The sequence below is a fragment of the Helicobacter sp. 23-1046 genome (genome assembly GCF_053654635.1).
Map to the genome: position 1 here is coordinate 1,262,878 of NZ_JBSIUS010000001.1, position 56,271 is coordinate 1,319,148.

Consider the following 56,271-nt stretch of genomic DNA (forward strand, 5'->3'; position numbering starts at 1 on the left):
CAACCCTTATCAATAAAGAGCTTTAAGCCCTCTTTTTCCTGTGCGTTAAGTGCATTTTCCTTGCCACGCAAAAACTCATCAAACCTTGAAGGCGTAATCAAAGTGCGCTCAAATGTAGCAATCGCATCAGCAATATTATCAAATGTTACACCGCTGCCATAGACTTTTTTAAACTCATTGACATACTCAGGCATTGAAGCAATTCTTTTGACTGCTAAGCTTGATGGCGCAGCCATTTCTGCGTTATCTTGGATAGGTCCTTTTGCTTGCTCTTTTAAGTCTTTCGCCCTCCCGTCCCAAAACTGCACTCCATTAAGCACAGAATTATACACCGTTGGGGAGTTTAGATGGTGAGGGTTTGCGCTCCATTTATGCCCTATGGCAGCTTCTACACCATCGATTCCGCCAAATCCTAAATTATGGCAAGTATTACACGAGATAATCCCGCTTGCGCTTAATCGTGGCTCAAAATAAAGTTTCTTTCCAAGCTCAGCCTTTGCCTCACTAAAAGCACTGAATTTTACGCCATTTTCCTTTAAAATCGCTTCAACCTCTTTTTGATTATTTGGCAATGGGGCTAGCCCGACATCTTTTGCTTGCTGTAAGAGAGGATTCCCAAAAGCAAAAGAGCAACTTAACATTAACACTACACTTGATGATAGAATACCTTTTTTCATCATTCCTTTTCTCCTTGTTTGTTGATTTGCAAGTTTATGGATATAAACTTGCAAATAAATTTTATCATAAATATAAGCATTTTGATAAAATCTCATAATCAGCTACATACTAAAAAGATACACCAAGCGGAATGCTCTTTGCTTTTTAGTCCTTAAACGCTCTGTTTATTTATGGAAGTTTTTGTATTTTAAGGAGATAGAATGAACGCAAGTATGGTAGCAAAGCGGATAAAACTTTTCATCGCACTTCTTTTTTGTATCTCGCCACTATGGGCGCAGAAGATTTCTGATTTAGCACAAATTGTCGGCATTAGAGATAATTCACTTGTAGGCTATGGCTTAGTCATAGGGCTAAATGGCACAGGCGATAAAAACGGCTCGAAATTCACAATGCAAAGTATGGCAAATATGCTTGAGAGTATGAATGTCAAGCTCTCGGCAAATGATATTAAATCAAAAAATGTTGCCGCTGTAATGGTAACGGCAAAAATGCCTCCATTCGCTAGGGCTGGCGACAAGATTGATATACAAGTCTCCTCTATCGGCGATGCGAAGTCTATCAATGGTGGCACACTCGTGCTTACGCCATTAAGCGCAGTCGATGGCAACATTTATGCTCTAGCGCAAGGCGCAATCACACTTGGAGAAACTTCAAACTCGCTATCAGGCACGCTTATTGGCGGAGCGACTATCGAGCGTGAGATAAGCTATAATATCGCTACACAAGATAGCGCGACACTAAGCCTGAAAAAATCAAGCCTCCAAAACGCACTTAAAATGCAACAAAAACTCAACGAAACATTTAATGAATATGTGGCAAATGCGCTCGATTCTCGCACAATCAAACTCAAAAAGCCAGAGCAAATGAGTATGGTAGAGTTTTTGGCACTTGTAGAGGAAGTAGAGATTGATTATGTGCAAAAGCAAAAAGTCGTTATTGATGAGAAAAGTGGGACCATTGTCGCTGGGTTAAGCATTACCATTGAGCCTATTATCATCACACACGGCGAGCTCACCATTAAGATTTCTGATGAGGAGCAAAGCGACCCAGACGCAGTCTCGCTAGGCGATGATATAAGCATCTCACAAGCGCAAAATACTCTCTCAACTAATGGCAAAAAACCAACCGTGGCAAATGTCGTGCGTGCATTGCAAAAAATGGGCGCAAGTCCCAAAAATATCATCTCAATCTTAGAGACAATGAAACGCAGTGGTGCTATCAGCGCAGAAATCGAAGTGATTTAAAACTATAAAGGAATTCTAATGACCATAGACACGCAAAGCACACTCAATGCGTATAATCAAAGCACACAAAGCAACGCATTAGAGAATCTAGAAATGCGCGCTAAAATGGCGCAAGCAAAAAATGCTATGCGACAAGAGCTACAAGGCACAGATTCTAAAACTAGCCTAGAAAAAATGCGCCAAGATGAGGACGCAAAACTACGAGAGCAAACAGATAACTTTGAAGCAATCTTACTCCAAATAATGCTAAAAGACGCAATCAAAAATGAAAATCCGCTCTACCCCAAGCAACCCGGGAGCGATATTTATCACTCAATGTATTTAGAAAATCTCGCAGATTCTCTAAGCGGGGATTTTGGATATAGTGAGCTTTTGTTTAACTACCTTAAAGATTTGCAAAAATAATGACTGAAAGCCTCATAAACCAAAACATTATTAAGAATTTAGATTCTAAAGACAAGCAAGAAGTTCTCAACCTTCTAAAAGTGCTTATTGACAACACACACGAGGCAGAAGCGCAATTTAATGAATTAAAAAAAATCTATGATGATGTGCTAGAGCTCCTCCCCGATGCGATTTGGATTTTAGAATCTACTTTGGAGATGTATTATCAAAACAAACCATCTTACGCCCTTACACATATTTTAGAAATCATCAAAAAAAATATCCTCCCACACACCAGACAAGAAAGCGAATTGGAGTATAAAGGAAACACTTACCTCTATAAAGTGGATTTTCTCTCAAACAAAATTGTCATCACCGCCATTGACATAACTGCCCAAAAGCGTCAAGAGCGACTTGCTTCAATGGGGACAATCTCTGCACACTTAGCCCACGAAATCCGCAATCCTGTGGGCTCAATCTCACTACTTACTGCGAGCTTGCTTAAGCGCGGGGATAATGTAACTATGCCTATTGCTATGGAGATTAAAAAGTCCATTTGGCGCATTGAGCGACTAATTAACGCGACATTGCTTTTTTCAAAAGGCATTAGCATAAGCAAAAAATCACACACACTTGGCGAGATTAAGACAGAAATTACGCAATCTATCGCTTCTTACACATACACCAAAGAAATCGCCTTTGATTTTATGCTTGATGAGGGCGTAGAAATATTTGTAGATTTTGACCTCTTTATCATCGTGTTACAAAATTTTATTTTTAATGCCATTGATGCGATTGAGGAGGGAGAATGCGAAAATGGACTTATACGCGTAAAATACACTAAAGAGCAGCACAAAAGTGCGTTTTTCATCAGCGATAATGGCAAAAAAATTGAAAATGAGGACATTCTCTTTGAGCCGTTTAAAACTACCAAACTCAAAGGCAACGGACTTGGGCTTGCATTAAGCAAGCAGATTATTGACGCACACGGCGGAGAAGTGCGATTGCAATCACAAAAAGATTCTAAAACTTTCATCATACAAATCCCAAATGAAAATACTCTCTCATAAGGAGCGAATAATGGTAAAAATCTATGGCATCAAAAATTGTGGCAGTGTGAAAAAAGCCCTTGATACACTTAATGCAAATGGTGTGAAATATGAGTTTATCGACTTTAAAACCACCGCGCCAAGCAAAGAGCAAATAGCGCAATGGGTAAGCACAGCGGGCATTGAAATAGTGCTTAACACAAAAGGGCAGACTTACAAAAAGTTGGGGTTAAAAGATAAAAACCTTAATGAAACACAAAAAATAGAGGCAATGCACCAATCGCCAAATCTTATCAAGCGACCCGTAATTGAAATTATCCAATCAAACAAAGTAGAGAATCTTATTATAGGATTTAATGAAGATACAATAAGCAGTATCAAGTAATTGTAATACAAAGGAGAACAAAGCCTAGAAGATTCTAGGCTTTGAATGAGACTATCTAAATCTCCTAGTGGGGTTTAGTTTAAAAGTCTTAAGATATTTTGTTGCACTGCGTTAGCTTGAGCAAGCGCGTAGCTACCAGATTGTGCCAAAATATTAAGCTTAGTAAATTCTGAGCTCTCACCAGCGAAATCCACCTCACGAATGTTAGACTCAGCAGCCTTCACATTCACTTGCGTTACGCTAATGTTATTTACTGTGCTTATCATTTGTTGTTGCACAGAACCTAAGTCCGCACGCACTCTATCGAGCATTTTGATACCAGATTCTGCAATGTCCATAACCACCATCGCACCGCGTAACGAAGTAACACCCGCACCAAGGTCAGTAGCTTCATTGATAAACATACCATTGTAGTTTCCACCAGCCGCAGAGCGAGTATCTGTGCCGAAGTTTCCTGTAACATCACGAAGGTTTACAGTCTCTTGGGCTTGTTTTTGTCCGTTATCAGCGTCATAACCTGTCGCAGAGATGTTTGCTCCACTAACGATAATATCTCTTGCGTCTGTTCGCACGAGTGAGAGACGACCCATATTGATATTCCCACCTGTGCCGTTTTTCTTCATCATAATGTTGTAGTTACCATTGACTGTTTCAATCGCTAGAGGGTCTGCTTTTTTGCCTTGCTCACCAGCCTTACCCGTAATACCAAAGATAATCCCGCGTCCATCGATACTTCGTAGGTTTAGACGACCCACATTATCTGTATAAGCCTCCACACCTGTATCTTGAGTAACCGCGTTAATCGCTGAAACCAAACGACCATCGCTATCGTTATCTTTAATACCAATAATATCGCCGATAGATTGTCCATTGATATGCACCCCACCTAGGCTACCAGCTTTAATCGCTTTATCACTTGTAGTAATAACACTTGCAAAGCCACGCACACCTGTTTTATCACTATTTTTGTTGATAATCTCAGCCAACGCGCCAAGCCCTGTGCCCGCAGAAGTAGAAACAATCACAGATTCCAAAACCACATCATTGATACCATCAACATTTTTAAATGTTACTTGCACATTTCCTGTCGATGTAACCACTTGACCTGTTTCGATTCTCGTTTGACCGATTTTACTACTTACCGCTGCACCAATAGAAGCCTTGATACTTTGGTTTGAATACGCACCCACTTGGAATTCTTTGTTAGAGAATGTTCCAGCAAGCAATGCAAGACCATTGTAAGTTGTTGTGTTACCAATGTTGTCCAAACTCTCAATCAAGCGTCTAATGTCTGATTGAATCGCTTGACGCGATTGTTTAGATTGTCCATCTTGCGCCGCTTGGACAGCTTTAGTTTTGATGGTGTCGAGGATTTTTGTTTGCTCCGACATCGCTTTATCCGCGATTTGGATAATCCCCATACCATCGTTCGTGTTTCTAATCGCTTGTCCTAACGCGTTTGCCTGTGAGCTCAAGCTATCGGCAATCAACATACCAGAAGCGTCATCTGCTGCTTTGTTAATGCGAAGACCTGAACTCAACTTTTCCAACGAATTCTTAATACCCGTTTGGGTAAAAACTCCCATAACATGCGCATTCATTGCGTTAATGTTAGTATTGACCTGAAAAGCCATTTTTTACTCCTTGTGTTTAAATCTTGCGCTTCCGTGCGACAAGTTGTAGTCTAAATCGGGCGAATAAATAAAACTTTAATGGAATTTTGGTAAAATTGCACTAATTTCTACAAAAGGCAAAGATATGAAAATCCCTTTTATTAACCTAAACGCGCAGTATAGAGCCTACAAAGAAGAGATTGATAAGGCTATGGAAAATGTCTTAGATTCTACCCAATATATAATGGGCGATGATATGAATGCGTTGCAAGAGGAGCTTAGCGCATTTTGTGGTGCGAAATACACTCGCGTGGTATCTAGCGGGACAGACGCGCTTTTGCTAAGCCTTATGGCACTTGACATTAAAGAAGGCGATGAAGTCATCACCACGCCATTTACTTTCATCGCCACTGCGGAAATGATAGCATTACTTGGTGGCAAGCCTGTATTTATAGATATAGATGAGCACACTTATAATATCAACCCTGCAAATTTAGAATCCGCCATAACGCCCCGCACAAAAGCAATAATCCCCGTAAGTCTCTATGGACTATGCGCGGATATGGAGAGCATTAACGCTATTGCAGATTCTCATAAGATTTCCGTAATCGAAGATGGTTGCCAAAGTTTTGGAGCAAAATATAAGGGGAGATTCTCGTGCAATCTCTCTACCATTGGCACGACAAGTTTCTTCCCCTCAAAGCCACTTGGATGCTATGGCGATGGAGGTGCGGTGTTTTGCAATGATGAGAATCTTGATAGCAAAATTGGCTCACTGCTTAATCACGGACAAACTGCGCGCTATGTGCATAAATACATCGGGCTTAATGCACGGCTTGATTCTATCCAATGTGCGGTTTTGCGCGTGAAGCTCAAGCACTTTGCCAAAGAATGTGAAGTGCGAACGCAAAAAGCACAGCACTACGGCAATAATTTAAAAAATCTTATCCTGCCAACTATCGCACAGGACTATGAAAGCGTGTATGCGCAATATTCCGTGCGCCTTAATGCAAATATCTCTAAAGAGGGGGCGAGAGAGCGTGTATGCGAGCAACTCAACCAAAAAGGCGTGCCAACCGCCGTGCATTACCCCATTCCCCTGCATTTGCAAGAATCTTTGCGCCCTCTTGGGTATAAAGAGGGGGATTTCCCCGTGAGCGAAAAAATCGCAAAAGAAATCTTTTCACTTCCCTTTAGTGCCTTTCTCTCACAAGAAGAGCAAGATTACATTATACAAACACTTAATGACATCACAGATTCCCTAAAATAATGTTATAAGGCAGAGAATGGAAAATAAAGTTGTGCAAATCGGGCTTTTAGGCATTGGCAAAATGGGGCAAAACCACCTACGCAACCTCAATATGCTAAAAAATGTCGAAGTGGGATTTATCTATGATGTCAATAAGGAGTTGCTGGAAAAAACCGCCAAAGAATTTTCTTTGAAAGCCTTGCACGATGAAAGTGAGCTAGAATCTGCACTAAGCGCAAGTGATGGTGCGATTATCGTTACGCCGACATTTACGCATTATGACTATATCCAAAAAGTCGCCAATCATACCAAACATATCTTTGTCGAAAAGCCCCTAACAGACACGCTTGAGACCACACAAACAATCGTAGAAATAGCAAAGCAAAAAAATCTCAACATTCAAGTGGGCTTCATAGAGCGATATAATCCCGCTATCAACACGCTTAAAAAACTTCTTAAAAACTCCGCGAGAATCTTTAACATTGACTTTACCCGCACCAATAAAATGAGCAACCGCATAACCGATGTCGATGTGGTAATGGATTTGATGATTCACGATATTGATTTGAGTTTGCTTTTTAATGGTGAAGTTGAGGAAATCCACGCGCACGGCGTAGTAATGAATGGAATCATCGAATACGCGCGTGCGAATCTCACGCACAAAAATGGCTCTTTTAGCACCATTACTGCCTCACGCGTAACCGAAAAGAGAATCCGCCAAATCAGCGTAACTTGTGAGGATATGTATGTGGATTGCAATCTTTTAAGCAAAGAAGTGCTTGTCAATAAACAAACCCTAGAGCAACACTTGCATAACATTTCAATTTCTTCTCGCTCAGAATCTATCGAGGTGCGCGCACAAGAAGCGTTGCTTTTAGAATTGCTTGATTTTAGTGAAATGGTGCGAGGCAAGACATTGCAAACGCGCCCACCTAATGAAATAGATGGAGAAAATGCGATGCTTATAGCAAGCCAAATCCAAAAACTTATCCACCAAAAAAACAACTAAGGAGAAAAAATGAGTATATCACCACAAAACACACAAACCAACCAAAAAGCAAAAGAAATCTTTTTGTGCTCGATTTGCAATGTAACATCAGGCAACTGCGCAGAAGACTGCAAATACTGCACGCAATCCTCGCATTACAACACAGGCATAAACACCTATAAAAATAAGCCAATAGAGGAGATTCTCAAAGAAGCAAGGACACTAGCAGAATATGGTGCGCTTGGGTTTTGCTTGGTTACTTCAGGACGCGGATTAGATTCTAAAAAATGTGAATATATCGCCAAAGCCGCTAACGCCATTAAAAAGGCTGATTTGGGATTGCATATTATCGCGTGCTGTGGGAGGGCGGATTTAGATTCCCTCAAATATCTCAAAAAAAATGGCGTGGATAGCTACAACCACAACTTAGAAAGCGCACAGGAGTTTTTTAGCCAGATTTGTAGCACGCACACTTGGACGGAGCGATTTGAGACTTGTGAAAATACCTTGCGTGCAGAGCTTGGATTATGTAGCGGGGGAATCTTTGGGCTTGGGGAGAGCTGGGAGCATAGAATTAGCTTGCTAAAGTCCCTCCAATCTCTTACCCCACACTCAAGCCCTATCAACTTTTACATTGCCAACCCAAATTTACCGCTTGGCACAAAAAAGCTAAGCAAACAAGAAGCCTTAGAATGCGTGATTCTCGCTAGAGAATACTTGCCAAAAACGCGCTTAATGATAGCAGGCGGGAGAGAACATATCTTTGGCAAGAATCAAAAAGCTCTCTATGACTGCGGGATAAATGCCGTAGTGCTAGGAGACTACCTCACTACGCAAGGGGAAGCACCAAAAAACGATGTCGCGCGTCTGCGCTCGTATGGCTATGTGCCCGCACTGAGTTGCCATTAAAGCTAACATCATAGATTGTAAGTGATTTTGTTTTATAGAAGTTTTGTCAAAAGCCGTGAGAATCAAAAATCACCCTAGCCTAAAAGCTAGGGTTATAGTGCGTTTGTGTTTTGTTACGCCTTTTTCTCGCTTACGATTTCTACGATATTATCCCCCACCATTAGCGCGATTTTTTCCATAAATTCTGCAGGGCTTGTAAATCCTACGCACGAGCAGTTTATCTCGCCTAGCACATATTTATCCTTGCCCGCAGAATCTGTATCGAGGATAAAATCCGCCGTCCAAATGAGTGGCAAGTCATAGTTGCCAAGCTTTTGGCGAATCTCAGGCAACTGCGCTAAAAACCAATCAATCAAACTCTGCCAATCTTTTGGCTCATCATAGCGGTATTTCGCCCCGCTAAAGAGTGTCGCAGAGAACGCATCTCCGCCTTCAGCTGGCTTTTTATGCACGACATACACAGGCGTTTTATACAGCATTAGGATTCTAATCTCACCCTCTTTAATGCGTGGCAAAAATGTCATATCCACAAGCATTCCATTATCGCCCTTTAGATACGCTTCACAAAAATCCATAAACTCGCCTAGTTGGCGGTTTTCGCTGTGGTTGTCTTTTGCCTCTGTGCAGATGATTTTGGTATCAAGAGGTAGCGAATCCACCTTGCCATATTCGCTAGAAGATTCTAGACGCACGCGCCAGATTCCCTCGCCTGTGGAGCCACGATTTTGCTTTAGCACGCGCTCGCCCTTTGCCAAAGTTTTGGGGAAATTTTTCTTAAAGTCGTGCTCGCCACCTGCTTCCCATTTCACGCCGATTCTCGCTGCTTCGTTTGGCTCATAATACGCTAGCGTATCTGTTGGCACAAGCTCGGTATTGCGGAGCTTGGTAAGCGCGTCTTTTGCGCCATAGCCTATCATCGCATCAGGGTGAGGCATACCCACTAGCCCCGCATCACAGAGTTTGCGAAGCACATCAAAGTAGAGTTTTTCCTCTTTTAAGTTGCCCGGATTCACACGAGAGACATAGCCATCAAACTTGCCTTTTGCTTCCTCATAGATTTTATTGCGCACAGATTCATCGCGCAAAATCTCATCGGTAAAAAAGATTACCTCTGCATTCCAACCCTTTGCTTTAAGCGCATTTACCATAGGCATCGTGTCTTTACGATACCCATCAGGTCCTTTGTCGCTTCCGCCCTTTGCTTCAAAAAATACAATGCTCTTTTTCATTGCCAACTCCTTAAAAAATAGATTTCCTAGACTCTACCATAAATTCGCACCTAAAATTCCATTAAATGCAACTTGCCCATCACATTTATACACAATTTCCCTTATGCACGATATTTTCACTGCTTAACACTTTTTGTCTTTCTTAATTTTAGGAATCTTGTGTTGATTTTTGATTCTCCTGTGGTTGTGGTTTTGGGCTAAAATCCGCCTTTTGTGCTAAACTTAACACCAGTCCGATAGCGACACAATTTGCGATAAGTGAGCTCCCGCCATAACTTAAAAATGGCACAGCAATCCCCTTAATAGGTGTGATTCCAGCGATTCCAAAGGCATTGATGATAAAACTAAAATTAAGCAAAAGTGCGACACCAACGCAAAAAAGATAATGCGTGTTATCTGTCAAATGATTAGCAATTTTTAAAATATAAAAATTGAGCGCGATAAAGGCAAGCACGATAAGCAAAAGCCCCACAAACCCGAGCTCCTCTGCAATGCCAGCGAGCACGATGTCTGTATGCACCTCACTTAAGAATCCAAGTTTGATAACGCCCTCTCCAAGTCCATTGCCAAATAATCCACCATTATAAATAGCGTTTGTAGCGTGATAAATTTGATATGGTTCTGGTAAGTCCTCCACACGCAATGAACTTGCTAAATCTTGTGGAAAAAATGAAAGGATAGAATCTTGAGCGTTTGCCCACCAAGTTTTTACACGCAAGATTCTATGGGGCTTAGAAATAACCGCAATACTCCCAACCGCAGCAATAAGAAGCATCAAAAGTCCCAAAAATCGCAAACTCCCTCCCGCACAAAGTAGCATAAATGCCAAAGTGAGTGCAAGCACAATGACTTGTCCTAAGTCATTTTGCAACACAGCGATAAGCACCACTGCCACTAAAAACAAAAACAAATACGGGATAAAAAGCTTTATCTCATCGCTCAAAGTGCGTCTCTCACCACTCCCAAACTTGCGCGAGAAACTCCACGCGAGGAAAAACACAAATCCAATCTTAAAAAATTCGCTCGGTGCGAGCGAAAAATACGGCAGTCTAATCCATCTCTTTGCTCCACCTGCCGAGCTTACATAGCCTTGTGGTAAGAAGTGCATTCCTACCATTAACACAATAGAAAACAAAAATAGAAGCCAACCAATCTTTTGGAATCCACTATCAGGGTTGAGCTGTGCAAACACCCACATTATCACTATCCCAAGCACTGCGGCAAACATCTCACGCCACAAAAAATGAAACTCTCCATAATGATAAAAGCCCACAAAATATGAACTCAGTGAATATGACATTACCACGCCCACGCACATTAAGCCAACAGCGGTAAAAAAGAGCTTTGAGCAAATCACTGCTATCCTTAAAATTTTTGCGCTCATTGTAGCGAAATTTATAAAAAATCCCCCTAAAACTTATACCCCACTTGCACCCAAAATTGTCGTCCCACTTCATATACGATAGTGGGACTTGAGCTCGTGCCTGCGTAATTTGTAGTAGCTATGGTAGGATTTTTGGCATTGAGTAAGTTAAAAATATCCATATTCATATACATTGCATTTCCACGCCATATATCCACCTCAAATCCCAAACGCATATCCCAACTAAACGCGCCTTTTAAAATCTGAGCGATAAATTGGTCTTTGTCATTATGCGCGGAGTCATAACTTGGCGATGGGCAAAATCGCGAATTTGTCGCACATCTATCATAATTCGCCCCTGCAGTGTGGATTTTTGCCACTGCTTTATATGATGAACGATAACGCAAAAAGTTATTTAAGAGCCACTTAAATTTGCCAATGTTAAAGCTGTGCGTGGTATTTAGTCGTAGTGTAAAAGGACGGACGAAGTTACTCGCAGGGCGTTGAGAGTAAGGCACAACTTTGCCCTCCCATACGATGTCATCATCTGCTATTTGTGAAGCATTCGCACTCTCTGCATAATCAACAAAATTTCGCTTCACATTTGTCCAATCCACATTAAAACTCGCATAATGCTTCACACCTCCAAATTCTAATGGATTGTCGTGCGATACAACAAGCACAACGACATCGGTATAGGATTTGCCCTCATTTGTATAAGTGTAATAAGTAGTCGTGTAGTTGCTATCAGGGGCTAATCCCACATAATCACTTCGCACATAGCGAATATCATCTTTGCCAAGTCGATAGATATATTTTGCTTCTATATGAGCATTATAAACGCGTTGCACAATCCCAGCCATTAACTCATCGACAAATGGCACTTTTAACTTGCTAAACTTAATATCATCTTTATAAGGGGTGATACAATTCGCCTTTCCACTGTTATCATAATTACTCCCTGTGCATTGCACTCCAGATTCTAAAATCTCATACCAATCTTTATTAGGATTATCCCTTGCTATGCCGATACTCATAGAATTTTGCTTCGCTTTGAGCGCATAAGCAAAGATATTGCGCCCATAGTAGCGATTTGCACCAAAAGTGATTTGCGTGGTTAGCTCCTTTGGCGCGGGTGTGATGTAGTTAAGTGAGAATCTCGGCGCGTAAGTTGCCTTGCCCATATAGCTATCTGCATCAAATCGCACGCCAAGTCGCGTGTGTAATTCGCCCGCTTTATGCAAGGGAATAGTAATGTCATCTTCTAGCCACGCGCTTGCTAGGGCATTATGCAAATCAACATTTGCCTTGCGATAGAGCTCTACATGCCCAAAATATTGTCCATACGCCCATTCTACACCGCCAGAATAATACGCCTTTTGTGGGTCGCACCATTCTAAATATTGTCCCGTGCATAGTGCTTGCTGTGCTTGTGTCATTTGCTTTTGATTGCCGTTGTTTCGGGCGAAAAAATAATCTTGTGTATAGCCAAATTGTGCGTATTGATAGCCTAGCTCTAGCCCTGCACTGAAGGCGTGCGTGGTGATAGATATATCAAATGGGGTAAAATCTTGCACGATTTTTTCGCTTAAAGTATGCTGCGTGCTCGCCGTAGGCGCATATCCTCCCTCACGCACAAACACGCCAAACCTTCCCCAATTTTTGCTACTTGAGGTAATCCAATATTTTGTATGCTCAAATCCGTGCAAAATCGTAGAATTTTCCAAAAACGAGTAACTTAAAGTATTTGTAAGCACTCCAACCGCATTTTGCCAAGTGGTTTTAAAACCCACTTGATGTCCCCCAGAATCAAAGCTAAAAAAATCTCCCAATGTCCCACTCATAAAGCGATAATCAAACTGCGGAGCATAAGTGTAGCTGAGCTCTAAACGCACAGAATCACTCGGGTCATAGTAACCTTTAATGAAATAATTATAGATTTGGCGTTTTTGGGTTTGTTTGCGCGTAGTTAAGTCTTTTGGATCTACGGGCGTGGCTTGTGATGTGCTAACATCGCTATTATAGCGCAACGGGATAAAGCTCTGTGTGGTAGCAAAGCTAGCGATTATGCCAAATTTGTCATTGACTTTAGATTCTACACTTGCGCGGATTAAGTGCTTGGTGAAAAATGGCGAGTTGTTGTCATTGTAGCTTTGTGTTACAGAATCTAAAAAGCTCTCCAAACTTGCATTGCCATAAAGATGATAATTTGTAAGACTGAATGCCTTTGGGTCGGCATTACCCTGCGTGAATTGATAAGAAATATTTGCGCCGTATTTTTTGGTGGGACGCCGTGTGTTTGCCTCCACTACGCCACCTGTGAAGCCTCCATAAGAAGCAGAAATATTTGAATCTTGCACGGTGATAGATTCTAATAAATTTGTGTCTATGGCAAGCCCTTGACTTCTGCCCGGAGCACCACCAAGCCAATCAGCAGAGCCAGCTGGGTCTAAGTCATTATTCATATTCATTCCATCAAGTTGGAAATTGTTTTGATAATGCAATCCCCCGCTAATGCTGATTCTCGCAGGGTCAATCTCGCCCGGCGTAGTCGAGCGATTTTGTGCATTATCAAACTGCACATTTGGGAGGATTCTAAGAATCGAGCCAATGTCTCCATTCCCACTTGGATTAGAATCTAATATTTCTCGTCCAATTTGCGCTCCACTTTGATAGGCTTCAAATTCTCTCTCTGCCGTAGCAGTTACTTTATCTAATTTGACTTTTTGTAAATCCTTTTTATTTTCTACTTGATTGTTATCTTGTGTTTCGGGGGGGGGGGGGTAATTGCACTCTTTGATGATTGCTCTAACTCATCACTAAGCACAAAGCCACAGAGCACAAATGCAACACACAAGATTCTAGCGTTCATTATCAATTCCTACAAAATATAAAATAAAAGGTAGGAATCTAACACATAAAATCTTAAATTTAGCTTAAATAATGAGAAATAATTTTATTATAATTAAATCTTTAAGATAATTTTTATGTAATTTTTCTCGCTTTTTGCTACAATGTTAGAAATCTCTCTAAAACTTAAATTAAGGATTTATGATGATTATAATCCCTGCCCGCTTACAATCCACCCGCCTAAGCCAAAAAGTGCTGTGCGAAATTGGCGGACTACCGATGGTCGTGCTAAGCGCAAAAAATGCCAGCAAAGTCGATGAAGTCATCGTAGCGTGTGATGATGAAGCGATTATGCAAGTGTGTCAAAGCCATAACATTAAGTGCGTAATGACTGATAAAAATCACACAAGTGGCACAGATAGATGCGCAGAGGCTGCGAGAATCTTAGGGCTAGATTCTAAAGAAATCATTTTAAACCTCCAAGCCGATGAACCCTTTATCGAAGATTCCTTACTCCAAACACTTCAATCCCTCACGCAACGCAGTGGTGCGTTTATGAATACTTTGGCAAAGGAAATTAGCATTGATGAGAGAGATGACCCAAATCTCGTAAAAGTTGTGCTTAACGCCAATAATGAGGCGTTGTATTTCTCACGGCTTGGGATTCCATATTGGCGTGATAGAGCGCAGGGAGTGCAGGCTAGCCACGCGTATTTGGGACATTTGGGACTTTATGGCTTTATCAATGAGAATCTTCAAGCCTTTTGCACTCTACCAAAAAGCCCGCTAGAGGACATTGAGAAGCTCGAGCAACTCCGCGCGCTGTATTATGGCAAAAAAATCGCACTCTCAATCGTGCAAACACAAAGCATAGGTATCGATACGCAAGAGGATTTACAAAAAGCAAAGCAACGCATTGAAAAATAAACTACTCGACAATGGCTTATCACAAATTTCCTATTTCCAACACTCCGTATTATTGATTCCCACGCTGTGTGCGCTAAATACAGGATTTTTGCCCGCCTTTTTCTGCGCTTCATAATCACGCAAGACTTTGCACGCGATATTGCTTAAAAGCAAAATTACGACAATATTTATGCTCGCCATTAGCCCCATAAAAATATCTGCCAAATCCCACGCCAAAGCCAGATTTAACTGCGCCCCGACAAACACCATCACCACAGCAAAAAACCTAAAGACTTGCAAAGCGATTTTATGCTCTGTGATAAATTTAAAATTTGCCTCCGCATAAAAATAATTCCCAATAAGCGAAGTAAAGGCAAAAAGCACGATTGCCACGCTTACAAAGATAAGCCCAAAATCGCCAAAATGCCCCCTCATCACCGCTTGCATCACTGCCATTCCGCTTAATCCACTTGTATCCACGGTAGAGCAAAGCACCATAAATGCGCTTGCCGAGCAGATGATAAGCGTGTCGATAAAAACTGATAGCGTTTGCACCATTCCTTGCTTAGCGGGGTGGCTAGTGTGTGCGCTCGCAGCGGCATTTGGCGCAGAGCCCATACCCGCTTCGTTTGAGTAAAGCCCGCGCTTAATCCCTATGACTATCGCACTCCCTGCAAATCCCCCAAATATCGCGCTAAAATCAAACGCTTCTTTTAGCACGCTAGAGAAAATGAGCGGGATTTTATCCACATTTAGCCCCACAACTACGAGTGCCACAGCGAAGTAGCCAAACGCCATTATCGGCACGAGTATGGAGGAAATGAGCGCGGATTTTTTGTCATCGCCAAAGAAAAAGAAACTCACCAAAATCGCTAAAATTAGCCCCACAAAAATCGTTAGCGGAGAGTTTTCAAACACTTCTTTGCCCACAAAAATCTCAAATGACGAAGTCAGCGTGAAAGCCTGCAGGGCGTTAAACCCAAGCGCAAAGCAAAAAATGAGCGAAATCGCAAAGATAATGCCAAGTTTTCTAGAATTTAGCGCGGATTCTATGTAGTAGGCGGGACCGCCTTTGTAGCGGTGTGTGCCGACTTTTCGTTTATACACTTGCGCGAGGGTGGATTCTACAAACGCGCTTGCCCCGCCTACAATCGCGCTAACCCACATCCAAAATAGCGCGCCACTCCCCCCGCTAGCGATAGCCACGCTCACGCCCACGATATTGCCTATGCCCACGCGTGAAGCAGTCGAAATCATCAGCGCACCAAATGGCGAAATATGCTCTTTCTCGCTTTTTTCCTTTAGCACGGCAAACACATCGCGCAAAAATCGCAACTGAATAAAACGCGTGCGAATGGTAAGATACGCCCCACAAAGTAGTAACGCAAACACGAGCCAATAAGTGTATAAAAACCCGCTAAAACTGCCTATAAAGTCGTTAAATACTTGCATTTTGTTTCCTTTTGTTTTTTGCCACCTCATTTGCGTTAATCACGCCACCGATAAAGCCCACTTTTTGTATAAAACCTTGCGAAATGTCGTAATGATGAATGAACAACTCATCATTTGGATACAGACATTTGATTGCACAGAGTGCCTTAAAAACAGCACAAAAAATCCCTAAATCCACCGCGTTGAAAAATAATCTTTGCCATTTGTCGCTCCGTTTAAAATAAATCGCAATTATAGCGGAAATTTGTATTCACACAGATTCGCAAGTATTTTTAGTGGATTGTGTCGTTTGTATTCGTTTCGCCTTGCTTCGCACACGCCCCCCCAATAACGACAAAAAGCCCGCGCTAAGCTCAAAATACCAAAACTTGCCTTGTTGCAAAATCTTTGTTACAATTCTGCCCCTTGCGTTTTAAAATTTAAACTTAAAAACGCAAAATCAAAAGCGGGGCAATCACAATGCAACAAAATGTGGCAAGAAGCCCCCAAAATCTAATCAAAGGAGCAACAATGGCAATAGGAATGGGCGAGCTTAAAAAAGGGCTAAAAATCGAAATCGAGGGAATCCCCTATCGTATCGTAGAGTATCAGCATGTCAAACCGGGCAAGGGAGCGGCGTTTGTGCGCGCCAAAATCAAGTCGTTTTTGGACGGCAAAGTCATCGAAAAGACTTTCCACGCGGGCGATAAATGCGAAGAGCCAAACATCGTAGAAAAGCCTATGCAATACCTCTATCACGATGGGGACAGCTATCAGTTTATGGATACGGAAAGCTATGAACAAACCGCGATGAGTGCCGAGCAGGTGGGCGAAGCAACCAAATGGCTACTTGATGGTATGAATGTCAGCGTCCTGCTGCATAATGACAAGGCGATAAGCGTGAGTGTGCCTCAAATAGTCGAGCTAAAAATCATAGAAACCCCGCCAAACTTCAAGGGCGACACCTCATCTGCTGGCAAAAAGCCCGCTACTTTGGAATCTGGAGCGGTGGTGCAGATACCATTTCACATACTAGAGGGCGAGACTATCCGCGTAAATACCGAAACAGGCGAATATGTGGAGAAAGTGAAGTAGGGGGTAAAAAGGGGACAAAAATGGCAAAAAGAGTCTTAGTGCCTTTGGCAGAGGGGTTTGAAGAAATCGAGTTTGTAAGCATTGTAGATACTTTGCGTAGGGCTGGGGTGGAGGTAGTCATCGCTGGCGTTAATGGCTCTAACGAAGTAGGGGTGAAAAAGGATTTGCGCGCAAGTGGAAATAGCGCGGGAATCTACACAGGGGCGCACGGCATAGAGATATGCGCGGAAGTCTCTTTAGAGGGACTAGATTCTAGCGCGTTGGCGGGATTTGATGGGGTGGCTTTGGCAGGGGGCTGGCAGGGAATGCTAAACCTAAAATCTAGTCAAAAACTGCGCGAGATTTTGCAAGATTTTAAAGCGCAGGGCAAGCTAGTAAGCGCGATATGTGCCTCGCCTATCGTGCTAGATAGCGCAGGAGTTTTGGCTGGGAAATTTGCGTGCTACCCTAGCTGTGAAGCATTCACAGAGGAGGCTACGAGCGATAATGCAGACAAAAACGCAGAATCTAGCACGGACAAAAACGATAACAAAGCAAGAAAAACACCACAGCCAAAGCCCCTAAATGGCGAGTATGAGCCAAATGCAAGTGTTGTGAGAAATGGCAATCTCATCACCGCAGCAGGACCTGCCACAGGGATTTTATTTGCCCTAGAAATCATAAGCTACCTTTTGGGGCAAGCAAAATCAAACGAGATAGCCGAGCAAATGCTTGTGCCATATCTCAAATCAAATGCTAAGATTGTGCGGGATTTGTGAGATTGCAGATTAGATAAATACAAATTTGCCTAATTTAGTTTTAAATGCCAAAATTAAATTGTTTATAATATAAATACATTTAAAAACAAAGGAATAATAAAATGGCTTTGAAAAAGAGCAATCTTATAGATTCTGTATCGACAAGCGACATACAAAGTGCGGGATTAAGCAGGATATACCAACACACGCAAAACTATCAATGTGGGAGCATATCAGCATTTCGACAATATAGAGATGGCTGGGAAAATGAAAGTGAAATGATGCGAAAAAATCCTAAAGTCATCAAGGAATATAAAATCCCTTACAATGAAAATAAAGATAGGCACAAATTGTTGGGTGGATTATTGCATAAAATGGGTATAGATACGATTGAAATTATTGGGAATTATATAGAGGCAGGAAGTGGTAAATTAGCTAAAGAATTAAGCTATTTTTGCTTTGTAGATTCTCAAAAATTTACACTTAAAGAGTGTTTGATAGATTTGGGGGATAGATTTGAGCAAGATAGTATCACTTACGCTAAAAAAGGAGAAAATTTTGAATTAGTTGCATCACACACACATACAGATAGTGATGGCAATATTTGGCATAAAGGCGATATTATCGCGGAATTTGATAAAGGCAAACTTTTTGGCAAAACAGATGGTAAAATTTACTCCCTCATACGAGGCAGACCATTTCAATGGGCTGGCTGGAAACCAACAAAAATACAATCGTGTAAAAAGGCTAGTGATGATTTTTATAGAATCTACATAAGCTCTTTATATCCAACAGAACGATTTATAAAAGAAATTTATTTTGAAAACCTCTTACCTAAAATATCCACCAAAAAGGGGACAATGAAAAAAATATTAGCCAATGTGGATAAATCGTTGTTTTTACAAAATGCTGGATTTTAACACAAACAACAAGCACAATGAACGCCATTATAGCCACTTATAAACCACCATTTATGAGCTCTAATGCGTTTTTAAATAAGCTAAAAAAACATTTTAATTGTCAAAAGGCAGGGTTTTCTGGCACACTTGACCCATTTGCTAAAGGGCTTTTAATCGTGGCGTTTGGCGGACATACCAAACTTTTGCCATTTTTAGATAAGGCTAAAAAGACTTATCGTGCGACACTTTGGCTTGGCGCAAAGTCAAAAACACTTGATATTGAGGGTATTTCAAATGTGAATATTGTGCCAAGATTCCCTATTAGTGCGATTGAGAATCTCTTTAGCTCGCTTGTGGGTAAAATTTCATACACGCCACCTGCTTTTAGCGCAAAGAAAATCAATGGCAAAAGAGCATATCAACTCGCCAGAGAAGGAAAAGAGGTAAGATTAAAAAAGTGCGTAATGGATATTTTTACGCTAAAAATCCTCCACTACACGCACCCATTTTTACATTTTGAGGTAACGCTATCTGGAGGCGGATTTGTGCGCTCTTTAGGTGAGATTATCGCAAATAGGCTTGGTGTAGATGCTTGCCTTAGCTCACTAGAGCGTGTTGCAGAATGTGGAATTAGTCTTGCTTATATGCAAAGTGTAGGTAAAGATTCTATCGATTTGGGAGTGAAATACCCATTGTATCACCTTGATAGCGTGCAGATTCTGTCCTTTGAGACATTGGAGGTTCAGAGTGAGGAATTTGAAAATGCTGTCTTTAATGGGCGTAAAGTTTTGCTACTTACGCAGAAATGTGGTGTATATAAATGGTGTTTTGAGAGGTTTTTTTCACTTATCGAAGTTTTACCAAACAAGGAAGTAAAATATTTATGCAATAGGATTGAATATGCTAATACTATCGAGAAAACAAGATGATGGTGTGATTATAGGAGATGAGATTGAAATCAAAGTCATCTCTATCGAAAAGGGAAGTGTGCGCTTAGGACTTAATGCGCCAAAAGATATGCTCATTTTGCGCTCCGAGCTTAAAGATGCAGTCGCACTACAAAACCAACAAGCCTCACTCAATGCCGACAATAATGTCCTTCCACAAGCAAGTGAAATAGGGATTATCAAAAAGAAATAATATGCTTAAGCTTTGCATAAAAAGCTACCCTAAACTCAACATTTTTTTGCAGATTCTAAACAGGCGTAGCGATGGATTCCACACTATTGCTTCGCGCTTTGTCTTAGCAAAAGGCGCGCTGTTTGACACCATACACATACAAAAAGGCAATATGCTCAACATTGATGGCGACTTTGGCTGCGAAATGCCAAACAACACCATTTATAAAGCCATTCTCGCGCTCAAGGAAGTGCTCATCAAGCGACTAAATAATAGCAAATCCCCTACCCCGCATTTAAATGATAGTATTGATATGGTGGAGAATCTCCATATCACCGCAGAAAAAAAAATCCCAAAGGGAGCTGGGCTTGGTGGAGGAAGCAGTAATGCAGGAGCTGTTATTAACGCATTTTGTGCGCATTTTGAGCTCACCCTCTCAAACGCTGAAATTTTGCATATTGCGCAAAAAAGTGGTGCAGATGTGGCATTTTTTCTCCATTGTCATACAAGCGCGAATGTCTCGGGGGTCGGCGAAGTAGTAGAAGAGTTTAACGAGGAGGATTTGACATTTGAGATTTTCACGCCTAGCATTGCTTGCAATACACCGCTTGTGTATCAAACACTCGATGAAATGGTAGCTAAAAAACTCGCGCAATACGCAGATTCTAAGCAATCACGCGATTTGTTTGCTCTTAAAAGCGAACAAATCCTACGCACACACACAAAAGAGAATCTCAATGGGCTATATATCGCAGCCCTACACGCCTATCCGCAATTAGCGCAAGTAGCACGAGATTTGGGTGATGAATGGTTTTTTAGTGGTTCTGGGTCAAGTTTTTTTCGGTTGGCACGATGAAAAAACACAAAATCCTTAGAATCTTTATCCTTTTTGCATTAGGTATAAACGCTCTATTATGCTATCCTGCAGATGAAAGCAGGCTATCCATTCGCCCAAAAAAAGAACAAAAGACTTATGGCTTTGGCGAGAGTGATGAGCGCGGAAGAAACTCAAAAAGCTCGTATCAAAGGGAAAATAACGCGCTATATTACCTAAATAAAGATTCTAAAAAACTCGCAGCCTTTTATGACACGCTCGCAAGGAACTCACAAAACAAACAATACGCGCATTTTCGCTCCCGCACTCTTATTGAGCATAATGCGTATAACGCCCTAAATAATGCGCAAAAAAAATCCCTCCATAACGCATTGGTGCTAAGCAGATTTTATCCAAATGGCTTTATGAAATACAGCGAGCTTGGTGGCATAGGCATAAGCGGGACACTTCGAGCAGATGATGACGCAAAGCCCACTTACTATCACTTTGATTCTCGCTATTTTAGCGACTTAGAGCTATTAAAAGAGCAAGATAATATACGCATTTATGCGATGTGTGTGCTTCCAAGATTTGACAACTGCATTTTGTTTGGCATTGGCGAGGAATGGTAGCTCTCACTGCCAAGCACTTATGGCTTATTTTTTGCTTTTATTTCAAAAAATAAGGATTATATTTGAGAACTTTAGTTTTATTGCGCGGTATCCCAGCTAGTGGTAAAAGTAGCTGGTTAAAAGAACATAATTTAGAACTTTACGCGCTTAGTCCAGATTCCCTACGACTCTCTCTCGCCTCGCCTATTTTAGGCAAAAATGGCACTTACACCATTAGCCAAGATAATGATAAAACCGCGTGGAAGCTACTTTTTGAGATATTAGAATCGCGTATGAAAAATGGTGAATTGAGCATTATCGATGCAACACATATAAGCGCAAAAGCCATTAGAGCGTATGAGGATTTGGCTGAAAAATATCGCTACCACATTGTGGTGGTGGATTTTAGCGATATAACATTACAAGAAGCACTCAAACACAATGCCAATCGTGAATACAAACGCGTAAGTGATACAATCATTACCACAATGCACGAACGACTTATACAAAGCCTGCAAAACCCATTGCCAAAGCGTTATCAAATCATTAAACCAAGCGAAATACACAAACTCCTCTTTACACCCATTGATTTAAATGCCTACAAAAAAATTCATCACATAGGCGATTTGCAGGGTTGTTACACCGTTATTGTGGCGTATTTACAATGGCAATGTAAGAATCACCACACACAATCTAGCGGACAAATAACTGATTACAAGGCACTTTTAAACCCAGATGAATATTATATTTTCTGTGGTGATTACATTGATAGAGGGATTGAAAATGCACAAGTCGTAGCGTTAATGCTGGCAATAATGGACTTGCCAAATGTGTGCTTGCTAGAGGGCAATCACGAGCGTTGGCTACGCAAATGGGGTGAAGAGCAAATACAAACAAACACTCAAGAGCAAACAACACAATATTCCAATGAATTTGCTCATTTCACACTCAAAGAACTCAAAGATTCTCACATTACACAAAAAGACGCGCGCAATCTCACGCGCAAACTCCGTCAATGTGCGTTTTATGACTTTAAAGACAAGCGTGTGCTCGCTACGCACGGAGGGCTAGCAAGCCTACCAGAGAATCTCACTCTAATAAGCACGCGCGGGCTCATCTATGGAAGTGGTGGGTATAGTGATGTGAATGAATGCACCAAAAATTGGAAACAAAACACGCCAGCACATTGTTTTCAGGTCTTTGGGCATCGCAATAGGGAAAAATTGCCGATGCGTGTAAATGAGCGGTGTTTTGTGCTTGAAGGTGGCGTAGAGTTTGGTGGTGAATTACGCATAGCTACTCTTGAGGGCGCAGATTCTCACAAAAAACAAGAATCTACAATAACACTCACACAAAAATCCCACAAAGAGCCTCAAAAAGAGCTCTCACTTGCCCTCACACATACAATCCACCGAGATGGGTGGGGCGAAGTGAGAATTACAAATCCTGTGCATAGGAATAATGCAGATTTTCAAAACACTTACGCCATAATAGAGCTTATACAAAATCTGCGTAAGAGTGCGTTTGTGCGGGAAAAACAATATTTTGATGGGCGTATTTGTAGCTTTAACTTTAATCAAAAGGCATTTTACACTAAAGCGTGGAATGACCTCACTTGCAAGGCTAGAGGACTTTTTATTGATGTTTTGCATAACAAAGTGGTAGCGCGCAGTTTTGATAAATTTTTCAATCTCAACGAAGTGCCAAAAACGCGCTTAGAAAACCTAAAGGAGCTGTGCTATCCACTGAAATGCTTTGTAAAAGAAAATGGATTTTTGGGAATCTTAAGCGTAGATTCTCATACAAATGAATTTTTGATTACCTCTAAATCTGACCCGACAAGTGCGTTTAGCGGATATTTTAAAGAAATTTTATTTAACTCACTAAACGATGAGGCGCGTGAGCTACTTAAAAATGCCATTGTAGAGCGAGATATAAGTCTTGTGTTTGAAGTGATTGACCCCATACGCGACCCACACATTATCGCGTATGACACGCCTAAAGTCATTTTACTCGATGGCTTTGCTAATGCGTTGCAAACAAGGCGCATAGATTTCCGCTATCTGTGTGATTTAGCCAAAAAACTTGGCATAGAACACAAGGCTAAAGTGTGTGAAATTAGTGATTTTGGTGAGTTGCAATCTTTCATCGACAAAGTGCAAGCCCCAGATTTTATGTATTCTCAAAAGGATTTTCAAGCAAACTTTGAAACACAAAGCGACTTTGAGAATCCAGCACAATCAAGCGACAAAGAGGAAGCTAAACGACACATTGAGGGCTTTGTGATTGAGGATAAAAATGGCTTTATGTTTAAGTTAAAATTGCCATATTACACGATGTGGAAAGGTTTGCGTAATGCGGTTGAAAAAAGCCTTGATAAACAACAAATGGTGTTGCCAGCATTTATCCACGACAAACAAGCCCTAGCATTTTGGGCATATCTTAGCGAGCTGGTGGAGCGTGAGGGATTTAGTGTGCTTGCAAACAACATCATCACTCTGCGAGAGAAATTTTTTAAGCAAATGTAATCCCGCATTCTTAATAAATCATAGATTCTTAAATTACTAAAAGTCCAATAGAAATTTTGGATAAAAAACTATCCATTTTAGGAAAAATTAAGGTAAAATCGCAAATTTAAACTTCATAGAATATTTAAGGTGTATGAATGATAACTTGGATGCAAAGGCATAGAAAGTGGCTTGTAGTAACAATTTGGATTAGCACGATTGCATTTGTAGGCGCAGGTGGTATCTGGGCGGTAAATGGAAACATTAGCTTTAGTGGTGATTCCGTAGCAAGAGTGGGCGATATAAAAATTTCAAATGCACAATACCAACGACTTTATAGCAGAATCTATGAGCAATATATGCAAGACTTGCAAGGTAACTTTGATGAAGCAAAGGCAAAAGAGTTGGGACTACCGCTGCAAACAATACAAAGTCTCGTTGCACGCGCTCAACTGCTAAGTTTTGCGAAAGATTTGGGCTTGCAAGTAAATGATGAGGAGGTTTTGCAAAACCTCCAGCAAACCCCAGATTTCCAAGTCAATGGAGTATTTGACAAAGCCACTTACATAGATTTGGTTACAAAAAGTGGCTGGCGCACAGAGGAATATGAAAAACAGCTTAGCGATGATATATTGGTGAGAAAGCTTTATGATGCACTTAATGCTAGTGTGCCAAAAGCAAGCGCACTAGAATCTCTAAGCCTTGAGTTTCCACTGCATATCCAAGATAAACTTGAATTAAAGGTGCTTACAAAACCTTCGGTTAGCCTTAGCGAGGAGCAAATAAAGCAATATTGGGAATCTCATAAGGATAAATGGCAAACAGAAACGCTTTATAACATTGAATTTATGAAATTTCTCACAAGCGAGCAAACAATCACACAAGAAGAAATCGATGAGGAAGCAAACGAGGAGTATAAACGACAGCTTAAAGGTGAGGGAGAAAATAGTGCATTGCTTGATTCTATACGGCAAGAAATTGCAAGTAGCTTGCCTAGACAAAAGGCTTTGCGCGCGGCAAATCGCGCTTATACGCCATTTAGTAATGAAGAGATAAGCGGAAGTGTAATGCAATCAAACCTTAAGCCAAATATGGAGCTTGAGGGCTCTAACATTGTGATTAAAGACACAAATATTGGTAATGGCATTACGCTAAGCGCAGAGGGCATTGAGGCTTTAGAATCTGCGAGCAACGGGCAAGTGCTAAAGCCCATAGAGCAAAGTTATGGATTTGTGCTTTTAAAACTACGAGAGAAATCCAAGCCCAAACCAAAAGAATTTAATATAGTAAAAAATGAGGCAAAAGCTGAACTAATGCACCAAAAACAAGAAGAAGCACTCAAACAAGAGGGGCAAAAACAAGTGGAAAATTTCAAAGGTGTTGATGTGGGATTTTACTCTCTTGGTATGGATTCTCTAAGTCAAACCCAAGTGCAGAATCTACAAAAGGCAGGGTTTAAATTAGAACAACTTAACCTTTTGAGTGAAATTTTAAGTGAAATTTTTTCCAACCAGCAAAAAAGCGGCTTTGTCAATATGGGCGAATTTGGTGTGCTTTATAGAATCTTAGAGCAACGCTTGGATACTACAAAAAACCCGCAATTTGCCGATAGAGTAGGCACGGAGTATTTCAATCAAGAGATTTTTGGTTCTGTTTTAGAATCCTATATCAACGAAAAATACAAACCGCAAGTGTTTTTTAACTTTGAGTAGCAAACTTATGAAAGCAAATACAATGAAAGGACATATATGCAAGCCCCTATTATTTTAGCTATTGATATTGGCTCAAGTAAAATTTGCGTGCTTATTGCAGAGATAAATCTTGGCGTGCCTCGTATAATCGGTATGGCAAGACGCAGTTCTTTAGGCGTCATAAAGGGCGTTATCAGCAATATTGAGCAAGCAAGCCACTCTATCAAAGCGACCGTTGATGAAGCGAAGCGAATGGCTGGGGTAGAAGAATTACCACAAGCCACTATTTGTATTTCTGGGGCTTATGCTTCTGGGGAAAATTACTCAGGAATTGTCAATGTCTCTGATGGCGAAGTTAAATTCAATGATATTGAACGCGTGATAAAGGACTCTGTCCGCAAACGCGAAAGCAAACTTGAGGCGATTCACATCTTGCCATACAGATTCCAAGTTGATGATTATAAAATACCATCTGATGACCCAATGGGACTATCAGCAAATAGGCTGGAATGCTACACACACATTGTCTCGGCAAAAAAAGAGGGATTAGAAAACCTAAAAAAAGTCATTCACAACTGCGGAATTGAAATCAAAAACATTATCCTTAGCTCCTATGCCTCATCTATTGCTGTGCTTACCCCCGAAGAGAAACAATGGGGTGTCGCGTGTATCGATATTGGTGGGGAAATTTCTGATATTATGGTGCATAGTGGGCTTTCAATGGCTCATAACGACTATCTTGGAGTAGGCTCAAACCACATTACTTTAGACTTAGCAAAAGCACTTGGTGCTCAAATCCCAACAGCAGAACAAATAAAAAAAGATTATGGAGATTTGATTATTAGTCAAGAGCATAAAGGGAAAGCACTTGGATTCCCTACTAGAGATTCTGAACAAAAAAGCGTAGATATGGAGCATATTTGTGGTATAATCCAAGCGCGTGTAAAAGAAACACTAGAAACGATAAATGCCCTACTTGAAAGCTCTCAAGTAAGGGAAAATTTGCGTGGTGTGGTGCTCACTGGTGGATTTGTGAAGTTGAAGAATCTACAAAAATACGCCAATGATTTAAAAATATTTGGAAATCTCCCCGTGAGAATTGGCGTTCCTGCTGATATTGATGGTATTGGCAAGAGCGAGATTCAAAGCCCAGAAATGGCGACAGCTATCGGGCTCGTGCTCCATAGTGCTGGGAAATTTACAAATTATGAGTCAAGTGGCAAGGGGAGAATACAAATGCTCAAATCCTACGCGACCAAAAGTGTGGAATCTATCCTCCCAAATGAGGACACAGAAGTAGGCGATGTGAAGGATATACAGATTCAAGAACGAACAAAAACCAATGGTGTTGGAAATCCTTTTAAAAAGGTATTTAGTGGATTTTATGATTGGCTCAAGGGCTTGTTTTAATTGATTTTAAGGAGATAATTATGGGAATGGATGAAGTAAAAGTTCGCGAGATTGATGAAACAGAATATAGAGATTTTTTAGGTGCTAGAATCGCTGCTATCGGTGTAGGTGGCGGTGGAAGCAATATGATAAATCACCTTGCCAAAAAAGAAGAATTGCCCGAAGAAATCGCCCTTATTGCTGCTAATACGGATATGCAGCACTTATCTAAAAACAGAGCAAGAGAAAAAATCCAGCTTGGCAAAAAACTTACCAAAGGACTTGGGGCTGGTGCTGACCCGCAAAAAGGACTTGCAGCTGCTGAAGAGAGCGCGACAGAAATTGCTGAAGTGTTACGCGGTTATGATATGGTCTTTATCTCCACAGGGCTTGGCGGAGGCACAGGCACAGGTGCATCTCCTATCATTGCTGATATTGTAAATAAAAATGATACACTCACCGTAGCGATTGTTACCAAGCCATTTGACTTTGAGGGAGATAGGCGCAAGAAAGTAGCCGAAGAGGGCTTAAGAGAGCTTAAATCAAGAGTTCATTGTATCATCGTAATCCCAAACCAGCGCGTAATGAGTATTTTGGGCACTGACGCTTCTAAAAGACAGGCTGAAGAAAAAGTCAATGATGTCTTAGCAAATGCCGTGCTTGGAATCTCAAACATCGTCCTAGGTGGAAATGGTGAAAATGACCAAAATGTAGATTTTGCTGATATTCGCGCCGCAATGGAAAATAAAGGCTTGGCGATGATGAGTATCGGCGAGGGTTATGGCTCAAATGCTGCTATGGATGCCATAAAGAAAGCTATAGATTCTGAAATGCTTAGCCACGAGAATCTCAAAGGCGCGCAAGGGATTATCGCGTGCTTTGAAGCACACCCTGATTATTCTATGAGCCAGCTCAATGAAGCGTGCGAGCTTATCAACGCACTAGGCACAGAAAACACATTTATGAAAATTGGCAATTATTGGAAAGAGGACTTTGAAAAAGATTATGTGCGCGTTACATTCCTCGCCACAGGCTTTGAGAATGAAGTAGCCTTAAGCACGGTTGATAAAGAAAGTGTAAAGAATCTGCCAATGACTGATGAGAGCTTTGTCGCATATCCCACAAGAGTGGCAAATGGCGAAATCATTATGTATGATAAAAGCAATGGTCGCGTATTTGACAGAGATGGGTTTGATGAGCCAACTTATATCCGCAACAAGCAAGATTAAGCTCACAAGCATAAAATAAAGAGAATCTAATGGCAATCAATACAACAAAGATAGTAAGATTTTTAGATTCTCTCTATTTGCTCCTGCTTGGGATAGGTGTGGGTGCGATTATTGCGTGTATTTTTAGTGCGCCTACTCTATTTAGGGCAGGGGAAATTTTAACCCTACCAATCACTAAAGAACAAAGCGGTGTGCTTATGGGGAGAATCTTTGAGAATCTCAACATTGTGCTTTTCATCGTTGCTGGTGGCATTATTGTCTTTGAATTTATAGTTGCTAAAATGTTAAGAAATTCAAGCATTGTCATTGTCCTAAGTGCTGGCATTAGCCTTATTATGATTTTCCTTTTTGCGCTGTATTACACGCCCTATATCCTATCTGCCCCCGATGCGCAATCGCCAGAGTTTCAATCTATGCACACCCAAAGCGTGGTTGTCTTTGATATTTTACTTGTGAGTCTTTGCGTGCTTTTTGTAAGCAAGTTTTTAAAGATTGTGCAACGATAAATTGTATATTTTTCTCCCACAATGTAACAATATATTTGTAAGGTTTATTTATAATGCAAAGTCAATAAAATATTTACTAAAGGATACATTATGATTGATTTAGCGATTGTTGGTGGTGGTCCCGCTGGACTAAGCGCGGGACTATACGCCACGAGGGGAGGTATTAAAGATGTGGTTTTGCTTGAGAAAGGTATGCCCGGCGGGCAAATCACAGGCTCAAGCGAAATAGAAAACTATCCCGGTGTAAAAGACATTGTCAGTGGTATGGACTTTATGGAGCCTTGGCAAGAGCAGTGCTTTCGCTTTGGGCTTAAGCACGATATGAATGAGGTTATGCGTGTGAGTAAGAATGGTGAAATTTTTGAGATTTACAAAGGCGATGGCGACATTCTCCAATCAAAAGCCGTGATTCTCGCTACAGGTGGGAGACCCAAGCGTAGTGGCGTCAAAGGCGAAAATGAATTTTGGGGCAGAGGCGTGAGCACTTGTGCGACTTGTGATGGATTTTTTTACAAAGATAAAGAAGTTGTTGTGCTTGGTGGTGGCGATACTGCACTTGAAGAAGCTGTCTATCTCGCTAGAATCTGTAAAAAAGTGTATGTCGTGCATAGACGCAATGAATTTCGCGCCGCGCCTACAACGATTAAACACGCCAAAGAAAATGACAAAATCGAGTTTATCACGCCTGCAATCGTTGAAGAAATCAAAGGCGATAGCAGTGGCGTAACCTCTGTGGTAATCAAAAATACTCAAACTGAGGAGATAACAGAACTTCCCGTGCCGGGCATTTTTATCTTTGTGGGCTATGATGTCAATACTCAAGTGCTCAATCAAGGTGATGGCACAATGCTATGCGAACTTGATGAATATGGAAGCATTAAGGTTGATATAACGATGAGGACAAATATCAAAGGACTTTTTGCAGCGGGCGATGTGCGCTCTAATGCACCAAAGCAAGTCGTGTGCGCGGCTGGCGATGGAGCGTGTGCGGCACTACAAGCCATAGCATTTTTACAGGGGCATTAGGCTAATGCCTTTGGATTTTAGAATCTAAAGGCGATTTCCCTCACAACTTGATACACCTAGATTCTTATAAGGATTGCGTATGGCAGATATGATGAAGCACATTGGGATTTTTGGCGCGAGTGGGCGCATTGGTAAGCTCCTTATTGAGGAGATTGCTAAAGAGTGTGATTTGCACATTAGCAGTGTCTTTGCACGCGATGAAATCCAATCGCTTAACAATCAAAACCTCCCTGTGGCAAAAGACATTAGTGAATTTTTGCAAAATTGCCAATGTGTGATTGACTTTAGCTCAAATGCTGGGACTTATGCGTTATTAAAGCAAGCTGTTGATATGCGAGTTTGCATTCCTATGGTAATTGGAAGCACGGGGTTAGATTCCCAAACAAATGCGCTAATGCAACGCGCAAGCGAGCAAGCTCCCATTTTATACGCGAGCAATATGAGTAGAGGCGTGGCGATTTTAAGCAAGATTTCCGCACTTGTAGCAAGTAGCCTGCGTGAGAGCGATATTGAGATTGTCGAAATCCACCATCACCACAAAAAAGACGCTCCAAGTGGCACAGCACTCACTCTCGCACAATCTTGCGCCAAAGCGCGTGGGCTAGAGCTAGAAAAAGTGCGTGTAAGCGGGCGCGATGGAGACATCGGTGCAAGGAGCAAAGATGAAATCGGTGTGATGAGCCTACGCGGTGGTGATGTCGCTGGGAGGCATACGGTGGGATTCTATCTTGATGGCGAGTATATCGAACTCACACATAACGCTACAAGTCGTCTCACCTTTGCTAAAGGGGCAATCGCTGCGCTCAAATGGCTCACCGCACAAAAGCGCGAAAATGCAATCTATGGGGTAAATGACTTTTTAGGATTTGATTAAATATCAAGTCCGCGTAGTTCGCTCCCGCTCTCTTGCTTAAATTTCTTTAAATCCTCTGGGCGCAGAGTATCGGCGTTTATCTCACAAGCGATATGGAATCCTAAATCGCAACTTTTATCAAAATAACTTCGCGCTAGAGGGATATTGATATTTGTGCCTATGCCAAAGGCATAAATAGCCCCTAGATTAAAGCACGCGGTAGATTCTTTATTATCGCACGCTAAAGTATAAAAACCTCGTGCTTTTGCTAAATCTTTTGGCACGCCCAAGCCATTGCGAAAAAGCACTCCTAAATTATTACACGAGAGCATAACGCCCTCATCACACGCAATAGTGTAATATTTCATCGCCTCGCTAAACTCACCCTCCTCGTGGAGCATTAACCCTATATTATGCACAGCATATACATTGCCATTTAGCCATGCTTTAAGGTAATATTCTATGGCTTGCTTGCGCAATCCAGCATAGTGGAATATGCGCCCTATATCATTGCAAGACTTCTCGCATTCTTGCACGCTCTCTAATCCCTCATTGATAAGCAAGACACAAGCTCTGGCTTGCCTATCCTCCGTGCAGAGTGTATAGGAGCGCGTCCATTCCTCATTGCTTATTTGCGCGAGACTTGGTGTGAATGTGGCGCAAAGCATTATTGTAAATGCAAAAATATGTCGTTTCATTGCTACTCCTTAAGGTGCTTGCTCTGTGTCATAAGAGATTCTTGGTTGTAAAACTTGTATGGGTCGTATTTGAATACAAAAAATGGATTTCCACTGCCAAAGACTATATAACTTATACCCCAAAGAATTAGGAATATGGGAGAAGTGCAACAAAATGAGATTGGTATTCCTAATAGTATTTCTTCAAAACGAGAATTTGCAATAGAGACACAAACAAGGACAGCCAACACTATAAATTCTATCAAAAATAGAACGATAAATAAAACCTTAAAAAATCGAATAGCTATAAGGTTTTTCTTTATTTGATAGATTTCCTCAGGCAAAGGCTTAAAAATAGATTTGACAAAGAAAAATACAACAAATGTCATCACAAAAATAAATAAACACAAAATAGCTAATTCGTTTAAAAAATTCTCGGACTTGGGGGTGAAGCTAGAAAATTTCCAACTAACAGACATTCCACCCCCAAGCAAACAATAGATATACATAAAAACTTTCTTGTTGTTTTTAGATTCAAAAAACAAACCATAGCAAATCCACCAGCAAATACGACACATAAAAAACCCTACAAAAAAACTTAAAGTTATAAGCAAAATCTCTGGACGCGCCTTACCTAATATTTTTACAAATTGAATAGCAAGTATTACCAATGCAAATTCTATAAATACCATTGTTTTATTCATTTCTCAATTCCTTGCTTATAAATTATTTGATTGGTTAGTTTCAACTCTAACCGCTAATTTTTTCATTTTTGCTCCTTTATAATTTCTCAACAAGCCTACTTAAGAGAGATTTTTCTATCTGCTTGCGAGTCAAATTCTTTAATATGTATATCTATGAGAAAAATTGCCATCACTGCACTCCCGCTTCATTGAGGGCTTTATAATTATCGCACCCGCTTTGAACGCCCAAATAACATGCCTTGCCGAAGTATTGCTTAGCCATAGAGAGATTTTGCTTCACGCCTTGTCCACTGTTATATAGCACACCTAGATTATTGCACGCACCAGCTTTTTTCATATCGCAGGCTTTTTTCCATAGTTCGCGTGCTTTGTGGTAGTCTTGTCGCACACCTTTACCATCATAATACATTAGCCCTAAGTTATAGCAAGACTCTGATTGTGCATCGCTAACTTTGTTGCACCCGATTTCATCATATTTCTTTGCATTAAAATAATCATTTAATTCATAGTAAGTAAATCCTAACATTGTATACGCGCGATTATCCCCTAAAGCAATAACTATCTCAAAGTATGGTATTGCCTCTCTATAATGTCCTGCCTTATAATAAACTGCACCTATAAAATAACAATTACCTTTACCCTTATCTTTACCACATTGCTCCACGCTTGCTAAACCATTATCAATCAATGTTTGACACACATTTTTATTGTCTTGATAAAAGCATTCATCTACAGCCCTTTCCCACTCATTTTGACTCATCGCACCCATTCCCACGCTTAGCAGACTTACTATGACTCCACATATTAACACTAGCTTTTTCATTCTTTTCCTCTTTGTTTTTGTTGGAATTGCGCAAAAATTTGATAGTCAATTTCCATAATTGTCTCTACTAAGTCTTTCAAGCTCTCCCCATTTGGATTGTGTAAGGCGTGAAATACTCTTTGATGTTGTTGAGAAAAATTTGATAAACCATTTGGTTTGCCAAAAAGTGCTAGAAAATTTTGCACTGCCATTGTGGTAGAACCTTGTGGCATACCACTGTCTATATTTTCACTTGCTATTGTAAAATCACTGCTAGAATCAGAGTTTTGCGCTATAAAATAGCAAGTGATAAACTGCCAATCAAAATATTTATTTTTCTTTAATGAATTTTGATACTTATCTATACACTCTTTGCAAACCTCAAATCGTAGATTTTCTATTCCCTCAATTTTAAGCCCGCCATCTACGAGATAAAACTCGTTTTGCGCTTTAGATTCGTTGCAGCCTTTGCATTGTATATTTTTCATCGCTTGCCATCCTTTGTTAATTTTCTTTTTATACTCCTTAAGAATAGAATCTACCCTAGTCTTATTACGAGATTCCCTACCAAAATGATTAGTTATATCAAACCAGCAAACAACCTCAAAATTTACTACACTAACTTTGTTAGAATCTTGCAATTCATACAACATTGGCAAATTCATCATATCAACCCCCAATTTTTCAAACTCTACTTGTGGAGTAGCACTTACAGATACTATGATTTTGTCATAATGTCTGACTTTGTTGTCGTGTTGGAGTTCTTGCTTAGTTTTTTTAAATCTAAATCCAGCTAATTTATCTTGTGGCTCTTGTAAAACCATATATTCCAAATAAGTGCGATACTCCAAGAAACATCTTTCAAATTCAATAAAATCAGAAATAGATTCCCCAAGCACTACGGATTCTTGCTGTGTATGCCCAAAGCCACCAAAAATATCCCAATTCCAATCAACATTAGGGAAATAGTATTCCATAACAATTTTTACATCAAGCAATCGCCTTTGTTTTTTATCTTGAATAATGGATAAAAGCAATGGATAACCACCAACTAATATCATCATTACAGCAAGTGGTATAGCATTGACTAGAAAAGAGGGAAACTCTGGATAGATTACTTTTAAATATCTTTCAATAGGGGTAATGAATGATGCTACTAATAGCAAGATTACAAAAAATCCTAAATATGGAATATATTTTTTCATTGTCGTTCCTTTAGTTTGGGATTATGGAATTTTTGCGTGCGGTTTTTTGTAGTGAGAAAATCACAAGAATAAAGAAAATACTATAAATTGACATAAGCAAATTAGCAAACCAATCGCTTTGACTTTTATCGTTAGTAAAGAGATTTGCCACGCCAAAGATATATTTTGGATTCCAAGTTAATAGCCACGCACAAGGCACAAGATTTAGCAGTGTAAAAAATCCAAAAAATTTGATTTTTTCAAACAAAATTGAGAAACATAAAGCCACACTTAAAATGCCCCAAAAGATACTCCACCATATTTTTTCATTGAAAAAATCTTTTTCAAAAAATAACGCCGTAGCAAAACTCCCCACCAAAATAATAAACCACGAGAGAATCTTTAGCAAATCCGTGTGGTGCTCTGAAGTGTGTCGATAAAAACAAAGTTGGATTAAATCAATATAATTTTTACGCTCATTGTTTGGATTTTCTTTTGAATGTGGTTTGGGCAATCTTAGCTCAATTTCTTTTGCATAGAGTTCTATTTTATACCAAGCTGAAGCGTCTAGCAAGTTATTATTTTCAATCAATACATTTTTTATCGTGCGAAATGAATCGCGTGCATTGCTTGCATAGCGAATTTTAAATTCATTATCTTGTTTTGATTTGTCATCATAATATTTGTCTTTCTTGTATCTTTCTACAAAATTTTCAATATCCTTAAAATCTATATTATCCATTTTGACATTGATAAAATTTGTCCCTTGTAGATTGGCAAACACGCAAGTAGAGAAATTTGGCGCAGAATTAAAAGTAGCATTATAAAACGACACTATGCCATTAAAAATACTTTCGTGAAAATCCGCATAATTGTGAAAAACAGCGTGGTTAAAAAACACATTGCCATTAAACTCGCAGTTGGTGAAATATACTCGCTTTTTAAAAATGCAACGCTGAAAATCTATTTTGATATTTTTGCGCTTATTGTTGTATTTGATTTTTATAGGTTTGTGTATGATGATTTCATCATTTTTACCTTTAGAAAAGACTTCTGTGTCATTGCATTCTTCGTATATGTCGCTTATGCTAAAGCTAGAAATATTATCGATAGACAAAACATAGAGATTTTCTTGTGAATTGTATTGTAAAGAGAAGTATTGATTTTGTGCCATCACTGCACTCCCGCTTCATTGAGGGCTTTATAATCATCGCACCCGTTTTGATAGCCCAAATCACACGCCTCGCCGTAGTATTGCTTAGCGATAGAGCGATTTTCCTCTACACCACTTACCCCATAGTAATAATGTAATCCTATAAAATAGCACGCTAAAGCATCTTCCAAATTACAGGCTTTATTGTAGAGTTCGCGTGCTTTGTGGTAGTCTTGGCGCACGCCTTTTCCTCCCTCATACATTCCTCCTAGGCCACGGCACGATTGACCAAACCCCGAATCACAGCCTTTTTTGTAGAGTTTGGTTGCTTTGTGGTAGTCCTTGACCACAATGTTATCGCTACTATCGATACTATAAAGTTCTGCCAGTATACTACAAGCTGCTCCTTGCGTTTTGCCTACTTTGTCGCAACCACTTTCAAAATATTTTATAGCATCTTTTGCATATGTAAGGTTATATTTGTTTGGTTTTGGTTTATGTGCTTCTGGTTCTGCTCCAAATAAAGCCAATCCTGCAATAATACAATTATTTTTTGCTTGGGCTATTGGTTTTCCTTTCTCTAGCTCACTACTACACTGCTCCACACTTGGCAAACCATTATCAATCAATGCTTGACACGCGCTTTTATCACCATTTTTGCAATTATCATAAGTTCTTTCCCACTCCTCCTCACTCATTGCACTCATTCCCACGCTTAGCACACCTGCCAAGATTCCGCATATTAGCACCAACTTTTTCATTGTCCTACCTTGCGTATCAGCGTGATTTTGGGGTTGAATGCGTGCGAGAGGAAATGTGCGTGATATAAGTCCGCGCAAGAGCGCGCAGGAGCGCAATAGTTGAGAAAATTTTTCTATTAAGAGAGAGAGAGAGAGAGAACAGCGTTTGTTTCAGCAAACTTTAAGTTTCTAGCAAATCCCTGCTTTAAGTTATTTTTCATCACCAAATCCTTTTGTGTAAAATTATTAGGTTGCGATTGTAATACAATCTCACCACAAAGTCAAGGTGGTGTATTATAGCATTATTTTAAGCGACTAATACTCAATGTCGCGCTTGCGGAGCTCATCTCTAATATGGCGCATTTGGATATTTTTATCAAAGCACCACTTCGGCGCGAGCAAACTCTCCTCGTGCGCTCCAGCACTCACGCGTTGCACCACGACATTTTGTGGCATACGCTCTAAAGACTCTATAATAAGCTCGCTATAATCGTGCAGATTGATTGGCTCGTATTCGCCAGCCTTATACATTTGGGCGAGCTTCGTGCCACTCATCACATACATTGGGTGGATTTTAATCCCATCAATCCCCCAACTAAGCACAGATTCTAATGTGTGGAGCATCATCTCCTTGCTCTCTTTTGGGAGTCCATAAATGATATGCGCACACACTTTCACGCCCGCATTTCGCGTCTTTTCAAAGAGTTCCTTTGCGCCCTCAATGCTATGCCCGCGATTGGTGAGTTTGAGTGTCTCATTATGCACCGATTGGATTCCATATTCAAGCCAGATTTCCTTGCCCTGCTTGACATACCCGCCTAAAAGTCCAAGCACCTCATCACTCACACAATCTATGCGCGTGCCAATGCTAAGCCCCACCACATTTGAGAATCCAAGCGCACTATCATACAATGCCTTAAGCGTATCAAATGGCGCGTAAGTGTTAGTAAAAGACTGAAAATAGATAAGATACTTTGCGATTCCAAATTTGCGCTTATGGAACTCCGCGTGCCACAAAAACTGCTCTTTTAATTGCGCGAGTTGCTTTTGAAGCAGTGGATTATGCGTGAGGGAAAAATTCATTTTTACTTCGCTTCGTTTGGCGATTTTTACCAGACTTGGCGAGAATGATTCATTATCACAATAAATGCACCCCCCGCTTGCCACGGTCCCATCGATATTAGGGCAAGTAAATCCTTGCAAAGAAATGGGAATCTTACGCACGCGCTCGCCAAAGCGAGATTTGAAATATCGCCCAATGGTTAGAATTGTCTTCACTGATAACTTCCTGCGTTTGATTTGTGTTGTTTATGCTTGCTCACGCGATTGTTTGTGGAGCAAAAACTCATCGACATATTTCCCATCAAAGCACGCCTTGCAAAACTTCATATCCCCGCCAATGCTCTGTAACATTCCCTCAATGGATAAAAAGCCTAGGAAATCCGCGCCGATATACTCACACACTTCCTCTATGCTTTTGTTCGCACAAATGAGCTGGTCTGTATCAGGCGTATCCACACCATAATAACAAGGACTAATCGTAGGTGGAGAAGAAATAAGCATATACACTTTCCTCGCACCAGCCTTGCGCAAGATACGCACGATTTGCTTGCTAGTCGTCCCACGCACGATAGAATCATCAATCACAACCACATCTTTACCCTTAATGATACTTGTGATTGGATTGAGCTTTAAGCGCACTTTAAGCTCGCGCGATGACTGCGTAGGCTCGATGAAAGTGCGCCCGACATAGTGATTACGGATAATGCCTAGCTCAAAGTCAATGCCACTTTGCTTAGAGTATCCTAACGCCGCCGCCACACCAGAATCTGGCACGGGGATTACCATATCTGCTTTGAGTTTAAATTCCTTTGCCAAACGCGCGCCGAGATTTTTGCGGATTTCATAGACATTTTTTCCATACACTTGACTATCAGGGCGCGAAAAATACACATATTCAAACACACAGGGCAATTCCTTTGGCGCAAAGACTTGGATACTCTTTGGCTGTGTGTCGCCAAGCGGAGAATACGCACCCTCAAATACAAGCATTTCGCCCGCTTTAATATCACGCACAAAACTCGCTCCAATCAAATCAAACGCGCAAGTCTCACTCGCCACGATATAGCCCACAGAACCATCATCATTTTCTATTTTGCCTAGACTAAGCGGGCGCAATCCATATCTATCACGCACGACAAACATTTTAGAGCGTGAAAGAAACATAAAACAATACGCACCATCGACAAGTTGAAGCGCATCAATGATTCTATCTACTAAGTGTTGTTTGTTTGAACGAGCGATTAAGTGAATAAGATTCTCTGTATCAAGGTGGCTTTGGAAAATCGCGCCATTTTTGGTAAGCTCCTCACGCAATTCTTTAGCATTGGTAAGATTCCCATTGTGCGCGATTGCCATTTCACCAAGCGAATAACGCGCAAAAATAGGCTGAGCGTCATTAAGAGAATCTTCACCAGCGGTGGCATAGCGATTATGTCCTATGCTTGATTTGCCCTCCAATTTGGCGAGTTTGCGTTGGGTAAAAACTTTCGTAACTAATCCATTTCCCTTAATGGTGGTGATTTTTGTGCCATTTGAGCTGGCAATCCCGCTTGCTTCCTGCCCTCTGTGTTGCATTGCAAAAAGCGCGTAATAGCTAAGCAGACTTGCATTTTTGACATTATACACGCCCACGACCGCACATTCTTCGTTCCATTCTCTTGTTGTTGTTTTTGCTAATTGCATAATTTTGCCTTAATCTTATCTTTAGTTTTGGCGGGATTGTAGTGTAATTTTATTAACTTAAATCTTAAAAGAAAGGAGATACAAAACTGCCTTAAATTCCTTTTATGCTTGATATATCTTGTCTAACGCAAACCTTGCGCTCATTATCTATCAGCATTTTGCGCTCCCCGCTCCATACTTTTTCTCCAATGCTTCTTTGAAGAATTCCTTTTGTGTTTTTGGAATCTTATCGGGGTGGTGCAAACGCATATGCTCGACATATTTGTCATAGCTTGGCATTCCCACCAAAAGATGCAAAAATCTATCAGAGCGTTTATAGAGGGCATAAACCCTCTCTCCAAACGCTCTCAAACGCTCAAGCTTTGTCATTGCAACTTAGCCGTGTGCGGGGATTTTGCCCTCATAATCACTTGCTTTAAGATATGGAGTTTCTGCAAGTGGGATTGTTGGTTTCCCGCCTATACATTGCAAGCAGATTCTAATGCACTGCACGAGCACAAGGCAAGTTACAAACATAAACAATCCACACAAACACGCATTTATGAGGTTATTTGTTGCGATTGTTTGAAGTTTTTCCGCTTCTTGTGTAAGTGTAGCGATAACTTCTGGGTCGCTCTCTGCAGTAATCTCGGCGAGTTTTTGTGCAGCCTTTGCTCCATTATTTTGCCATAGCGCAATGTGGCTTACCGAATCGTGGATTTTCTCACCATTTGCAGGGAGGAGTTTTGAGACACCAGCATAAAGCGTGCTTACCAATACCCATATCGTAGGCACAATCGCCACCCACGCTTGCTTTGCTTTCCCCATTTTGAAAAGCACGGTAATTACCGTGAGCAATGCCATTCCAGCAAGCATTTGGTTTGACACACCAAAGAGTGTCCAAAGTGATTTTACTCCACCTTGTGGGTCTGTAACGCCTTGATACAGGATATACCCCCAGCCAAGCACACAAATAAATGTCGCCACAACGCCCCAAAATAACGATTGAATATTGCCAATAGGCTTATACACATTACCGAGCACATCTTGCACCATAAAGCGTCCAGCGCGAGTGCCCGCATCAACCGCAGTCAAAATAAACAACGCTTCAAATAAAATCGCAAAGTGATACCAAAATGCCATAGAGCCTTGATTAAACAATGGGACTTGAGAGATAATGCTCGCCAAACCAATAGCAAAAGTCGGCGCACCGCCTGTCTTACTAAGGATAGACTTCTCGCCAATATCATCAGCCATTGCGAGAATCTCCTCAGGTGTGATGACAAATCCCCAAGAACTTATCGTTTGCGCTGCGATAGCTGCAGCTTCAGCGATGTCTTTCACTCCCGCAGTGCCAAGCCCAGCAGGTGCTACATTGATAGAAAAGTATAATCCCGGAGTGAGAATCACCGCTGCCACAAGTGCCATAACTGCCACAGCAGATTCCATAACCATTGAACCATAGCCTACCGCTCTAGCGTGCGATTCCTTTTCGAGCATTTTTGGCGTAGTCCCGCTTGAGATAAGCGCGTGGAATCCACTTATCGCGCCACACGCAATGGTAATAAACAAAAATGGAAAGAGTTGCCCGCTAAACACAGGACCTGTGCCATCGATAAACTTCGTAGTGCTAGCAAACTGCACATCAGGGGCGACAAATAAGATTCCAAGTGCCATTAGCACAATAACACCAATCTTTAAAAATGTGCTTAAATAATCGCGTGGTGCGAGTAAAAACCACACAGGCAAAATCGCCGCAATAAAGCCATACACAATGATGACATAAGTAAGCTGGACGGGACTAAGCGTAAAAATCTCTGCCAAAGTCGGGTCAGCTGCTACATCGCGTCCAAAATACAACGCCAAAATAAGCAAAGTAAAGCCAATAATGCTCGCTTCACCAATCTTGCCCGGACGCAAAAAGCGCATATGCAAGCCCATATAAATGGCAATTGGTATAGTCATAGCAATAGTAAAAAGTCCCCAGGGTGATTCTGCGAGGGCATTGACAACCACAAGAGCCAAAATGGCAATAATTAACATCATAATGCCTAAGATTCCAATCATTGTAATGCTTCCCACGCCATTACCAAGCTCTAACTTGATAATCTCGCCCAAAGACTTTCCGTTACGGCGCATTGAGACAAAAAGCACGGTGAAATCGTGAACCGCACCCGCTAACACCACGCCTACAACAATCCAAATCATACTTGGCAAATATCCCATTTGTGCGGCGAGGATTGGACCTACGAGAGGACCTGCACCTGCGATAGCCGCAAAATGGTGTCCAAAAAGCACGATTTTGTTTGTCGGCACAAAGTCGCGTCCGTCATTTTTCACCACCGCTGGAGTAGCACGATTATCATCTAAACCTAAAACCTTATACGCAATGTATTTGGAGTAGAATCTATACCCTATCGCATAGATACATACTGCCGCTACAACTATCCACACCGCCGAGATACTCTCGCCTGTGTGTAACGCTAGCACGCCAAAACACGCCGCGCCAATAACCGCCACTACTGCCCAAAGGGCGTAACTCACTATTGTGTTCATTCTATTCTCCTTGAAAAATCTCTGTCAAATTGCTTGACAATCTTGGATTATATAGGAAATTTCGTTCTCTTATCAAGGTATTGTTTAAAATTTGCTTACAAATTTATAAAATTGTAAAACTCCATAATAATCACAATAAAAAATATGGAAAAATTGCATAATTTCTCTAATATAAATTTTATAAATGCCGATATGTTAGGCATTTATGCTTTTATATAAACTTGTGAGATTTATTTCAAAATTAAAAAACTTAAAAATGTTGGAGTATTGCATTGGAACACTTTAAAATAAAACTATGGAAAACACTGTTATTTATGGCATTTTTGTATGTCGTGTTTTTTGCGTTTCGTGGGTTGTTTGTCCTTTATCTTGGGCAAGAATATGATAGCGATGATATTACAAAGGCGTTTTTTAATGGTGCGCGCTATGATGGACAAATTATCGGTGTTGTGTCTGTGATATTTTTCATCGTGGGGGTTGTGTTTGTTCGTAAGGAATTTTGTGCCAAGATTCTCAAAATATTAGGGTTTGCGTGTGTGATTGTTATAAGTTTTGTCAATGTCGCTAATATCGCGTTTTATCAGGTCTTTGGTGATGTGTTTAATGCAAACTTACTAGGGCTTGTCTTTGATGATAGAAGTGCGATTTTTGCCACCATAGCAAGCGGGCAATACAATGTCTTGCTAAGAACACTTGCTTGGCTTGCTATAAGTGCTGTGCTGTGTTACATACTTGGTGCGATTTTTGGAGTGATTGATAAAATCTACGCTCCAAGTGCCACCAGCAGGCTTCATCAGCACCACCACACGAGCAACAAAACGACCATTGTTTTGCTTGCGATTCTTATCCCTGCCACACTTTTTAGTATCAATGGGACGATTGGATTAAAGGGTGTATCTTTAGGCAAAGAGATTTTACCCGTTAGTGATACCTTTTTGCGTAAGGCTAGCACGGGAGCATTACGAGATTTGTATTTGGTATATAAAGGTTATAAAAAAATAGCCAATTCGCATTTTAATGATTATGTAGATGAATCGCCAGCACAAAGTGCGATAGCGTTTGCGACATACAAAAGCGAGCTCCTGCAAAAATCGCCTCCCAGCGATACAAACCAACAAGAAATTGACTTATTAGAGCTTTTATCTCATCGTGTAAATAACCCAGATTACGACCCTGCTGTGCTAGATTCTCATATCGCTTTGCCAAAGATAGAGCACATTTTTTATATCGTTGCGGAATCTATGAGCGAATGGCACTTTGATAGTGAGTTTGATGAGTTAGGGCTAAGCCGTGAGCTTAAAGAACTCATCGCCAATGGCGCATATAAAGCAGATATATTTTTACAAAACGCGGGCAACACTATCGCAAGCCTTGATGTGCAAATCAGTGGATTGCTCCAAACTGACATTCCACTAAGTCTAATGGCAGGACGACTAAAGCCACTTAAAACTGCTCCTGCAGTGATTTTAGATGATTTGGGATATAGGGGGACATTTTTTTATGGTGGCTCGGGCACTTGGCAAAAACTTGATAGTTATGTAACCACGCAGGGTTTTAGAGATATTTTTTATAACACGCATATTATCCAAAACTCCAAAATCAAGGGGTATTCATCGCCTTATGACAATTCTTGGGGTGCTTTTGACCACCACTTATTTTCTTTTGTGCGCGATAAATTGCTTGCAGATTCTAAGGCAAACCCAACGCAAAAGACCTTTAATATGATTATGACCACTTCTAATCACCCACCTTATGATGCCCCTGTGGAATCTTTTGGCGTGCCTACTAAAGAGATTCAAGCCTTTATCGCTTCTCACCCAGAAATCACACAAAAAAATATCACGCCAACTCTTTTAGCACATATTTATTACCAAGACAAAGTCATTGGAAGATTTATTCGTGAAATGTCTTCAAACCTGCCAAACTCACTTTTTATCATCACAGGCGACCATTATGATAGAGAATATCCTAAAAAATCTGCCAACGCGAGAATCACACACTCTGTCCCGCTTATTGTCTATGCGCCAAATCTCAATCCCAAACCGCTCTCTAATGTGGGCTCGCACATTGATATAACACCTACTATCATTGAGCTAGTCGCGCCTAATGGTTATAAATACGCGAGCTTTGGTGATGCAATGCTCCAAAACAAAGCAACCATAGGCAGAGAGCACAATGAAGCGTTTGGCTTTGGCATAATTGCTAATCAAAGATTTGTCTATGATGGCTACAAGCTGGAATATATGGGCGATGGTGTGGAGCGTAGTGGCGATAAAACCGAAGCAAATGGTATTTTTGATAATCTACAACGCGCAAAAGCTCTAAGCTGGTGGATTATCAATAATGGCTATATAATCCCAAATGACGCGCCACCTAAGGACGATGAGTAGAGTTATCGCGTGCCTTTGTGCTTGGTTTTTTCTCGCCCTTAGCGCAGAGGTGGTGGAGTTTAGCGTGTATAAAAAAGACAATCTCACTAACGCGACATACTTCGTAAGCGAAAAGTTTGATGGCGTGCGTGGCGTGTGGAATGGCAGGGAGTTAAGAACAAAGCGTGGCAACCTTATCAACGCCCCAGAGTGCTTTTTACGCAATTTTCCACCATTTGCCCTTGATGGCGAGTTGTGGATTGGGTATGGGAAGTTTGAAGAAGTAGCGAGCATTGTCGCACGCACAAATCCTGTATGTGAAGATTACGCAAATATAGTGTATAAAGTCTTTGATGCGCCTACCTGCGGACAAAAATCATCTAAGCGAGATTCTCAATGTCGCTTAAGCGAGCGCTTAGACAAAGTGCGGGCATTTATCACGCAACATACGCCTCCACACATTGAGCTTATCGAGCAAAGCGCATTAGAATCTCGCGATAAAGAATTTCAACGCACTTTAGATAGAATGCTTGACAAAGTGCTAAGCAATGGTGGCGAGGGGTTAATATTACGCCCTGATGAGAAAGGGTATAAAAGCGGGAGGGCAAAAAATGCCTTTAAGCTAAAGCCTCACAATGACGCCGAATGCAGAGTGATAGGACACACGCAAGGAAAAGGAAAATTTGCGGGTAAAATGGGTGCGCTTATTTGCGAGCAAGAAATCAGCCAAAATGATGATATTGCCACTTTGCGCCCTTTTGCTAATACAAATGCCCTAGATTCTAAACAAAAGCCAAAAAAATACACAATAACCTTTAAAATAGGCACGGGCTTTAGCGAAGCAATGCGTGAGAATCCACCCAAAATTGGCACAATAATCACTTACAAATACAATGGTTTTAGCAAAAATGGTTTGCCAAAAAACGCTGTATTTTTACGAGAATTTGTTAGCGTGCCATAAAGTTTTTAGGCTAAAATTATGCTTTTAATTTAGCACACAAAAAGAGTAAAAATGGATAAGATGACCTTACAATCTTGCGCGCGTGAATATGGCACGCCATTATATGTGTATGACTTTGATACTATCTCAGCGCAATTTAGCGCGTTTAAAGAGGCTTTTAAGGCGCGCAAATCACTTATTTGCTACGCGCTCAAGGCAAACTCTAATCTTAGCATTATCAATCACTTAGCAAAACTTGGTTGTGGTGCGGATTGTGTGAGCATTGGTGAAGTCAAACGCGCCCTAAAGGCAGGAGTGGAAAAATATAAGATTATTTTTAGTGGCGTGGGAAAAAGCGATGATGATTTGCGCGAAGCTCTCAAATATGACATTTTATTTATCAATGTGGAGAGTGAGGCTGAACTCTCGCGTATAGAATCTATTGCTAAAGATTGTGGCAAAATAGCGCGCATTTCGGTGCGTGTAAATCCTAACATTGATGCCAAAACACATCCTTACATTTCCACAGGATTGCACGAGAACAAATTTGGCGTTGATATACAAAATGCCAAAAAAATGTATATTATGGCGAAAAATTCGCCACACCTAGAGCCGATAGGCATTCATTTTCATATTGGCTCGCAACTCCTAGAACTTGAGCCAATCTTACAGGGCGCAAAAAAAATCACCGAGCTTCTCCATAGTCTGCTTGCGCTAAAGATTGATATTAAGTTTTTTGATATTGGTGGAGGCATTGGTATCACTTACAAAGATGAGCAAGAAATCACATTATATGACTACGCGCAGGGCATTTTGGGAATCTTGCGCGGACTTGATGTAACTATTATTTGCGAGCCCGGTCGCTATATCGTTGGGAAAAGTGGCGTGCTCTTAAGTAAGGTGCTGTATGAAAAACACAATGGCAAAAAACGCTTTGTTATCGTTGATGCGGCGATGAACGACTTAATGCGCCCTACCCTCTATGGCGCATATCATCGCGTGAATATCATAGCAAAGGCGCGCGACACACAATCTAGGCCAAAAGATTCCAAAGGTTGCAAGGCCGATATTGTCGGGGCGATTTGTGAAAGTAGTGATTTTCTAGCAAAAGACATTGAGATAGAATCGCTAGATTCTGGGGATTTGCTTAGCTTTGAGAATGCTGGGGCGTATGGATACTCAATGTCAAGCAATTATAACACGCGCTTAAAGCCCGCAGAAATAGGCATAAAAGAGGGAAAGAGTTTTGTCATCAAACACAGAGAAACATTTGAGAATCTTATCGCCGATGAGCTAGAACTCCTCCAAAGGAATACCAATGCAAGATAAACTATTAGAGCAATTTAGGGCACAAATTGATAGTATCGATGATGAAATACTTTTGTTGCTAGAGAAGCGAATGGGTTTGGTCGATGAGATTGGCAAACATAAGAAAAAAAGTGGAAGTGCGATTTATCGCCCTGAACGAGAGAGAGCAATTTTAGAGCGATTAAACAAAAAAGGAGTAAAATTCCTAAACGATAAAGCCATCGGTGCAATTTTCCAAGAAATTTTTGGAATCGCACGAAATTTAGAACTCCCAGAAAAAGTGGCATTTTTAGGTCCTGTTGGGAGCTACACACACCAAGCAGCACAGGAGCGATTTGGTGCGATGAGCGAATATATCGCGCTTAATAATATCTCCTCTGTCTTTAAAGCCCTAGAGCAAAAGCGTGTAAAATATGGCGTTGTGCCTATCGAAAACAACACCAATGGAATGGTGGGCGCGACTATTGATAATCTTGCGTGCAGTGAGCTTAAAATCATTGCTGAAATTGTGATTCCCATTCATCATAGTCTTGCTTCAAAAAGCGAGCACTTAAGCGAGATTACAAAGATTTATTCCAAAGATATTGCCTTTGGACAATGCGATGAATTCCTCAAATCTCACAACCTTGATGACTTAGAGCTAATCCCCGTAGATTCCACCGCTAAGGCTGCCCAACTTGCTAGCAATGATTCCAAATCAGGCGCGATTTGCTCTAAAGTAGCCGCAAAACTCTACAACTTACCCATTATGTTTGAAAATATTGAAGATTCAAACAACAACAAAACGCGCTTTGTGGTGGTAAGTGATTTTACCAATAATCCTAGTGGAAGCGATAAAACTTCTGTTTTTGCAACTTTACAAAACTACAAACAATCTGCCGCATTGCTTGGATTACTCGAGGATTTTAAACACTTTGGCATTAACATTACTAAAATTGATTCACGCCCTATCCGCTCTAAAAGTGATATTTTTGCGTTTGGATTTTATTTGGACTTTAAGGGGCATTACCTTGATGAAAATATCAAAGCCCTCTTTACCAAACGCACTAAGGAGCTAAAATGGCTAGGAAGTTATGTGTGTAGCTATGACTTTGAGGAGTAACAATGATTACATTTCAACCTATAGATTTAGAATCTAAAGATATTTTTACCCATTATTTAGCGCGAGATTCCCTCGTGCTTTCGGATATGAGTTTTGCGAATTGCTTTATTTGGCGTAATGCGAGGGATATTTGCTTCGCGCAGGTGCAAGATTGCCTAGTGATACAAACGCGCTATGAGGGCAAAAATCCCTACATTTTCTACCCCATAGGCGATGGTGATAAGCAAGGCGCGTTAAAGATGTGCAAGGAATTCTACGCACAAAATAACCTCGCGCTTGAAATCCACGCACTTAATGCTACCCAAGCAAAGCACATTCACGCGGAGTTTGGCATACAGCCACAAGAAAATAGAGATAGATTTGATTATGTCTATAATGTGCCTGAACTTATCACACTAAGTGGCAGAAAATATCACAAGAAAAAAAATCATCTCAACTTTTTCTTGCAAGAGCATAAAAACTTTGTGTTTGAGGAGATTTCTACACACAATGCAAAGGAAATTATGCAAGTAAATGATAAGTGGTTTGAGGCAAATCCTAACAAAACAGAGGGGTTAAAGTTTGAGAATTTGGGCATAAATGACGCACTAAGATTCTATGATGAGTTGGGATTAAAAGGTGGGATAATCCGCGTAAATGGCAATATAGAAGCCTTTAGCTTTGGTGAGGTTTTACACGGGGATTTGGAGGGCAAAAAAGTCGCACTTATGCACATCGAAAAGGCAAATCCGCAAATTAGAGGCATCTATCAAGCAATCAATCAACAAGTCCTAGAGCACTGCTTTGCTGAATGTGGTTTTGTCAATCGGGAGGAAGATTTAGGCATAGAGGGCTTAAGAAAGGCTAAGCTAAGCTATCAACCCTGCGCGTTGTTAGAGAAATTTGAAGTTGTGATTAAGTAATGCACAATAACACGCAAGATACACAACCAGATATACGCAATGAATACCTTGTGCTTAGGGCTTCGGCTGGTAGTGGTAAAACCTTTAGCCTAGCGTTGCGCTTTGTGTATTTGCTCTGCAAGGGAGCGAAGGCGTGGGAGATTCTCACACTGACATTTACCAAAAAAGCCTCTAATGAAATGCGTAGTAGAATCCAAAAAAATCTAAAAAATCTCTACACAGATTCTCTGCACGGCACACTTACGAGCAACGATACCTTTGTATCTTTACAAGCAAATGGCATAGATGAGGAATTTATCAAGCACAACATTAAGAGAATCTATACTCAATTTATGCAAACCCGCCCAAAAATCACTACCATTGATTCATTTTTTTATAGCATTTTACAGAAGTTTTGCTGGCACGCTGGAGTGAGCAATGCCTTTGAAATAAGCGAATATGACAATATGGCTCTATATGAGCGATTTGCACAATGCTTAAGCCAAAATGAGCGCAAAAGCATAGCAAAATTTTGCTCTGTCAATGATATGCGTATAGAGGATTTTTTAGGTTTTGTAAGTAAATTTAGCGAGCAAAAGCACGCATTAAGGCAAACAGAGCAAAAAATAAACCTAAAAGAAGTGAAAAATAGCATAGATTCCATAATGGAGCATTTGCGCCAAGAAATTGCCACAAAGCCAAATATCAAGCAAGTTGGCATTAACGCACTAAACTACAAACATATCGAGGATATAGCCCTCAAAACTTGGTTAGCAAAAGCAAATCCTAACGACTATAATTATTGGAAAAAAATTGATTTAAGTCATCTTACCAATGACTTTAACGCGCTCAAAAAGCTTTTATGTGTGTATTATCAAATCAAACAAAATGCTATATTTACGCAAGTACATACCTATATTGATAAGTTTTGTAGTATTAAGTACGACTTTTTACGCCAAAAAAATATCCTCACGCACGAAGATATTACACGCAAAGTGCATAATTTATTGCACTCAAACATTGATAGGGATTTTTTTTATTTTCGTCTTGATGAGAGGATTATGCACATTTTGCTTGATGAATTCCAAGATACAAGCATTATCCAATACGAAATCTTGCGCCCGCTTATTGAGGAGATTCTCTCTGGCAAGGGGAGAATTGATGAGCGAAGTGTGTTTGTAGTGGGCGATGAAAAACAAAGCATTTATAGCTTTCGTGGGGCATTTGTGGAAGTGTTTAATGCGATTCAAAAAGCACCATTTATCACACAGAGTTTGAAAAAAAATTACCGCTCCAAAAGCAACATTGTTGATTATATCAATGAAGTTTTTACGCCACAATATCCTCACTATATCACCCAAGAACTTCCCAGCACGCAATCGAGCAAAGAGGGATTTATAAGTGTCAAAGAATATGAAAAATTTGATGAAGAATCTGTATATGAAACGCTTTGTTACTTGTTAGAAAATGGTGTAAATCAAGATGATATAAGCATTTTAGTATGGAAAAATGATGAAGTGGAGCGTATAAAAGATTTTTTAAAAGCTCAAGATTCCTCTCTTAATATCATCGCTGAGACCACAAAAAACTTTTTTGATGTATTCCCTTGCAATGTGCTCATACAGGCACTCAAATACCAAGACGCGCAACAACAAGAACACAAAAATTTCTATGCAAAAAATATCGCAAAATTGCTTGGCAAGGGCATTATGGAATCTGTATCTTTGCCAGAGTATAAGGGAAATATGGGGCAATATGTGTATGAAGTGATAGAATCTTTTTCACTTGGATGTGCGATGAGCGCGAGATTCTTAGAGAAAGTATGCGAATATGACAAGATAGAGGAGTTTTTAGCCTCATATCAATCACTTGAAGTCTCCGCACCAAAAGAACACTTAAATGGCATAAAAATTATGACTATCCACAAATCAAAGGGCTTAGAATTTGAGCATTTGATTGTGTGTGATGGCTTTGGTAAAAAAAAGGGAGATACAAACAAATTTATCCCACAATATGAGAGTATTACCCTTAAAGATATGTATTTTAAGTTTGATGGGCGAGAAAATGTCGATGAGGACTACAAGCAAATCTTAGAATCTTATGAACAAACAAAACGAAACGAATCAATCAATGTGCTTTATGTCGCGCTTACTCGTGCTAAAAGCTCTCTTTGCATTCTCAAAAAGCAAAAAAGCTCTCAACTCGAAACACTCAATCTAACGCCCACACAAATCGGCACACTCTCAAGCAAAGACACCTCACAAAAACAATCGCACGAAAGCCAATATATCGCACTGCAAAATCTAGGCAGGCAAGAAAATTTTGTCCGCAACCAAAAAGAATCTAGTGAATTTAATGTCGCAAGCATAATGTTTGGAAAGGCTTTGCATAGCTATTTTGAATATTACTTTGGAATGAAAGAAACGCATTTGCCAACGCTTTGGCACATTATGCAAAACCTCTATGGATTCTCACTCTCACAAGATATGCGCCAAATCGTGCAGGGCAAGTTTGAGCGCGCATTAGCAAATCCACATTTACAAACCATACTCTCTAGTGGCACGGTATTTAGTGAGGTTTCTTATTTGTGTCAAAACGAATTCTACCGCATTGACGCGCTCATATTTACACAAAAAGAAATTATCGTGCTTGATTACAAAAGCTCTAAAGAACCAAAAGAGGAGCACTTCACCCAAGTAAAAAAATATATGGATTTTCTTGCGACACTCAGCACCAATCCCATTAAAGGCTATCTCATCTATCCATCAGCGCAAGATATATGTGTAGAAGTCATATAAGTGTGTTACTTAGAGAATCTTAGGCTAGTGTTGCAAGCCCAACAATGGCTTTACATCACTAAAGGCTTGCTCTAGCCATTCGCACGCTATCTTTTTGCCTGCCTTGCAGTCTCTATCGGCGATTTGCAAGTGCAATGTAGCATACATTTTTGTCTTATCACTATTTTGCTTCGCACCTTGTGTGCCTGTGTGGTATGCGTGTGCGAGATTCCCACAGCCCAAGAAACTCCCTAACTCACAAGCCCTCTGCCAATGTTTTATCTTATTATCCTCCACTTCTCCTAGCGATACACACGCGGGAGCATATCCACGCTCACAGCTTTTGGCTAAAATTTCCTTGCCTTTGGTGTGTATATCTTTATTTGCATTTATCGCACCTCTAAGGTAAAACTCCGCTTCCACCACGCAATGTTTAGCACTTCCACGCTCACAAGAATGTGCGAAACTCTCAACGATTGCTTCGCATTTTTGTAATGAACCTTTGGGCGTTTTTTTGACACATTTGCCAAACTCCGCAAGTTTATCATCAAACTTCACGCTTTTAATGAGCTCTATTACTTCCCAATCACTGCTTGGTTGTTGCATTTTTGTCGCAGTGGCTTTGTGCCAGCAGGAATTAAACAAAACCCCCAAACATACTAAAATCATCAATGCGAGCATTCTTGTCATTTATCATTCCTTGCTAAATCTCAATGTTGGCATTTACTCTCCGCTCATTGCTTCGCTTTGGGCGTGGGTGATAAGCGGGTCGATTACAGAATCCAAATTGCCAGAGAGCATAATCTCTTCTAAACTATACAAAGTAAGGTTAATTCTATGGTCGGTTAGGCGGTTTTGCGGGTAGTTATAAGTGCGGATTCGCTCACTCCTATCGCCACTACCCACTTGCTCTTTGCGGTTTGCGCCCTCCGCCTTTGCTTTGTTTTCTAGTTCCATTTCATAGATTCGCGCTTTTAAAATCTTCAACGCCTTATCTTTGTTTTTGTGCTGGGATTTTTCATCTTGCATAGAGACAGAAATGCCTGTGGGGATATGCGTAACGCGCACCGCTGAATCGGTAGTATTGACACTTTGCCCGCCGTGCCCACCACTACGAAACACATCGATTTTTAAGTCATTTGGGTTGATATTCACCTCCACATCATCGACTTCGGGCATTATGGCAATCGTTACAGCGGAGGTGTGGATACGCCCTTGCGATTCTGTCTCTGGGACGCGCTGGACGCGGTGCGTCCCGCCCTCGAATTTAAGCCGCGAATACACGCCATCGCCCTTGATAAGCGCGATGACTTCTTTGTAGCCACCGACATTATTTTCGCTTGAGCTTATGATTTCGACTTTCCATTTGCGTAAATCCGCGTAGCGACAATACGCTTTAAACAAATCGCCCACAAAGATTCCCGCTTCATCACCTCCCGTGCCTGCGCGGATTTCTAAAAACACATTTTTATTGCCATTTGGGTCTTTTGGGATTAGGAGGATTTTGATTTGGGATTCTAGTTGCTCTTTGGTGCTTTCTAGTGATTTTAGCTCCTCTTTGGCAAGTTCGCCTAATTCTTTATCGTCCAAAAGTGCCTTGTTTTCGTCAATTTGGTGCAAAATCTCAATGTAGCGTTTCGCGCTTTGGGCGATTTCCTCTAAGTCGCTTTGCTCTTTGCTTAAAGTTTTAAGTCTAGTAATGTCGCTTAGCACCTCTTGACTTTGCAAAAGAGTGCTAATCTCATCATAGCGAGCGATAATAGGCGTGAGCTTTTGTGTGAGCATAAGTTGCGCCAAGCAATGAAAATCTTATGCTCGTTATTTTGTAGCGATTTTTTTTACGCCAGCATTGAGGTGGGAAACTTTTCTAGCAGCGGTATTTTTTTTCAAAATTCCCTTGCTTACGAGCTTATGGATTTCTTTGTTCGCTGTTTTAAAAAACTCCTGTGCCTTAGCGACATCTTTGCTATCAATAGCCTCTCTTAGGCTTCTTACCATATTTTTAAGCTTGGTCTTGTAATAGCGGTTGCGCTCGGTTCTTGTCTTTGTTTGTCGGATGCGTTTTTGTGCAGATTTATGATTTGCCATTGAATTTAATCCTTTTATAAAAAATTTTAAGGCAAAATTGTGCCAAAATTTCAATTAAATGAAGTTTAAATCGCCTCTTATTTTGTAAAATTTATAACACATTAAGGAGAGAGTATGAGCAAAAAGGCAGATACAAGGGTTTTTGGCACTGATGGCGTGAGAGGAGAAGCGGGGAAATTTTTGACACCAAACTCTGTCATTCGCTTAGGACAAAGTGCGGGAATCTACTTCCACCAAAACACACAAAGCACGAGCAATAAGATTCTAGTCGGCAAAGACACGCGCCGTAGTGGTTATATGATAGAAAATGCACTTGTATCAAGCCTCACTTCTGTGGGTTATGATGTGATTCAAATTGGTCCTATGCCTACGCCCGCAGTTGCTTTCCTCACGCAAGATATGCGCTGTGATGCGGGGATTATGATTTCTGCAAGCCACAATCCCTTTGAAGATAATGGGATAAAATTTTTTAACCATTTGGGATTTAAACTTGATGTAGATTCCGAAAAAGAGATTGAAAAAATCTATTTTAACGATGATTTGCTCAACTCCTCATTAAAAAGTGGCTTAGAGATTGGGAGCTCAAAGCGCATAGATGATGTAGTCGGTCGCTACATCGTGCATATCAAAAACTCTTTTCCCAAACATTTAAGCCTTAAGGGAATGCGTATAGTGTGTGATTGCGCTAATGGTGCGGCGTATAAAGTCGCACCTACGATATTTAGTGAGCTTGGAGCTGATGTGATAGTCATCGCCGATGAGCCAAACGGGCATAACATTAACGAGCAATGCGGCGCGATGTATCCGCAGATTCTCGCTGAAGAGGTGCAAAAACATCGTGCAGATATTGGATTTGCGCTTGATGGCGATGCGGATAGGCTCGTGGTAGCTGATGATAAAGGCGAAGTAGTCAATGGCGATAAACTACTTGGTGCGCTCGCACTCTATCAAAAGCAAAACAACACCTTGCAAGGCAATAAAATCGTAGCCACTACGATGAGTAATCTTGCGCTAGAGGAGTTTTTGGGCTCGCACGATATAGAGCTTGTGCGCTGTGGCGTGGGCGATAAATTCGTCATAGAATCATTACAAAAGCAAAACTTAAACTTTGGCGGGGAGAATAGCGGGCATATCATTTTTAGCGATTATGCTAAGACAGGGGACGGCTTAGTAAGTGCCCTGCAAGTGCTCGCCTATCTCAAGCAGACAGGCAAACCCTCACATATCGCGCTTAATCCCTTTAAGCTCTATCCAAGCGAAATGTGTAATCTAAGCGTGTCCAAAAAGCCACCATTAGAACAAATCTCTGGGCTTCAAACGCTCCTAGATTCTATCACACAATCAGGCAATCGCCACCTCGTGCGCTACTCTGGCACAGAAAATAAACTAAGAATCTTAATCGAGGGCAAAAATGCCAAAAGCATAAAAGCACAAATGAGCGAGTTAAAAGCCCTCCTCTCTCAAAATCTCGCCTAAATTATTAAGAGACATTATGGACTTTAAAGAAGTGATAGCAAGCATAAAATCCGCAAGCCACAATCTTGGAATGAAAAAGTTTGTGATTCTTACCACGATTGCGTTTGTCGTTTTCACACTTGACCAAGCCATTAAACTTGCCTTTATTGCGGGTTTTAACTTTGAGTGCGAGGCTTTTACACTTGGTAACGCCCAAATGTATAACGCCCTCGTGTATAACACAGGTGTAGCGTTCTCACTCTTTGCCTTTCTTGGCGAGTGGTTGAAGTTTATCCAAGTGCTCTTGCTTGTCGCGCTCTTTGCCTTTACGCTTTTTGGAGGATTATTAGCACAGCATTCTATCGCCTTTGGGCTTATATTTGGGGCAGGGGCAAGCAATGTGTTTGATAGATTTATCCGTGATGGCGTGGTGGATTATGTGTATTGGCATTATGGCTTTGAGTGGGCGATTTTTAACTTCGCCGATGTGATGATTGACTTAGGTGTGGGCATTATCATTCTTCAAATGATTCTTGCGAAGAAAAAGACTGATATAATGAACTAAATATATAAAAACTTACATATTTTTACAAAATTAGTAATGGATTTCATTTGCTTTTTATTTACCTTTCTGTTTATAATTTCTCTCGTGCTTTGTCATACAAGGCAGGCACAAAATTTTAATACAAGGAGTTCATTATGAACAAGTCAGTATTTTCAGCGTTCTTAGTAGTGGCGTTAGGAATCTGCTCACTTAATGCAGGTGAGACAATCTCACAAGAACCTGCAACAAGCTTGCAAAAACAAGATATGGAATTGCTTTTTGGAGCGAATGCAGATGCGAAAGATTTAAATGTCGCTACGCTTAGCGAAGAAGAGTTGAAAAACACTCAGGGTGAGTTTTGGGGAGCGATAGTAGCCATTATAGCTGGTGGCATTGGTGGTAGAATCTTTGGAGATTTGGGAAAGAGCAAATATTAAAATTTGACTCTAAATTTTACCTAGCTAACCTTAAGTTTTTTACTTAAGATAAATTTATTTTAAAGGAGTAACAATGAAAAGAGTTTTTTTATTAGCTTTTGTAGCAATGCTTGGTGCTTCAATGCTTAGTGCGAGCGAAGTGCGAACTCAACAAAGTGTAAGTGGCTTACAAAGCCAAGAGTTAGAGTTTCTCTTTGGAAACAATGTTAAAGCTAACGATTTAAATATCGCTGTGCTTAGCGAAGAGGAACTTAAAGAAACTCAAGGTGAGTTTTGGGGAATGGTAGCAGCCATTGTAGCTGGTGTCGACCTACTTGAACGATTGGGAGATAGATACCTATGGTAACCCAAAACTTCTGCGGTGGGCGTTACACCCACCCATTTAGAATCTACAAAAAAACACTACAAACACTCGTCCTTAAACTATTCTTGTTTATTTTCTGTTTCATTGGAAGTATGCAAGCCATTAGTCCTGCGGTTTTTGTAGCAGTGTATGAAGATGATGACCTTTCTTGCAAAACTTGTCATTTGCGTTTAGGGCTAGGCGGATTTTCTGCACCTAATAAAGAAATCTCTACCAAAACCTATGGTGGCTATCTCAACGCCGATATGGGTTTTGGTATAGGAAATACCCAAACTTTTAGAGTTGATTTAGAGATTCTTTTAGGATTGGGTAAATTAGATATTGGCAATACTCCATATAGCTTTGTCTCTGGGGACAGAGCATTTATGTTAGAAATACACCCTAGCGTTGGCGCGAATATCTTATCACAAAACTATCCATTGTATCTTAGTGTAGGGTATAGGGGAGAAGCCTACAACATTGCAAAAAATAAAGGTTATGAGCGAGCACTCAATAGTGCAACTTTAGAGTTAAATGGCGCACTCCCTACACAATCAGGCTTCACTATTGAATACGCTCTAGGCTATGATTATCTCTTTGCTGGGAGTTATAAATTTGGTGAAGTAAGTGGGAACTCTGCTCTCAACAATGGCTACACTTTGCGCGCTTCGCTAGGATTCTCTCATAAACTTACAGAAAATACTTTATATTATCTAAGAGTAATAGGGAAATA

54 protein-coding genes (1 of these 54 only partly in view) are annotated in these 56,271 nt (G+C 40.7%); 33 read left to right on the plus strand and 21 right to left on the minus strand.

What is annotated here, in order from left to right:
* Positions 1 to 680 carry the 5' portion of a cytochrome-c peroxidase gene (locus ACWIUJ_RS06130; RefSeq protein WP_454169638.1) on the minus strand. The gene continues 352 nt to the left of window position 1, outside the view, so 680 of the gene's 1,032 nt are visible here — the first part of the coding sequence; it begins with the start codon at positions 678 to 680; the stop codon falls past the left edge of the window.
* A gap of 198 nt (positions 681 to 878) precedes the next feature.
* On the opposite strand from ACWIUJ_RS06130, the gene ACWIUJ_RS06135 reads away from it, so the two are divergent.
* From ACWIUJ_RS06135 to ACWIUJ_RS06150, 4 genes are read left to right on the plus strand one after another with little or no spacing between them, the layout of a single operon-like run.
* The gene (locus ACWIUJ_RS06135; protein WP_454169640.1) at positions 879 to 1,922 is read left to right on the plus strand and encodes a flagellar basal body P-ring protein FlgI; all 1,044 of its coding nucleotides are present in this window, start codon (positions 879 to 881) and stop codon (positions 1,920 to 1,922) included.
* An 18-nt stretch (positions 1,923 to 1,940) separates the two neighbouring features.
* Positions 1,941 to 2,327, plus strand: coding sequence for a hypothetical protein (locus tag ACWIUJ_RS06140; RefSeq protein ID WP_454150793.1), 387 nt, complete (start codon positions 1,941 to 1,943; stop codon positions 2,325 to 2,327).
* Positions 2,327 to 3,376, plus strand: coding sequence for a sensor histidine kinase (locus tag ACWIUJ_RS06145; RefSeq protein ID WP_454169642.1), 1,050 nt, complete (start codon positions 2,327 to 2,329; stop codon positions 3,374 to 3,376). The genes ACWIUJ_RS06140 and ACWIUJ_RS06145 overlap by 1 nt, the downstream gene beginning before the upstream one ends.
* A 10-nt stretch (positions 3,377 to 3,386) precedes the next feature.
* The gene (locus tag ACWIUJ_RS06150) at positions 3,387 to 3,740 is read left to right on the plus strand and encodes an arsenate reductase family protein (RefSeq protein WP_454169644.1); all 354 of its coding nucleotides are present in this window, start codon (positions 3,387 to 3,389) and stop codon (positions 3,738 to 3,740) included.
* Between the two features lie 74 nt (positions 3,741 to 3,814).
* On the opposite strand, the gene ACWIUJ_RS06155 is transcribed toward ACWIUJ_RS06150, so the two are convergent.
* A complete protein-coding gene (locus tag ACWIUJ_RS06155; RefSeq protein ID WP_454150788.1) occupies positions 3,815 to 5,374 on the minus strand; it encodes a flagellin A in 1,560 nt (519 codons plus the stop codon).
* Positions 5,375 to 5,498: 124 nt separating this feature from the next.
* Between ACWIUJ_RS06155 and ACWIUJ_RS06160 the strand changes: the two genes are divergently transcribed.
* The 3 genes from ACWIUJ_RS06160 to ACWIUJ_RS06170 are packed head-to-tail and all read left to right on the plus strand — an operon-like array spanning position 5,499 to position 8,499.
* Positions 5,499 to 6,623 carry a DegT/DnrJ/EryC1/StrS family aminotransferase gene (locus ACWIUJ_RS06160; protein ID WP_454169645.1) on the plus strand — a complete coding sequence of 375 codons (1,125 nt, stop codon included), beginning with the start codon at positions 5,499 to 5,501 and terminating at the stop codon, positions 6,621 to 6,623.
* Between the two features lie 16 nt (positions 6,624 to 6,639).
* On the plus strand, positions 6,640 to 7,611 hold the full coding sequence (locus ACWIUJ_RS06165) for a Gfo/Idh/MocA family protein (protein WP_454169647.1): 972 nt from the start codon (positions 6,640 to 6,642) through the stop codon (positions 7,609 to 7,611).
* Between the two features lie 9 nt (positions 7,612 to 7,620).
* Positions 7,621 to 8,499, plus strand: coding sequence for a biotin synthase (locus ACWIUJ_RS06170; protein WP_454169649.1), 879 nt, complete (start codon positions 7,621 to 7,623; stop codon positions 8,497 to 8,499).
* Positions 8,500 to 8,612: 113 nt separating this feature from the next.
* Here the strand turns inward: ACWIUJ_RS06170 and ACWIUJ_RS06175 are convergent, their stop codons facing one another.
* The 4 genes from ACWIUJ_RS06175 to ACWIUJ_RS06190 all read right to left on the minus strand — a co-directional run bounded on the left by ACWIUJ_RS06175 (position 8,613) and on the right by ACWIUJ_RS06190 (position 13,963).
* Complete coding sequence (locus ACWIUJ_RS06175; protein WP_454169650.1) at positions 8,613 to 9,728, minus strand: Cj0069 family protein; 1,116 nt, start codon at positions 9,726 to 9,728, stop codon at positions 8,613 to 8,615.
* Between the two features lie 148 nt (positions 9,729 to 9,876).
* Positions 9,877 to 11,085, minus strand: coding sequence for an FtsW/RodA/SpoVE family cell cycle protein (locus tag ACWIUJ_RS06180; protein ID WP_454169651.1), 1,209 nt, complete (start codon positions 11,083 to 11,085; stop codon positions 9,877 to 9,879).
* 53 nt (positions 11,086 to 11,138) lie between these two features.
* Complete coding sequence (locus tag ACWIUJ_RS06185; RefSeq protein WP_454169735.1) at positions 11,139 to 13,895, minus strand: TonB-dependent receptor plug domain-containing protein; 2,757 nt, start codon at positions 13,893 to 13,895, stop codon at positions 11,139 to 11,141.
* Entirely contained in the window at positions 13,838 to 13,963 is a 126-nt protein-coding gene (locus tag ACWIUJ_RS06190) for a hypothetical protein (protein WP_454169652.1), read from the minus strand. Before ACWIUJ_RS06190 ends, ACWIUJ_RS06185 begins: the two co-directional genes overlap by 58 nt.
* A gap of 182 nt (positions 13,964 to 14,145) precedes the next feature.
* Here ACWIUJ_RS06190 and kdsB point away from each other — a divergent pair, with 182 nt between their 5' ends.
* Positions 14,146 to 14,868 (plus strand): 3-deoxy-manno-octulosonate cytidylyltransferase, encoded by a 723-nt coding sequence (gene kdsB / locus ACWIUJ_RS06195; RefSeq protein WP_454152017.1) that lies wholly within the window; start codon positions 14,146 to 14,148, stop codon positions 14,866 to 14,868.
* A gap of 30 nt (positions 14,869 to 14,898) precedes the next feature.
* Here the strand turns inward: kdsB and ACWIUJ_RS06200 are convergent, their stop codons facing one another.
* Both ACWIUJ_RS06200 and ACWIUJ_RS06205 read right to left on the minus strand, forming a co-directional pair.
* Positions 14,899 to 16,299 carry an alanine/glycine:cation symporter family protein gene (locus ACWIUJ_RS06200; protein WP_454169653.1) on the minus strand — a complete coding sequence of 467 codons (1,401 nt, stop codon included), beginning with the start codon at positions 16,297 to 16,299 and terminating at the stop codon, positions 14,899 to 14,901.
* Complete coding sequence (locus ACWIUJ_RS06205) at positions 16,286 to 16,477, minus strand: hypothetical protein (protein ID WP_454169655.1); 192 nt, start codon at positions 16,475 to 16,477, stop codon at positions 16,286 to 16,288. The genes ACWIUJ_RS06200 and ACWIUJ_RS06205 overlap by 14 nt, the downstream gene beginning before the upstream one ends.
* 332 nt (positions 16,478 to 16,809) lie before the next feature.
* Here ACWIUJ_RS06205 and efp point away from each other — a divergent pair, with 332 nt between their 5' ends.
* From efp to dapB, 14 genes are all read left to right on the plus strand, one after another.
* Positions 16,810 to 17,373, plus strand: a complete 564-nt coding sequence (gene efp, locus ACWIUJ_RS06210) for an elongation factor P (RefSeq protein ID WP_454150770.1) — start codon at positions 16,810 to 16,812, stop codon at positions 17,371 to 17,373.
* 20 nt (positions 17,374 to 17,393) lie between these two features.
* Complete coding sequence (locus tag ACWIUJ_RS06215; protein WP_454169656.1) at positions 17,394 to 18,131, plus strand: DJ-1/PfpI family protein; 738 nt, start codon at positions 17,394 to 17,396, stop codon at positions 18,129 to 18,131.
* Positions 18,132 to 18,232: 101 nt separating this feature from the next.
* Entirely contained in the window at positions 18,233 to 19,030 is a 798-nt protein-coding gene (locus ACWIUJ_RS06220) for a hypothetical protein (protein ID WP_454169658.1), read from the plus strand.
* 17 nt (positions 19,031 to 19,047) lie between these two features.
* Positions 19,048 to 19,938: a tRNA pseudouridine(55) synthase TruB gene (truB, locus tag ACWIUJ_RS06225; protein ID WP_454169660.1), complete on the plus strand. Its 891-nt coding sequence runs from the start codon at positions 19,048 to 19,050 to the stop codon at positions 19,936 to 19,938.
* Positions 19,910 to 20,149, plus strand: a complete 240-nt coding sequence (locus ACWIUJ_RS06230) for a carbon storage regulator (protein WP_454150763.1) — start codon at positions 19,910 to 19,912, stop codon at positions 20,147 to 20,149. The genes truB and ACWIUJ_RS06230 overlap by 29 nt, the downstream gene beginning before the upstream one ends.
* Position 20,150: 1 nt before the next feature.
* Positions 20,151 to 20,984, plus strand: coding sequence for a 4-(cytidine 5'-diphospho)-2-C-methyl-D-erythritol kinase (locus ACWIUJ_RS06235; RefSeq protein WP_454169662.1), 834 nt, complete (start codon positions 20,151 to 20,153; stop codon positions 20,982 to 20,984).
* The gene (locus tag ACWIUJ_RS06240; RefSeq protein ID WP_454150760.1) at positions 20,981 to 21,574 is read left to right on the plus strand and encodes a hypothetical protein; all 594 of its coding nucleotides are present in this window, start codon (positions 20,981 to 20,983) and stop codon (positions 21,572 to 21,574) included. Before ACWIUJ_RS06235 ends, ACWIUJ_RS06240 begins: the two co-directional genes overlap by 4 nt.
* A gap of 62 nt (positions 21,575 to 21,636) precedes the next feature.
* A complete protein-coding gene (locus tag ACWIUJ_RS06245; protein ID WP_454169664.1) occupies positions 21,637 to 24,081 on the plus strand; it encodes an RNA ligase in 2,445 nt (814 codons plus the stop codon).
* Positions 24,082 to 24,218: 137 nt separating this feature from the next.
* Positions 24,219 to 25,772, plus strand: a complete 1,554-nt coding sequence (locus ACWIUJ_RS06250) for a peptidylprolyl isomerase (protein ID WP_454169666.1) — start codon at positions 24,219 to 24,221, stop codon at positions 25,770 to 25,772.
* 36 nt (positions 25,773 to 25,808) lie between these two features.
* Positions 25,809 to 27,161, plus strand: a complete 1,353-nt coding sequence (gene ftsA, locus ACWIUJ_RS06255; protein WP_454150754.1) for a cell division protein FtsA — start codon at positions 25,809 to 25,811, stop codon at positions 27,159 to 27,161.
* A 20-nt stretch (positions 27,162 to 27,181) separates the two neighbouring features.
* Positions 27,182 to 28,369 carry a cell division protein FtsZ gene (ftsZ, locus tag ACWIUJ_RS06260; RefSeq protein ID WP_454169668.1) on the plus strand — a complete coding sequence of 396 codons (1,188 nt, stop codon included), beginning with the start codon at positions 27,182 to 27,184 and terminating at the stop codon, positions 28,367 to 28,369.
* Between the two features lie 29 nt (positions 28,370 to 28,398).
* A complete protein-coding gene (locus tag ACWIUJ_RS06265) occupies positions 28,399 to 28,875 on the plus strand; it encodes a DUF4149 domain-containing protein (RefSeq protein ID WP_454169670.1) in 477 nt (158 codons plus the stop codon).
* A gap of 90 nt (positions 28,876 to 28,965) precedes the next feature.
* Positions 28,966 to 29,901, plus strand: a complete 936-nt coding sequence (gene trxB / locus ACWIUJ_RS06270) for a thioredoxin-disulfide reductase (RefSeq protein WP_454150749.1) — start codon at positions 28,966 to 28,968, stop codon at positions 29,899 to 29,901.
* A gap of 91 nt (positions 29,902 to 29,992) precedes the next feature.
* On the plus strand, positions 29,993 to 30,775 hold the full coding sequence (gene dapB, locus ACWIUJ_RS06275) for a 4-hydroxy-tetrahydrodipicolinate reductase (protein WP_454169737.1): 783 nt from the start codon (positions 29,993 to 29,995) through the stop codon (positions 30,773 to 30,775).
* On the opposite strand, the gene ACWIUJ_RS06280 is transcribed toward dapB, so the two are convergent.
* The 10 genes from ACWIUJ_RS06280 to ACWIUJ_RS06325 form a co-directional block, all read right to left on the minus strand.
* Positions 30,772 to 31,452: a tetratricopeptide repeat protein gene (locus tag ACWIUJ_RS06280; protein ID WP_454169672.1), complete on the minus strand. Its 681-nt coding sequence runs from the start codon at positions 31,450 to 31,452 to the stop codon at positions 30,772 to 30,774. The genes dapB and ACWIUJ_RS06280 overlap by 4 nt on opposite strands.
* A 2-nt stretch (positions 31,453 to 31,454) precedes the next feature.
* The gene (locus ACWIUJ_RS06285) at positions 31,455 to 32,135 is read right to left on the minus strand and encodes a hypothetical protein (RefSeq protein WP_454169674.1); all 681 of its coding nucleotides are present in this window, start codon (positions 32,133 to 32,135) and stop codon (positions 31,455 to 31,457) included.
* A gap of 169 nt (positions 32,136 to 32,304) precedes the next feature.
* Positions 32,305 to 32,958 (minus strand): tetratricopeptide repeat protein, encoded by a 654-nt coding sequence (locus ACWIUJ_RS06290; protein WP_454169676.1) that lies wholly within the window; start codon positions 32,956 to 32,958, stop codon positions 32,305 to 32,307.
* Positions 32,955 to 34,142 carry a hypothetical protein gene (locus tag ACWIUJ_RS06295; protein WP_454169677.1) on the minus strand — a complete coding sequence of 396 codons (1,188 nt, stop codon included), beginning with the start codon at positions 34,140 to 34,142 and terminating at the stop codon, positions 32,955 to 32,957. The genes ACWIUJ_RS06290 and ACWIUJ_RS06295 overlap by 4 nt, the downstream gene beginning before the upstream one ends.
* Before the next feature lie 10 nt (positions 34,143 to 34,152).
* Positions 34,153 to 35,295 carry a pentapeptide repeat-containing protein gene (locus ACWIUJ_RS06300; RefSeq protein ID WP_454169679.1) on the minus strand — a complete coding sequence of 381 codons (1,143 nt, stop codon included), beginning with the start codon at positions 35,293 to 35,295 and terminating at the stop codon, positions 34,153 to 34,155.
* Positions 35,295 to 36,035: a tetratricopeptide repeat protein gene (locus tag ACWIUJ_RS06305; protein ID WP_454169680.1), complete on the minus strand. Its 741-nt coding sequence runs from the start codon at positions 36,033 to 36,035 to the stop codon at positions 35,295 to 35,297. The genes ACWIUJ_RS06300 and ACWIUJ_RS06305 overlap by 1 nt, the downstream gene beginning before the upstream one ends.
* 294 nt (positions 36,036 to 36,329) lie before the next feature.
* Positions 36,330 to 37,292: a TIGR01212 family radical SAM protein gene (locus tag ACWIUJ_RS06310; RefSeq protein ID WP_454169682.1), complete on the minus strand. Its 963-nt coding sequence runs from the start codon at positions 37,290 to 37,292 to the stop codon at positions 36,330 to 36,332.
* Between the two features lie 30 nt (positions 37,293 to 37,322).
* Complete coding sequence (gene purF, locus ACWIUJ_RS06315) at positions 37,323 to 38,759, minus strand: amidophosphoribosyltransferase (RefSeq protein WP_454169684.1); 1,437 nt, start codon at positions 38,757 to 38,759, stop codon at positions 37,323 to 37,325.
* Positions 38,760 to 38,909: 150 nt separating this feature from the next.
* Positions 38,910 to 39,128 (minus strand): KCU-star family selenoprotein, encoded by a 219-nt coding sequence (kcuS, locus tag ACWIUJ_RS06320; RefSeq protein ID WP_454150729.1) that lies wholly within the window; start codon positions 39,126 to 39,128, stop codon positions 38,910 to 38,912.
* Between the two features lie 6 nt (positions 39,129 to 39,134).
* Entirely contained in the window at positions 39,135 to 41,294 is a 2,160-nt protein-coding gene (locus tag ACWIUJ_RS06325; protein WP_454169686.1) for a carbon starvation CstA family protein, read from the minus strand.
* A 314-nt stretch (positions 41,295 to 41,608) separates the two neighbouring features.
* Here ACWIUJ_RS06325 and ACWIUJ_RS06330 point away from each other — a divergent pair, with 314 nt between their 5' ends.
* Genes ACWIUJ_RS06330 through ACWIUJ_RS06355 form a run of 6 tightly spaced genes read left to right on the plus strand, consistent with a single transcriptional unit; the run spans position 41,609 to position 50,692 of the window.
* Positions 41,609 to 43,684, plus strand: a complete 2,076-nt coding sequence (locus ACWIUJ_RS06330; RefSeq protein WP_454169687.1) for an LTA synthase family protein — start codon at positions 41,609 to 41,611, stop codon at positions 43,682 to 43,684.
* Positions 43,677 to 44,624: a DNA ligase gene (locus ACWIUJ_RS06335; RefSeq protein WP_454169688.1), complete on the plus strand. Its 948-nt coding sequence runs from the start codon at positions 43,677 to 43,679 to the stop codon at positions 44,622 to 44,624. Before ACWIUJ_RS06330 ends, ACWIUJ_RS06335 begins: the two co-directional genes overlap by 8 nt.
* Before the next feature lie 60 nt (positions 44,625 to 44,684).
* Positions 44,685 to 45,932, plus strand: coding sequence for a diaminopimelate decarboxylase (lysA, locus tag ACWIUJ_RS06340; protein ID WP_454169739.1), 1,248 nt, complete (start codon positions 44,685 to 44,687; stop codon positions 45,930 to 45,932).
* Complete coding sequence (gene pheA, locus ACWIUJ_RS06345; protein ID WP_454169690.1) at positions 45,922 to 47,013, plus strand: prephenate dehydratase; 1,092 nt, start codon at positions 45,922 to 45,924, stop codon at positions 47,011 to 47,013. The genes lysA and pheA overlap by 11 nt, the downstream gene beginning before the upstream one ends.
* Positions 47,014 to 47,015: 2 nt before the next feature.
* Positions 47,016 to 47,915, plus strand: a complete 900-nt coding sequence (locus ACWIUJ_RS06350; RefSeq protein ID WP_454169692.1) for a DUF2156 domain-containing protein — start codon at positions 47,016 to 47,018, stop codon at positions 47,913 to 47,915.
* Entirely contained in the window at positions 47,915 to 50,692 is a 2,778-nt protein-coding gene (locus ACWIUJ_RS06355) for a RecB-like helicase (RefSeq protein WP_454169694.1), read from the plus strand. The genes ACWIUJ_RS06350 and ACWIUJ_RS06355 overlap by 1 nt, the downstream gene beginning before the upstream one ends.
* A 24-nt stretch (positions 50,693 to 50,716) precedes the next feature.
* Here the strand turns inward: ACWIUJ_RS06355 and ACWIUJ_RS06360 are convergent, their stop codons facing one another.
* Genes ACWIUJ_RS06360 through rpsT form a run of 3 tightly spaced genes read right to left on the minus strand, consistent with a single transcriptional unit; the run spans position 50,717 to position 52,759 of the window.
* A complete protein-coding gene (locus tag ACWIUJ_RS06360) occupies positions 50,717 to 51,361 on the minus strand; it encodes a hypothetical protein (protein WP_454169695.1) in 645 nt (214 codons plus the stop codon).
* Between the two features lie 33 nt (positions 51,362 to 51,394).
* Entirely contained in the window at positions 51,395 to 52,456 is a 1,062-nt protein-coding gene (gene prfA / locus ACWIUJ_RS06365) for a peptide chain release factor 1 (RefSeq protein WP_454169696.1), read from the minus strand.
* Between the two features lie 33 nt (positions 52,457 to 52,489).
* Positions 52,490 to 52,759, minus strand: coding sequence for a 30S ribosomal protein S20 (gene rpsT, locus ACWIUJ_RS06370; RefSeq protein WP_454169697.1), 270 nt, complete (start codon positions 52,757 to 52,759; stop codon positions 52,490 to 52,492).
* Positions 52,760 to 52,873: 114 nt separating this feature from the next.
* On the opposite strand from rpsT, the gene glmM reads away from it, so the two are divergent.
* From glmM to ACWIUJ_RS06395, 5 genes are all read left to right on the plus strand, one after another.
* Positions 52,874 to 54,235 carry a phosphoglucosamine mutase gene (glmM, locus tag ACWIUJ_RS06375; protein ID WP_454169699.1) on the plus strand — a complete coding sequence of 454 codons (1,362 nt, stop codon included), beginning with the start codon at positions 52,874 to 52,876 and terminating at the stop codon, positions 54,233 to 54,235.
* 70 nt (positions 54,236 to 54,305) lie between these two features.
* Entirely contained in the window at positions 54,306 to 54,779 is a 474-nt protein-coding gene (gene lspA / locus ACWIUJ_RS06380) for a signal peptidase II (RefSeq protein WP_454152014.1), read from the plus strand.
* A 134-nt stretch (positions 54,780 to 54,913) separates the two neighbouring features.
* Positions 54,914 to 55,195 carry a hypothetical protein gene (locus ACWIUJ_RS06385; RefSeq protein WP_454169701.1) on the plus strand — a complete coding sequence of 94 codons (282 nt, stop codon included), beginning with the start codon at positions 54,914 to 54,916 and terminating at the stop codon, positions 55,193 to 55,195.
* Positions 55,196 to 55,268: 73 nt separating this feature from the next.
* A complete protein-coding gene (locus ACWIUJ_RS06390; RefSeq protein ID WP_454169703.1) occupies positions 55,269 to 55,541 on the plus strand; it encodes a hypothetical protein in 273 nt (90 codons plus the stop codon).
* The coding region (locus ACWIUJ_RS06395) for a hypothetical protein (RefSeq protein WP_454169704.1) at positions 55,535 to 56,271 on the plus strand (737 nt) is incomplete at its 3' end. The genes ACWIUJ_RS06390 and ACWIUJ_RS06395, both read left to right, overlap by 7 nt.

Coding starts and splice junctions, on each gene's coding strand:
- purF (WP_454169684.1), bottom strand. CDS start 38,759: ATGCAATTAGCAAAAACAACAACAAGAGAATGGAACGAAGAATGTGCG.
- trxB (WP_454150749.1), top strand. CDS start 28,966: ATGATTGATTTAGCGATTGTTGGTGGTGGTCCCGCTGGACTAAGCGCG.
- ACWIUJ_RS06295 (WP_454169677.1), bottom strand. CDS start 34,142: ATGAAAAAATATATTCCATATTTAGGATTTTTTGTAATCTTGCTATTA.
- pheA (WP_454169690.1), top strand. CDS start 45,922: ATGCAAGATAAACTATTAGAGCAATTTAGGGCACAAATTGATAGTATC.
- ftsZ (WP_454169668.1), top strand. CDS start 27,182: ATGGGAATGGATGAAGTAAAAGTTCGCGAGATTGATGAAACAGAATAT.
- ftsA (WP_454150754.1), top strand. CDS start 25,809: ATGCAAGCCCCTATTATTTTAGCTATTGATATTGGCTCAAGTAAAATT.
- ACWIUJ_RS06140 (WP_454150793.1), top strand. CDS start 1,941: ATGACCATAGACACGCAAAGCACACTCAATGCGTATAATCAAAGCACA.
- lysA (WP_454169739.1), top strand. CDS start 44,685: ATGACCTTACAATCTTGCGCGCGTGAATATGGCACGCCATTATATGTG.
- ACWIUJ_RS06145 (WP_454169642.1), top strand. CDS start 2,327: ATGACTGAAAGCCTCATAAACCAAAACATTATTAAGAATTTAGATTCT.
- ACWIUJ_RS06280 (WP_454169672.1), bottom strand. CDS start 31,452: ATGAAACGACATATTTTTGCATTTACAATAATGCTTTGCGCCACATTC.
- glmM (WP_454169699.1), top strand. CDS start 52,874: ATGAGCAAAAAGGCAGATACAAGGGTTTTTGGCACTGATGGCGTGAGA.
- ACWIUJ_RS06190 (WP_454169652.1), bottom strand. CDS start 13,963: ATGAACGCTAGAATCTTGTGTGTTGCATTTGTGCTCTGTGGCTTTGTG.
- rpsT (WP_454169697.1), bottom strand. CDS start 52,759: ATGGCAAATCATAAATCTGCACAAAAACGCATCCGACAAACAAAGACA.
- ACWIUJ_RS06155 (WP_454150788.1), bottom strand. CDS start 5,374: ATGGCTTTTCAGGTCAATACTAACATTAACGCAATGAATGCGCATGTT.
- ACWIUJ_RS06220 (WP_454169658.1), top strand. CDS start 18,233: ATGGCTTTGAAAAAGAGCAATCTTATAGATTCTGTATCGACAAGCGAC.
- ACWIUJ_RS06285 (WP_454169674.1), bottom strand. CDS start 32,135: ATGAATAAAACAATGGTATTTATAGAATTTGCATTGGTAATACTTGCT.
- ACWIUJ_RS06350 (WP_454169692.1), top strand. CDS start 47,016: ATGATTACATTTCAACCTATAGATTTAGAATCTAAAGATATTTTTACC.
- ACWIUJ_RS06150 (WP_454169644.1), top strand. CDS start 3,387: ATGGTAAAAATCTATGGCATCAAAAATTGTGGCAGTGTGAAAAAAGCC.
- ACWIUJ_RS06175 (WP_454169650.1), bottom strand. CDS start 9,728: ATGAAAAAGAGCATTGTATTTTTTGAAGCAAAGGGCGGAAGCGACAAA.
- ACWIUJ_RS06160 (WP_454169645.1), top strand. CDS start 5,499: ATGAAAATCCCTTTTATTAACCTAAACGCGCAGTATAGAGCCTACAAA.
- ACWIUJ_RS06215 (WP_454169656.1), top strand. CDS start 17,394: ATGGCAAAAAGAGTCTTAGTGCCTTTGGCAGAGGGGTTTGAAGAAATC.
- ACWIUJ_RS06265 (WP_454169670.1), top strand. CDS start 28,399: ATGGCAATCAATACAACAAAGATAGTAAGATTTTTAGATTCTCTCTAT.
- ACWIUJ_RS06390 (WP_454169703.1), top strand. CDS start 55,269: ATGAAAAGAGTTTTTTTATTAGCTTTTGTAGCAATGCTTGGTGCTTCA.
- ACWIUJ_RS06230 (WP_454150763.1), top strand. CDS start 19,910: ATGCTAATACTATCGAGAAAACAAGATGATGGTGTGATTATAGGAGAT.
- ACWIUJ_RS06355 (WP_454169694.1), top strand. CDS start 47,915: ATGCACAATAACACGCAAGATACACAACCAGATATACGCAATGAATAC.
- ACWIUJ_RS06330 (WP_454169687.1), top strand. CDS start 41,609: ATGGCATTTTTGTATGTCGTGTTTTTTGCGTTTCGTGGGTTGTTTGTC.
- ACWIUJ_RS06300 (WP_454169679.1), bottom strand. CDS start 35,295: ATGGCACAAAATCAATACTTCTCTTTACAATACAATTCACAAGAAAAT.
- ACWIUJ_RS06325 (WP_454169686.1), bottom strand. CDS start 41,294: ATGAACACAATAGTGAGTTACGCCCTTTGGGCAGTAGTGGCGGTTATT.
- ACWIUJ_RS06135 (WP_454169640.1), top strand. CDS start 879: ATGAACGCAAGTATGGTAGCAAAGCGGATAAAACTTTTCATCGCACTT.
- prfA (WP_454169696.1), bottom strand. CDS start 52,456: ATGCTCACACAAAAGCTCACGCCTATTATCGCTCGCTATGATGAGATT.
- ACWIUJ_RS06200 (WP_454169653.1), bottom strand. CDS start 16,299: ATGCAAGTATTTAACGACTTTATAGGCAGTTTTAGCGGGTTTTTATAC.
- ACWIUJ_RS06250 (WP_454169666.1), top strand. CDS start 24,219: ATGATAACTTGGATGCAAAGGCATAGAAAGTGGCTTGTAGTAACAATT.
- lspA (WP_454152014.1), top strand. CDS start 54,306: ATGAAAAAGTTTGTGATTCTTACCACGATTGCGTTTGTCGTTTTCACA.
- ACWIUJ_RS06360 (WP_454169695.1), bottom strand. CDS start 51,361: ATGACAAGAATGCTCGCATTGATGATTTTAGTATGTTTGGGGGTTTTG.
- truB (WP_454169660.1), top strand. CDS start 19,048: ATGAACGCCATTATAGCCACTTATAAACCACCATTTATGAGCTCTAAT.
- ACWIUJ_RS06240 (WP_454150760.1), top strand. CDS start 20,981: ATGAAAAAACACAAAATCCTTAGAATCTTTATCCTTTTTGCATTAGGT.
- ACWIUJ_RS06385 (WP_454169701.1), top strand. CDS start 54,914: ATGAACAAGTCAGTATTTTCAGCGTTCTTAGTAGTGGCGTTAGGAATC.
- kcuS (WP_454150729.1), bottom strand. CDS start 39,128: ATGACAAAGCTTGAGCGTTTGAGAGCGTTTGGAGAGAGGGTTTATGCC.
- ACWIUJ_RS06290 (WP_454169676.1), bottom strand. CDS start 32,958: ATGAAAAAGCTAGTGTTAATATGTGGAGTCATAGTAAGTCTGCTAAGC.
- ACWIUJ_RS06235 (WP_454169662.1), top strand. CDS start 20,151: ATGCTTAAGCTTTGCATAAAAAGCTACCCTAAACTCAACATTTTTTTG.
- efp (WP_454150770.1), top strand. CDS start 16,810: ATGGCAATAGGAATGGGCGAGCTTAAAAAAGGGCTAAAAATCGAAATC.
- ACWIUJ_RS06165 (WP_454169647.1), top strand. CDS start 6,640: ATGGAAAATAAAGTTGTGCAAATCGGGCTTTTAGGCATTGGCAAAATG.
- ACWIUJ_RS06305 (WP_454169680.1), bottom strand. CDS start 36,035: ATGAAAAAGTTGGTGCTAATATGCGGAATCTTGGCAGGTGTGCTAAGC.
- ACWIUJ_RS06170 (WP_454169649.1), top strand. CDS start 7,621: ATGAGTATATCACCACAAAACACACAAACCAACCAAAAAGCAAAAGAA.
- kdsB (WP_454152017.1), top strand. CDS start 14,146: ATGATTATAATCCCTGCCCGCTTACAATCCACCCGCCTAAGCCAAAAA.
- dapB (WP_454169737.1), top strand. CDS start 29,993: ATGAAGCACATTGGGATTTTTGGCGCGAGTGGGCGCATTGGTAAGCTC.
- ACWIUJ_RS06335 (WP_454169688.1), top strand. CDS start 43,677: ATGAGTAGAGTTATCGCGTGCCTTTGTGCTTGGTTTTTTCTCGCCCTT.